Genomic DNA, 57,671 nt, shown 5'->3' with positions numbered 1-57,671 from the left:
CTGATCCTTGCCACAACGGCCTGAGAGGCGAGGGCGTTGTGCCTCTGGTCTCGGGTCAGACAAAAGGCAGCATGCGCTGATAGCGCCCTGCATGCGCCTTGAAGCCCAGCTTTTCAAACAGGGCGATAGAGCGGACGTTATCTGCATCGATATCTGCGGTGAGGCAGGTGACTCCCATTGTGCTGGCGTGGGCGAACAGCAATCCCAGCGCCTCCGACATAAACCCTCTGCGCCAATAGGCCGCATTGAGCAGGCAACCTACCTCGCAGCTGTGGCCCGCCTCGCTGAAGCTGTGCAGGCCACAGGTGCCGATTACCTTGTTGCCCTCCCGCTCGACAATCGCCCACTCCAGCGACTCCCCCGTTTGCTCCAGCCGCACAACGCTCGCCATCATCTGCGCCACCATGGCGGGAGAGGTAAAGCAGGGATCAGAGGCAAACTCCATGGTCAGCGGATTGCCATAAATCTCGAACAGATCGGCGGCATCCTGCGGGCCAATGGTGCGCAGCACAATCCGTATGCCGGTTAAGTCGGGCTTCATAAATCTCCTTGGGATGTGTTACGCCAGCAAAGCCACAGGTGAATAAAGAGGCCATCTGAAAGTCGGTATCTAAAGGCAACTGGCACAATCAAGACATATTCGTATTGCGAACGCCTATTATGCTTTGCTAATCGAATTTATGGACTCAGAAAGATGAGCACCCTAATCTTTTTTAGGCGTCACAATTCAGTTCTGCTCATTGCCTTTGCGTCAGAAACGGTGCGGCGTAGCTGAAGTATTCAGTTTGAGGCGTACGATTCACATCCCAGCGCTTCGTATGTCCAGCTGGACGCTCTCGCTGATTCGCATGAGTAAGGACTAGGCGTTTTTTGGCACGTGAAACCCCAACGAAATAGGCACATAGGTTTTCTTTCTGTTCCGATTCGTTCTTGAAAAAGAATGTTTCGTTTTCGACGGCCATGATGATGACCGAATCAAACTCAAGGCCCTTGCTCTTATGGATGGTCAGTATTCGTACTGCTTGATCGTCTGAGAAACGCTTAAGGGCTTGGGGCAAGTCAGGTTCCAGCGTTAGCAATTCTTCAATCTTCATCTTGGTATCGCGGATTACTTCGCTTAGCCGGACACGAGACTCGTAATCAGGGGAAAGCGACATTAGTGTTTCAACACTGATTTGCTTCAGAAATATTTGAACAAACACCCACCAGCCAGAGAAAGGGGGGGCAACCAGCTCGTTAAGGGCTATTTCTTTTCGTTGCTGCTTGATCAGCCGATCAAGGTCTTTGCGCGCATTCGACGGAGTCTCGTCATCTGCAAACGGGATTAGCTGGTTCATGAGCCGAATCCATGATTTGGGCTCGCGCTGACCATAGAGGCAGGAAAGATAGTCCACTATCAAACGTGCTGCAGGCTCGACGGTGATGTCTTGCATCTGCTGCTCGTTGCGGAAGGGGATGCTACGAGCCTCCAGTTCCGTCATAAGGTGATCAGCGTACAGGTCAAGCTGATTACGAATCAGGACCGCAATTTCTGCTGGTGGCAGCTGTTCTGTGTTTATCCAGTCTGCAATCAAATCTGCAAGGTAGTCTGCTTCTTGACGACTGTTTTCAAAGCGCCACGCGAATACCTCCCCTTCGTCGCCTGCAAGTTGCTCATCAGGCATGACAGAAGCTGGATCCAGCTTGCGAATGATCTCGTTCTGCAAGCGCAGCAAACGTGGTTGAGAGCGGAAGTTTCGGTACATATTGAGTGGAGTTGCTGCAAAATCAGCAACGAAGTCCTGAAAGATGCCTTCCAAAGCGCCTGCCCAGCCCATGATTTTTTGCTTGGTGTCGCCTACGGCGGTCAAGCGAATGTTCGTACCTTGAAACGCGAGCTTGAGGAGTTCGTATTGACGGTTTGTACAGTCCTGGAATTCGTCGAGGAAGACATCGCTGTAGGTCTGACGGATGGCATGTCTCGCGACAGGTGACTTTCTTAGAATCTCAATTGCACACGGCACCAGATCGGAAAACGTGATCAACGTTCGTGATGGGCCAAGTTTCCGATCTGCAATTTGGTATCCGGCATCCAACGCATACTCACCAGTTAGCACAGGACGGAAACGATCGATGATGCGCTTGGCGAATGCGTGAAAGGTATAGCTGTCAAACCGCGCAGCAAGCTCTGAACCACAGCGTCGCTTGACCCGTTCTTTCAAGTTACTGCTGGCATCGACCTTGAACGAAATGGCCAGAATCCGTTTGGGATAGCGGCAGGTACCTGTGCGCAATAGGAAATCTGCCCGCTGTGCAAGCATTTCGGTCTTTCCTGCGCCTGGGCCAGCGGTAAGAGCAAGGCTGCGAGTTTGCTCCTTGGCTGCAATCAGGGCGTTGGGCTCAAGTGTCAGCCCATCTGCAGGTTCCCAAGTCTCGACTGTTATCATTCCGGTAGATCCGCGAGTTTGGTGATGACGGCATCTGCCAATCTGCTCAGGGATGCGGGCATGTTTGTCAGTAGCTCTGCATCAGTCAGCTGAGCCAATGCATCAATATGGGCTGCGGGTTTGCTACCAAGCTTGAAGCGCTGATGGTAGGTGTTAAATAGCTTCTGCTCATCTTCGCTGTACTGGCTTGCATCGTGGTGACTTTTACCCAAAACAGCTTTGATCGTGGATGCCTCTGGGTCTTCCTTAACTACGCCATACGCATCTGGGTAAGCAAGTAACATGGCGAAATCGAGATCCATTGGAGCCGAGAAAAATACACCTCGACTTTCCAGCTCAAGAAATACGTCTTTCGTCCCTCCATCAAAATAGTGATGTGTTCGGACTGGAGTATCGGCTGTATCCCATTTCGGCAGAGTCCAAGCGGCAGGAAGTATTTTTGCTGATTCAAACTTAAGGAGTTGATCATTCACGTACTTGATTCGCCCCCAACCAGCAGAATAGCGAGATATATCGAGGTCTAATAATGTCAAATATGGAATTTGCAGCGTGGAAAGTAGGCGCCAAAAATGATTGACGTGACGTCCACCCAACGGGGCTATTGAAACTGCAGATTCATCAACAGGAGCTCCCTTCGCTTTAAGTAGCCGCGGTAATACGATTTCTTCACTATCACCCTCTCCAAGAACGACAAGCCGCGAGAAATAGATTTCGGGAAATGCTTGGACTGCTTCGCGCACGAATTTGTGTGCATCCTCCTCCCGTTCCGGTAGTTGAATACATGTGACTCGTGATGTTCGCTCTTCGGTCAACCTCAGATAACGGATACGTTCCGGAGCAACGCGCCTCAGCATGGATGGTGCGTGGGTGGCGATGAGCGCTTGTGCGTCACCTTGTCCGGTCATTCCATTGAGGGCATTGACGATCCGCCCAAGGTAGTGTGGCGAGAGACTGTTTTCTGGCTCTTCGAGAGCGACCACCGTAAAGACTGGTGGGCGCAGCTTGTCTGGATCGAATGAAGTATCTTCAGCCGCCAGTACAGCACGGCCAATCGCCTGTGAAGAGTGTACCAGTGACAGATACAGCATCGACTTCTGGCCGTCGCTAAGTCGTGAGAAATCGACCAACTGATCCCCATGGCCAGGAGTGAAAGACACCGACATGTGCCGCAACAAGGCTTCGATCTCGGACGCAGCAAAAGTTAGCTTGGGGTCGGTAAAGAAGCTGCCTTTGTGTAAAGCGCCCCATGTCTTTCTCAAACTTGCGCTGAACGCATTGATTGATGGATTGTCTGCCAAGCTGTCACTGATTTGGTCGGTCAGTCCCTTAATGACCGTTCGTTCTGTATCCCAGTTCACCGCACGCAGCATTCGCCCCAGTAATGCATTCGCACCATAGGCAATGTGATCGGCGGGATCACGGCGGGCGGGAAGGTAGTGGATATGGATATGGTTACGTTCAGCTCGAGGTACTTGGGTGGTGGTAAGTGGTGAGCCATCTGGATTGATATCCAACACATAGACCATGTTTTCCTCTATATCCCCATCCAACCCCATTGTCGCGTTAAGGCGAAAACGAACGCGGGGTGTGCCATCGATCTCGTCGAGGCGCATATGACCGAAATGAGGTGCAACCGTGCTGTTTTCCCCGTCATCTTTTAGTTCAGGGAATACAAAGTCGGCCTCGATCCATAACTGGCGCTCTGGCGGAGGTATTTCTTCGTTCAGCGGGACATGAAAGTCTGAGCGCAGTATTCGACGCTGTGATGGATCAAAGGCAAACAACCGACACAAGGCCTGCAGTGCAGCTGTTTTGCCGGAGCCATTAGGCCCAATGAGGTAAGTAATCTCCTCCAATGGAATTTCGGTGGGTGTGGTCCCGAAAGATTGGAAGCTCGACAGACGGAGGACTTGAAGTTTCATTGCGTATGCTCTGTCTTAGAACGAATAGAATTGGGACTGCCACCGTTTTGAGTGACCCATTGCACGGCACTACTTGCTTACCCGTTCCATCAGACAAGACAGCCTCCAGTCTGCTGTTTTGTAACCAACGGGGTGAGGTTGGCATGGCTCATGGGAAACTCCGACGAGGCAAGTGTTGCCAAATGGCAATATTAACCATGGCGCTGTGGAGAGAAAGCTCAATATTGAGAATTTCTGTGCAAGATCAATAAATTAATCAAATGTCGCCCACGATTGATGACGCGCCGACATAGCGTGAACAACCATTCTTGAGCTATCACCATAGAATATTCATGGTCATATCTGGCTTGAACTAGCATAAAACTCTTTGTTATTGTCCGCGCTCCCCGCTGAAATAGCTTATTTATCTATAAATCAACAAGATAGCATTATGCGGTGGCGTCGCGGGGGCATCTGCTATCGGGAAGGAGAGTTATGAAGTCGCAGTTCAAAGTGGCGCTGGCCATGTTGGCCCTGTTCGTCGTCCAAGGCTGCACAGCCCCGGATTCATCCACCAAGCGCAATGTACCCGGCCCGGTGCTGACCGTGCATTACGAAAGTGCCCCCCTGATCCCCGTCACTATCGCTGGTGAGCAGTACCAGTTTTTGCTCGATACCGGGGCCAGTATCACCTTTATCGATCGTCGTCTGGCCAGCCGCTTCAAGGCGCTGACCTTAAGCGAATTGCCCAGGGCCTATCAGGCTGATTTTGCCAGTGTGAACAGCGTTTCGAGCCAACTGGGCAGCGAGCAGCTTGGCTTTGTTGAGCCGCAGCCCTTCTCGGTGGGGTCGGTCACCATTGATGACAGCGATCTGTGGGCAACCGTTGATTTCGATCTTTTCTCCCAGTCTCTTGGCAGCCGTATCGATGGCATCCTCGGGATCGACACCATCCGCCGTTTCAACTGGGTGTTTGATCGCGACAGGCATCAGCTCACGGCTTCGCTGACGGCACCGTCGGCAGCTACGTTCGAGCGTTGCATCGGCTATGAAGATAGCTACAACCGCTCCCCGGCCGTGTATCTGACCCACGGCGAGAGCAGCGTGCGCATGTATCTGGATACCGGGGCCGATCAGAGCTATGCCGATCATGCCTTTATCGACTTTATGGCCAGTCAGAAGGCGATCTCTGGCGAAGATGCGATGCCACGCAAAGGGGTGGATGCCAGCGGTATGGTGGAGGGGCGTGAACATATCCTCACCGGCCTGCACTTTGATGAGCGCCAGCTCGGTGAGCTGCGCGTGTCGGAAAACAGCAATGAGCAGTATGGTCTGGGGCTGGATTTTGTTAACCGCTTCAATCGCTTTGCGATCATGCCCGGGCGGATGATGCTCTGCTACGACGCCGACAGCCTGGCGCGCAAAGTGCCGCCAATCCTGCGCAATATCGGGGTGCGTTTTGATGGCGAGCATCTGCAGGTCTACTACAGCGACGAACGGGATCTTGCCCCCTATGGTCTGGCCAACGGCGACATTCTGGAGCAGATCAACGGGGTGGCTTATCGTCCCCTCGATATCGACAAGGTGCGTGAACTGCTCAGCACTAGCAAGCCGGGGTCGCTCAAGTTGCGGATTGTGCGGGAAGGAAAACCGCTGGATATCGCCATCTAGTCAAGGTGGGGCGGCAAGATGAGCCGCCCCTATGAGCCTCAGCCCTTGGTCGGATTTTCCATGCAGGTGAGGGTTGGCTGGCCGTAACGCTCCAGCGTGGCGTCGTCCCCCTTGGTGAAGAAGGTGAGGTTTTGCCCTTCATAACGGGCGCCGCTGGCGCTGGGGGCTTCATAGGCGAGCACTTGTTGCTGCTTGTCGCCCTCGCTCAGGTTGATCACCGCGGCGGGCAGCTTGGCATCGTTATAGAAGTAGGTAGAGAGTGTGACGCTCTTGCCGCACTGGTAGTTGATCGGTGCCGGCACCATCAGCTGGCCGCCGCTGATCTGCAGTTCGGTGATCCGCAGCAGGTAGTTATCCTCCACACACTGGCGCAGATCCTGCCCCTTCCAGCAGTCGTTACGCCCCTTGATCCAGCCGCGCTGCATGGCGCGCTCGATCTTGAGCTGTTCGGGAGAGAGCGCGGCAATCGCCTTGGGGTAGAGGGCCGCCAGTTCGTTATCAAGGGCGGCCAGTCCGGCATCCTTGCAGATCAGGGTTTCGACCGATCCGGACGCTTTGGTGCAGTCAAAGGAGGGGGTTGCGGCACTGGCCAGCAGAGGGGCAAACAGCAGGGTGGCAAGCAAGGTCTTGTTCATCGATAGATTCCAGCAATGAGGAGGGCATATCTGCCTACTACAGCACACTCTACAGGGCAATGCAGCAGGGGAGCCGAGCGCATTTTGCTCTGCTGAATGGCTGCCAAACAGAAAAACCCGACACTCCTGGCCGGAATGTCGGGTTTTTTGTTGCCGCGATAAAGTGGGAGGCGGGTTGCCCGGTTGATCAGGCCAGCGCCAGTTGCTGACTGCGGGCGCGCCACAGCCGCTCGTGGAAGAAGAACACCACGGTGTTGATGGCCGGTTCGATCATCGCCATCACGCCGCCGGTGAGCAGCTCGCCGCTCAGCAGGAAGGCAACCCCGAAGGCCACCGAGAAGTGGACCACCGCGAAGCTGCTGGTCTTGGCCTGCAGGCTGTGATTTGGCTTGAGCGTGTGCCAGCCAAGGTCATGAAAGTAGAAGGCGACCGTGTTGACGGCGGGCTCGATCAGGGCGATCAGACTGGCGGTCAGCAGCTCACCGGTCAGCAGGTAAGCCACGGTAAAGGCGACACCGAAGTGCAGGATGGCAAAGCTGATGGTCTTTTTCATGATGGCGGCTCCCTCTGTTGATGATGAGAGTATCCGCCAAAATGAGATTAAATGAAAATTATTCTCATCTATTGCCCGAATAGGGAAAACCTATCAAAGGAAAAGTGCCTCCGCACTGCCGTGAGGCAGGCCCGCGGTGTGTCAGCATTTCGGGCAGGCCGGATAAAAACAGGAAGCCCTGTGACGGGGCTTCGCTTTTCGGTCTACCTGGGCACAGGGCCGCTATTACTACTCTGAGACCTTATTGAGCCACTCTACCCTGTACAGAAGACCTTGGAAACGAAGACCTTGGACACCCATCCTTTGGGTTATGGCTATGCTGCGCCTTGCTCAGAAAGGTGGGTGTCCCAGATTTGATTACTTATTATCTGAATTCGCGGCTAACATAACACAAAATTTATAGCCGCCATCATGTGAGATACGGATATGAAAGGTCAGTTAAAGACGATTGCAAACACTGTAAAAGGAGCTAAAGAGCATATAGCGTCATACAGTGAAATGGCAATTGATATTTTTATAGATGAAGAAACATTAAAAAACATCCCTATAGTTGAACATGCGATTAAAATACTCAACATACGTGATGCATACAAAAAGAACAAAATCAAAAGAAATTACCTATGCTTTATTGAATCTGTATCAAAGTTAAGTGATTCAGAAACTGAAACATTCTCCACAACTTTATTTAATGGTGATGCTTTGGGTGAAGATGCGACAGAGACACTGTTCGAAATTATTGCTGAAGGTGAAAAACCAATACGCGCCTCAATTGCTGGAAATTTAGTCTGTGCATTAGCTAAAGGAAAAATATCGTTAAAAACTTACAATGATCTTCTTCTAATTGCTCACTCAGGCTCCATTCTTGCCCTAAAATCTATTCCAGAGGCAACTAAAACAATGGCTCATTTTGGAGAATGGGATCATCCTTTTGGTTCGCCAGAAGAACCTCTACTTATTTCATTGGGCATTGTGAAAAAACAAGGCCGAATAATGATGCTTTCAAAGCTTGGGAAACAATTTTTCATTCATGGATATAATATAAATGAAAATCAATAAGTAGTTGATGTCGTGATAAATAAAAAAGCTTGATAACGCCCGCTTAAGGGGCAGCCAATGCTACTACCAACTTACCGCATAACACCGTACTCACATAAACCAACGCATAGTAAAAATGCCACGCGTTGGTTGTCCCTCTTGAACCGTTTGTTATATTTAAAATCCATAGTCCTTCAAATGTAGGCCAAAGAAAGGAATCAATATTTCTTCTTCAAACATGGATAATTCGTGCTCTGGAACTTTTATAAAGGTAGAACGATGATTCGGAGACCACCATTTTTGAATTCCTGTGTAACATTCTTGCGTTTTTGAGCGAGCAATTACGCGAAATGGTCGATCGGACCATCCATCTCCCCAATTCGAGAAGTAATTTATCGGACCTGTAAATTGTCCTAATACATACACTCCGTTATTACCATGTGTTAAATAGAAGTAATCACCAATTTTAGCTTCAACAAATGTCTGCCCTTGAGTTACAGATGACTGTCCTTGAGCTGCTGTATCCTTGTGAACATATACTAAGCGATCTTCAATTGACTGAAGCATATCTTCATAAGTGAAAAATTCAGTCCCTTGTGACAATTTCCAAAATGTCGGTTTCATTACATACTCCAATTAAATATAACGCCCGCTTAAGGGGCAGCCAACGCTACTACCAACTTACCGCATAATACCGTAACCACAAAAACTAACGCATAGTAAAATTGCCACGCGTTGCGAATCCCTCTTGAACAACTTGTTGTATTTTTGTTTCTTCAACAGTTAATTTACCTTGCTTGGATTGATTATAGCTGTCCTCATACTCCGCTATACTGCGTTGCAGATACGCTGCCATAAATGGATCAACTTTACTAAATTCATCAAAAAGGACATCGTAGCAATAATTTAAAGATGGGCGATTTTTGGGACAAACAGATAAAAGACTAAGAATTAGATCTCGTACCCTCCTATTCTCACAATCCACTTTTCGCTCGCCTGTTTGAGCCCAACCCGACCACCCACCAGATTTGTTGTAGCTTGGACTGCGGCTTAATGCGAAAGTTACAGTTTTTCCTGTAGGATGCTTACCATCAAACAACAAAGACAATATAACCCCTAAAGCAAAAAGGTCTGGCTCAAAAAACTCAGCTTCATTTGAGTTTTCGTATTGTTCAGGGGCGCGAAAAGCAAATTTACCACCTCTTCTACCTTTTACTGAGTCTTTGACATAATAGTCTGCCATACCAAAATCACTTATCATCATGCGATATCGAAAACTATCATGTAAGTTTTTGGGTGGGAAAGGTTCGTAGTTATCTTTAAAAAAACGTGGTTTCCCTTGAGAATCAAATTTGTACGCTAAATCTTCAAATAATATGTTTGGTGGGTTCAGGTCTTGATGGTACATCAACCCTGAACTTCGCATATCGAGCAAGCCTTTTACGATCTGAATTGAGTAATTAAAGGCAGATATCGTATCTACACCTTTTTTGATTAGGTCGGATAATGTTCCATCTGTAGCACTACGCATGCAAACATAAACTTCATCATTAATTTTGTGTACGTACTGTATAGGTACAATAAATCTGCTTTTTATCTTCGACCACTTATCTATTTCTTCAAGAAAGATAGGAAAGGAGTCAGGCTTGATTGATTTGCATTTTTTGTATGCAATAAATTCAGGGTAGACAAACAACGCACCATTTTGAGGAACATTTTTAACTAAATAAACTTTCCCCGAGTTACCCTCAAAGGTTTTGATCACAACTCCTTTAAACACAGGATATAGAGCTTCAACTTCGTTGAATATGTTAATTTCCACCGATACTCTCCAAAAAATATAACAGTGATTAGATGGAAGGCGGCACTAATCCGTTAGCAGAGCATTCCATATAACTCCGTAACATTTTCATCGCCACCAAGTTAAAATCATTATTAAATCATAATGTTACCCGTTTGCTTCTCATGCTGGGCGTATTCGCTTGACTTCCTCTTTTTGCGCCACCGTTACTACTGTATGAAAAATCAGTGCTCAGCGCACTCTTGGCAAGCGCCGCCAAAGCACGCCTGCGTGAGCAGGTCAGAAATCAGCATAAGGCCGTCACTATGTTGACTGGGTGGTCGTGGGCAACGTTCGCTTATCCATTCCATCCGGCATGGCTACCGCCCCTGAATTTCAGCCTCCAGTCTGCTGCGTTTAACCAACGGGATGGGGTTGGCATGGCTCATGGGAGACTCCAACGAGGTGTGTGTTGCCAATTGGCTATAGTACCGACCCCTTGGCCAAGGGAAAGGGCGATGCGGGGAGTTTCTGAGCCAGATCAAGCAATTAATAAATCGCGACCGGTTGGCGCAGGGAGTGGAAAGTGCGACCACTGTGTTGCTGGATAAAAAGTGTTGGCGGGTAGCCGTGTCGGTGGGTAAAAGCGCTGGCGGGTAAAAAACAAGAAGCCCCTGAACGGGGCTTCTCTTTGCTGGCCATGCCGCCACTGTGAACGGCTGGGCTGACCGGCTCGCTGGCGCGTTGGCCGGGTGCCGGAGCGAGTTGATGCGGGCCTATTCTGCGGCCTTGTTCAGCCACTCGACCTTGTACTGGGCACCGGCGCCCTGCGCCAGCTTGGCACAGAGCGGTTTGAGGAAGGCTTCGATCTGCTCGTCCAGCATCCAGGGCGGGCTGATGATCAGCATGCCTGAGCCGTTCATGCCCCAGTCGGCAGTCTGACCGGCCACTTCCAGCTCGGCCACCAGCACGTTACCGAAGTTCTCGCGCTTGATGGCGCGCAGCATATCGCGGGATTTGTCCGCCTCCTGCCCAAGGATGGGATACCAGAGGGCGTAGATGCCGGTCGCCCAGCGTTTCTGCGCCTTTTTCAGGGTATCGACCACGGCGAAGTAATCTTCTTTGAGCTCATAGGGCGGGTCGATCAGCACCAGCCCGCGGCGCGGGGTCGGCGGCAGCAGGGCGATCAGCCCCTCGAAGCCGTCGCGGTGGTGCACGGCCACGCGAGGGTCGTAACCCATATTGGCGCGCAGGTCTTCGACCTCGTTGTTGTGCAGCTCCATCAGCGCCAGCTTGTCCTGCTCGCGGGTGAGGCGACGGGAGAGCTCCGGCGAGCCGGGGTAGTAGTGCAGCTCGCCATCGCTGTTCATCTCTTCGATGACGCCGAGATAGGGGGCCATGGCAGACCACTGGGCCCGCTCGTCCCACAGGCGGCCGATGCCGTCGGCATACTCGGCCTTCTTCTGGGACCAGTCGCCGCGCAGGTCGTAGAGACCGCCACCGGCATGGGTGTCCAGCACGATAAAGGGTTTCTCCTTCTTCTTGAGGGACTCGATGATCAGGGCCTGAACGGCGTGTTTCAGCACGTCGGCATGGTTGCCGGCGTGAAAGGCGTGGCGGTAGCTCAGCATATTAGATCTCTGAGGGGGCCCTGCAGGGCACCCAGTAACGATAGATAGTTCAACAAATTGCGGCTGTTGCCGCGAAACAGGGAGAGGCTGCGCAGGGTCTGCAACAGGACGCCCTGTTGCAGCCGCTCCAGCTCCAGCTCGTGGGCCAGCATCGACTGATACTGCTGCTCGTCGAGTCGCGTCTTGGCGCTCTGGCGCAGGGCGCGCCACGGGGTCAGCACCGCTTCGGTCTGCACCAGCGCCGGTTGCAGGTCGGTCAGATCGACCACGATGCCGAGCTGATCGAGCCGGTGCAGCAGCAGCGCGAGATTGACGTTGCCCCCCTGCTCCTGCACGGTGAGCCAATCCTGGCTGCGCTCACCATAGACCTTGCCGCTCCAGTGCCAGAAGCCGATCGGCGTCGGCAATTCGTGGACCGCGACCCGCTCGCTGGCCATCAGCTGTTCGTCACGCAAAGAAGGCTTGCTCCATGGTTTCCAGCTCTTCGGAGAGGCTCATCCACTCCAGCTCCACCTCTTCCAGCTGCTCCTTGAGGGGGCCCTGGGATTTGAGCAGTTCGGAGAGCTTGGTTTTAGCACTCTCTTCATAGATAGCGGGGTCGGCCAGCTGGCTCTCGATGTCGCCAAGCTTGCCTTGCAGCTTCTCCATGCTCGCTTCGAGCTTTTCCAGCTTTTGACGCAGGGGACGGGTCGTTTGCCGGAACTCCGCCTCGCGCCGCTTCTGATCCTTGCGTGCCACCGCCGAGTTGGCAGAGACGGGACCATCGGCCGGTTTGGCGTTGGCCTCTTTCTCCTGCTCGCCGAGCCACTTGTGGTAGTCGTCCAGATCGCCGTCGAACGGCTCGACCCGGCCACCGTGCACCAGATAGAAGTCATCTGTGGTGGTACGCAGCAGGTGACGGTCGTGGGAGACCACTACCATGGCCCCTTCGAAGCCTTGCAGCGCCATGGTGAGGGCGTGGCGCATCTCCAGATCCAGGTGGTTGGTCGGTTCATCCAGTAGCAAGAGGTTCGGCTTTTGCCAGGTGATCAGCGCCAGCACCAGTCGCGCCTTTTCGCCGCCGGAGAAGGGGGCTACCTTGTCGAGCGCCTTGTCACCGTGGAAGCCGAAGCTGCCCAGATAGTTGCGCAGCTCCTGCTCGGTCTTGTCCGGCGCGAGGCGGGCCAGATGATCGAGCGGGGAGTCATCGAGACGCAGGGTCTCCAGCTGATGCTGGGCAAAGTAACCGATGCTCACCCCGGCGCTCACTTCGAGCTTGCCGGAGAGCGGCGGGTTGGAGCCCGACAGCATCTTGATAAAGGTGGACTTGCCGGCGCCGTTGCGACCGAGCAGACCGATGCGCGAACCCGGTACCAGATTGAGTTTGATCTTCTCCAGGATCACCTTGTCGCCGTAACCGGCAGAGAGGTTCTCCATGGCGATGAGCGGGGTCGGCAGGGCCGACGGCTCGCGAAACTCGAAGCTGAACTCCGAGTCGGCGTGGGCGGGCAGGATCTTCTCCATCCGCTCCATGGCTTTCAGGCGGCTCTGGGCCTGACGGGCCTTGGAAGCCTTGTAGCGGAAGCGGTCCACATACGCCTGCATGTGGGACATCTCCCGCTGCTGCTTCTCGTACATGGACTGCTGCTGTGCCAGATGTTCGGCGCGCTGCAGTTCGAAGTCGGAGTAGCCGCCGGTGTATTCGTTGAGCTTGCCGTTCTCGATATGGATGATGCGGCTGATGACCGAATCGAGGAAATCACGGTCGTGAGAGATCAGCACCAACGTGCCCTGATAGCCCTTGAGCCACTTCTCCAGCCAGATCACCGCATCGAGATCCAGGTGGTTGGTCGGTTCATCGAGCAGCAGCAGATCGGAGCGGCAGAGCAGCGCCTGGGCGAGGTTGAGGCGCATGCGCCAGCCACCGGAGAAGCTGCGCACCGGCGAGCTCAGCTGCTCGTCGCTGAAACCGAGGCCGTGCAGCAGCTCGGCGGCGCGGGCGCGAATGCTGTAGGCGCCGATGGTATCGAGGCGACCGTGCAGCTCGGCTACCAGCAGACCGTTGTCATCCTGCTCGGCTTGCACCAGCTGGGCTTCCAGCGAGCGAAACTCCTTGTCGCCGTCGATCACATACTCGAGCGCGGAGCAGTCGAGCGCCGGGGTCTCCTGCGCCACGCCCGCAATCTGCCAGCCAGCGGGCAGGCTGAAGGTGCCGCTGTCGATGGCCAGCTCGCCCCGTACCAGTGCAAAAAAGGTGGACTTGCCACAGCCGTTTTTGCCCACCAGACCCACTTTGTGGCCGGGGTGAATGGTGGCGGAGGCGTTGTCCAGCAGCTTGCGGCCGCCGCGGATCAGTTCGATTTGACTGGCAACTATCATGGGTGGGATCTGCTTGCTCAAAATGGAGGAGAAAAACTGGCGCGGATCTTACGTGAAATGACGCTGATTTGCACTGTAGCGAAGGGCTGGCCACTGGCTGGCGCTGCAAAAACATGCCATAACAGAGAAACCAGTTTGGTAACGGGAGGTTAGCATGCATATCAGGGATATTATGACGACCCGGGTCGCCACCGTTTCAATGGATGATCGACTCCGAGTCATCAGGGATATCTTCGAGCAGGCACACTTTCGCCACCTGCTGGTGCTGGAAGAGGAGGAGCTGGTGGGGGTCATCTCGGATCGGGATCTGTTCCGCGCCATCAGCCCCTATCTCGACTCCGAAGCCGAGATGAGCCGCGATACCGAAACCCTCAACAAGCGGGCCCACCAGATCATGAGTCGTCAGCTCGTCACCATCGCTCCCCATCTCACCGTGCGCGACGGCGTCAAGCTGATGCTGGAGAAGGGGGTCTCCTGCCTCCCGGTGCTGGAGAATGGCGCTCTGGTCGGCATCATCAGCTGGAAGGATTTTCTCAAGGCGGCGCTGGAGAGTGATGCGCTGGTTTGAGCCCAACGCTCATCGTCATCAGCTGACAGAGAACCAATGATAGAGAGAGGGGAGCCAAGGCTCCCCTCTCTCTATGTTGGCTTTGCCGACAATGCAGGTTTGCACGCCGCCAGCATCATCACGGCTCGGGCTGTCCTGCGACAAGACAGGAGGGGCCGCTGCCGGAGAGGTGCGGCTGAAGATGAGTGCGGATCTCCTGCAGGGTGCGCTGGTACTGCCGGGCATGTTGATCGAGAAACGCGGGGCTGTGCTTGAGACGCCGCTCCAGGGTATCGACCAGCAGCGCCACCCTGGGGGCCGCCATACCCGCAGGCCAGCAGTGTTGCAGCAGCTCCAGCAGTTGCCAGGCATCGCCCGGCAGGGCGGGGAACTCCTCCAGCAGCTGCAAGCCCGCTTGCAGGGCTGTCTGATATTGGCTGGCCTGCATCGCCTTGTGGCGCAGCTGGCGCAGTTCGCTCAGCCGTTGTTCTCTCGCCGTCAGACGCTGGCCCAGCTCGGCCACCAGATGATGGAACAGCTGGAGGGTGAGCGGGTGGGGCGCAACCCTGACGCGGTATTGGGTCAGCTGGGTCAGGTAGCGCTGGGCGTGGTGGGGCAAACCGCAGAACTGGCTGACAGCAAAGCCGAGCAGCAGGGTGAGGTGGTTGTCGCTCCCCTCATCCGGCTGGTGGTGGGCAATCAGGATCAGCGCTTCGTCGAAGCGGTAATCCAGCCCCAGCATCAACGCCTGCAGCAGCTCATATGCGTGGGGCTGCAGGTGGACGGTGCGCTTGAGATGCTCCCACTCCTGTTGCAGGGAGCGGATCCGGTTGCTGGAGGGGGCGTGCCACAGCACCGCCAGACTGGCATTGAGCATGAAGCTGTCGATGGCGAGCCGGACGCGCTGCTCGCTGAAATGGCGCAGGGTCAGGCTGTTGGCCTGCTCCAGCACCTTCTCCTCATCTTGCAGCACCAGCCCGAGCAACATCGCCAGCTGATGCCAGCGCGGCTGATGGGGGCGGATCTGCAGCAGCTCTCCCATGGTCTCCCAGGCCGCCAGCCAGTAATGCTGATGCAGCTGGCTGGCGAGTTGCAGCTCCAGCCGGGTGGCCATCGAGACGCTGGCCTGATGGCGCTGCAAGTCGGTCCGGGCGCTCTGCAATTTGCCGAGCCCCAGCATGGCGTAGAAGAGCCCGGCCCTTGGCCAGCTCGCCTGATACTCGTTGGCACAGAGGGCATAGTGCTGGGCGGCGGTGACCCGCTCGGTCGATTGCAGCAGCAGGTAGCCCTTGAGTCGATCCAGCCAGGGGGTCAGCGAGCGATTCTCCCGTTGAAACAGCAGGTCTTCACAGAGGGCGGTAGCCAGTTGCCACTCCCGCAGCAGAATGGGGGCGGCCAGCGTGCGGGTCAGGCTGCTTAACTTCACCAGCTGGCCGAGCACCGCGGTGAGCTGTTGGGTCATGAAGGGGAGGGGCAGATAGAGGGAGAAGTAGAGATCCGAGGGGAGAAACTCCTGCTCGTTCTGATCGGCATCGAGCAGCAGCAATACGCAACCGGGTTGCAGCAGGCCGAGATAGTGCGCTTCGTGCAGCAGCCGGGCTCCGTCAAGATCCTGCTGCTTGTCCTGCTGACAGATGATGGCGTCGAAGGCGTGCTGTTGCAGCAGGGCCAGCAGGCCACTGCGCTCGTGGTTTGGATGGCTGTGGTAGTGGATCCGATCGGCGGGCACTCCCTGTTCGGTCAGTTCCCGGGTGATGGCGCTTCGGAGCAGGGGATCCTCTTCGAGCAGCAGTATCGTCATGCAGGTACTTCCTGTGAGCAAACCATTAGCATTAGGTTGATTATGGTAGACCCAAGAGGAACATAGGCACAGCACTCGCTGAGTGAAAAGCTGACAGTAGCCAGCAGGGTGCTGGAGGGCGCACTATGGGCTGTTATTTCAATCGGTTATGCCATCTATCAGGGCTGCAACCTGTTATTGCCGAGAGCGGATCGGCGCCCCGAAGGGGCAGTCGCTCTGGCGGATCAGCCGCGACCCCTTGCCCTGTTCCCCCAGCCAGCTTAATTCCAGTTTGCCGAGGCGGCCCAGATGGCGCAGCTCGAACTCGTAGCGCTGGCAGAGGTTGTCCTGGGGCAGGCTCGCCATCCCCGCTGGCAGTCGGTATTGATAGCGCAGGAGTGGCCCATCCTCCAGCTTGCTGGTCACCGGCACCAGCCCCTCTGGGGTGGGCTGCGGCGCCCCGAGCGCACGGCGCAAACTGAGCGGCGCATCGATCGCCTTTTGATAGTGCAGGCCGTTCATCGCCGCCAGCTCCTCTTCCAGTCGTTGCAACTCCCCTTCCAGTCCATTGAGCGCGGCCCCCAGCTGCTGGTGGGTCGTTGACGAGGCGCAGCCACCCAACAACAGGGTGGCAAGCAGCAGGGCGGCTCTGATGGGGGGCACGGAATCTCCTTGGCTATGACGATGAAGCGTGAAGGTCAGGTCGGCTGGCCCTGACTATAGCAGGGGATTGCTGGGGGGCGTCCCCTGCAGCAGTTGGGCCAGACGGGCCAGTCCCTCGCCGACCCGGGCGTCGGTAGCGGGCTGGCTCAGGCTCAGGCGCACCCCCTGCGGAGCGGCAAACTGACCGGCGGCGAAGTGTTCCCCGCTCGCCACGCCAACGTCAAGGGCGTCGGCGGCAGCGGCAAACTGCTGGCTGCGCCAGGGCTCCGGCAGCGGTAGCCAGGCGTGCATGCTGCCCGGCTGCCAGCGGGCGGCGGGCAGCAGGTGGTGCAGCAGTTCGCCACGGCGCTTGAGGATCTCCCGCTGCTGCTCGACCAGCGGCATGATCTGGCGCTGACTGACCATTTTGCAGGCGAGCTCGATCAGCAGCGGGCTCACCATCCAGCTCGACAGCCGCATGGTCTGGGCGAAGGCGCTGCGCAGGGCAGGGGGCGTCAGCACGAAGCCCACCCGCAGGCCGCCGCAGGCGATCTTGGCCAGACTGCCCAGATAGATGACCCGCTCCGGCGCCAGATTGACCAGAGGGATCACCGGTTGTTGGGGCAGCAGGCCGTTGACGTCATCCTCGATGATCAGCAGATCATGGCGACGGGCGATGGCGACGATGGCCTCCCGCCGCGCCAGACTCATGGTTGCGGTGGTGGGATTTTGCAGGGTCGGGGTGAGGTAGAGCAGCTTGGCCCGGCGGGTACGGCAGGCGGCGTCCAGCGCCTCGGGCAGCAGCCCCTCCTCGTCCATCGCCAGTCCCACCACCTGATTCTTCAGTTGGCGAGCGTTGCCCAGCATGCCGGGGTAGCTCAGCCCCTCGCACAGGATTGTCTCCCCCACGCAGCCGGTCGCCAGCAGCGCCAGCATGATGCCGTGCTGGGCACCGTGGCTGAACAGCAGGCGATCCTCACTGCAGGCCACCCCTTGCTCCGCCAGCCAGTTGACGAACTGCTGGCGCTGATCCGGTCGTCCCGCCTCCTTGTCATAGCCGAGCAGTGCGTTGAGCTCCCCGTCTGCCACTTCCCCCAGCATGGGGCGAATGATGGCCGCCCGATCCAGCTGCACCGGCAGGTTCTGCCACAGCTCGATGCGGTGCCCCTCCTCCTGGCGGATCACCCACTCATTGGCGGGATCCGTGTTTGCTCCCTTGACCCAGGTGCCGTGGCCCACCCGGGCGGCCAGCAGGCCGCGCCGTTCCGCCTCGCTGTAGGCGCGGGTGACGGTGCCGACGGTGACACCCAGACGATCCGCCAGGGATCGGTGGGTAGGCAATCGGGTCTGCGGTGGCAGCTCGCCATTCACGATCCCCTGTTCGATCGCTTTGACCAGCTTGAGGTAGAGGGGTCCATCGAAGGCCGTAAGGTCGGGCGTCCAGATTGTCATGGTGACAATAAATCCATTGATCAAAATTTGTTGTCAATATAGCGTGAATTTCAACCTGATAACAACCAAATAGCACACATTGTATCGATACAATGTGGCAAGCAAGGAGTCACAATATGACGATGGAGTGGTATGTCACCCTGTTCGGTTTTGCCGTACTCACCTGCGGTACGCCGGGGCCCAACAACCTGATGTTGACGGCCTCCGGCGCCAACTTCGGGGTGCGTCGCACCCTGCCACATCTGCTCGGGGTGGGGCTGGGGCAGCCGGTGTTGCAGCTGGTGCTGGCGCTGGGGCTTTATCCGCTGTTCGAGCGCTGGCCCCTGCTACGGCTCGGTTTGCAGATCTTCGGCAGCCTCTATCTGCTGTGGTTGGCGTGGCGTATCGCGGTGGCCGGGGCGCCGGGGGATCCGGCCCGGAGGGCCCGTCCGCTGACCATGCTGGAGGGGCTGGGCTTTCAGTTCCTCAATCCCAAGGCGTGGATGATGGGGATCTCCGCCATCAGTCTGTTCAGCCTGCCCGGCGCCAGTTACTGGTCGAGTCAGCTGGCGGTGATGGTCATGTTTGCGCTGGTGGCCCTGCCGGTCTGCTTTGTCTGGGTACTGTTCGGCCATCAGCTGAGCAACTGGATCAGCTCGGATCGGGGCTGGCGGCGACTCAACGGATCCCTCGGTCTGCTGACGGCGCTCTGCGTGGTGATGCTCTGGTATTGAGCCGTGTTGCGCTGGAGGGGGAGGTGGCCTGGAAAGAGGCATTTCTGACTTGTCGCCACGGGGTTGGCTCTGCATATTAGAAGGCTTTCCCCATAACGGGGGCGTTGCATCGACAAGAGGTTGAGATGGATCTGAACTGGTTACTGCCCCTGGCGGGGTTTGCCCTGGTTACCTGCGGCACGCCGGGGCCCAACAATATGTTGCTCACCAGCGCCGGGGCGGCGCAGGGGTTTCGCCGCACGATTCCCCTGCTGGTGGGGGTGGTGGGGGGGATCAATCTGATGATCCTCGCCACTGCGCTGGGGCTTGGCGTGGTGTTCGAGAAGGTGCCGCTGCTGCACGACGGCCTCAAGATTATCGGCTCGGCCTATCTGCTCTGGCTGGCGTGGAAGGTGGCGACGGCCAGCGGCCCGGCCGAGGGCAACCGGCCGCTCATTCCCGCTCATCAGGGGGCCATGCTGCAACTGCTCAATCCCAAGGCATGGATGATGGCGCTCTCCGCCATCAGCGGTTTCACTCTGACGGGGGAGGCTTACTGGCCCTCTGCGCTCTGGGTGTTGGTGATCTTCTTTATTACCGGCCTCTACACCGGGGCGTTCTGGGTGCTTTTTGGTGCCCAGGTGCGGCAAATCATTCGCACTGCCCGGGGTTGGCGGCGTTTCAATCTGGGCATGGGGCTGGCGACGGCCGCCTGTGTCGGGATGATCTGGATTTAGCCCGAGGTTGACCCGGGCCTTTACCGGCTGTCTTGTTGGCCCTGCGGGGCCTTTTTTATCTCGTCCGCGTGGCCTTGCCTGCAAGGTGGCGTGGTTCTGCTCTCCCTTGGGATAAAAGGAGTTCCTATGAAATGTATCGGTCTGCTGGGTGGCATGAGCTGGGAGTCCACCGTCAGTTACTATCAGGCGCTCAACCGCGGGGTGCGGACACAGCTCGGTGGTTTGCACTCGGCGCGGGTGCTGCTCAACAGCGTCGACTTTGCCGGTATCGAGCGGTTGCAGCATGCCGGTGACTGGCCCGCTACCGCCCGCCTGCTGGCGGCGGAGGCGCGCAAGTTGCAGGATGGCGGCGCCGATTTCTTGCTGATCGGCACCAACACCATGCACAAGGTGGCGCCCGAGATTGAGGCAGCCATCGATATCCCGCTGCTCCATATCGCCGATGCTACCGCGGCCAAATTGCAGGCGGACGGGATAACCCGGGTCGGCCTGCTCGGCACCCGCTTCACCATGGAGCAGGATTTCTACAAGGGGCGCTTGCAGGCGCGTTTCGGGTTGACGGTGCTGGTGCCCGATGAGGCCGGGCGGGAGCGGGTGCACAGGATCATCTATGACGAGCTCTGCCTGGGGGAGATCCGCGAATCGTCGCGGGCCGAGTATCTGGCGATTATCGAGGGGCTGGCAGCCGCTGGCGCCGAGGCGGTGATCCTCGGCTGCACCGAGATTGCCCTGCTGGTGGGCGATGCCCGAGCGGCGGTGCCGCTCTACGACACCACCGCCATCCATGCCGAAGCGGCGGTCGCGCTGGCACTGGCATCCGATTAATAAACTGGTCAGATCTCACTATTCATGCTTGTCTCATACCCCTTGCCATAAAAGCGTGTAAAATTGCGCCCTGAATTTTCCCCGGCCAACGCGGGTTGGCTGCGGTTTCCTAGCATGCAAGGCTGACATTGTGACTGAAGTAGATAGATTCGCGGATATTCGCCCCTACCGCGATGAAGAAGTGCCGGCAGCCATCGAACGGCTGATCCAGGATGATGAATTTATCGGCGCCATCGCCAAGTATCGTTTCGGTTCCCTGATGAGCTGGTTGGGTTGGGCCATCCGCCCGATGATCCGCCTGTTCCTGCGCCGCAAATGGTCAAAAGTGACCACTGTGCATCAGGTCCAGATGGGGGTCACCCGGTACATGTCCCGCATGATCGCCACCTCCACCAAGGGGGTGACCTTTTCCGGGATCGAGCATCTTAAGAAAGAGCAGGGCTATCTGTTTGTCTCCAACCACAGAGACATCGCCATGGACCCGGCGTTCGTCAACTGGGGGCTGCACACCCACGGTTTCGATACCGTGCGCATCGCCATCGGTGACAACCTGCTGCGCAAACCCTGCGCCACCGAGCTGATGAAGCTCAACAAGAGCTTTATCGTCAAACGCTCCGCCAAGGGGCCGCGGGAGATGATGAAGGCGCTCGGCGAGCTGTCTGCCTATATTGGCAACTCGGTCCACGAAGGTCACTCCATCTGGATCGCCCAGAAGGAAGGGCGCGCCAAGAATGGCGATGACAAGACAGATCCCGCCATCCTCAAGATGTTCTACGTCGACGGCAAGAAGCAGAAGATCGACTTCGTCGACTACATGCGCAGCCTCAATATCGTGCCGGTCAGCATCAGCTACGAGCTGGACCCGACTGACAAGGCGAAGGCGCGCGAGCTCTACGAGAAGTCGGTCAACGGCAGCTACGAGAAGGGCGAGTTCGAGGATATCGAGAGTATCGTCGCCGGTATCGTCGGCATGAAGGGGCGGGTACATGTCTCCTTCGGCGCGCCGATCACCGAGGGTTTCAGCGATCCGGACGAACTGGCCGCGCTGATTGACAAGGCGATCTGGAGCAGTTACCACCTCTTCCCCAGCAACTATCTGGCGGCCGATGTTTCCGGCAAGGCCAATACCATCGAACAGGCGGCCTTCCTGACCCGTCAGTCAGAGGTGCCGGAAGAGCACAAGGCGATCTGGCGAGCCATGTACGCAAAACCGGTGGAAAACGCCAAAAAGGCTTGAATGAAACCGGTTGTTAAACGGTTTTGCGAAAAAAACGGGCGCTGATGCGCCCGTTTTTGCGTCTGGTCAAAGTCGAGGGGGAAAGGGTGGTGAATAATATGGTTTCAGCTGGTACGATCACTATGAAAATGGGATTATGTCTCTTGGCAAGGTGCTGACGAGTGTGTAACAGTGCCCATATAGCTGAACATGAGCAAAAGCTCTAAACCGGTTTGCACGGATTGCAGACGGCATTATTGAAGGACCTGTCACAGGTCCTTTTTCATTGGCTGGCAAAGATGCCGCCCAGATATACCTAACAGGAAACAGACGCCATGATCACCGGTAGCCTGAACACCCTGCAGCGGACGCCGCTGCCCGCCCCGCTGGCCCGCATCATGGCCGAGGTGGTGAAGAGCGTGGCTCACTGGGGTGACGCTCCGCTCGGCAAGACCGAGATCGATGGCCTCAACCTGTTCTGTCTGGTGAGCGAGGATCTGACCGAGCCAGCCGCGGATCGCCGTGGCGAATTCCATCAGCAGTATCTCGATATCCAGTTGCTGCTGCGCGGTGAAGAGTGGATAGGTGTGGGCCCCCACGACTATGTGAGCGACGGCGCCGACCATCCCCATCCTGACCTCTGGTTTGTCGATGACGAGCAGACCAGCTATCTGGCGCTGCAACCGGGCGATTTCGCCATCTTCTGGCCGGGCGAGCTGCACCGCCCGCTCTGTACCTTCAACCAGCCCGCCAAGGTGAAGAAGCTGGTGGTCAAGGTACACAAGGATCTGCTGGCTATCGCCTGAGCACTCCCATTGAGGCGAGCCCTGCGCAGCTGATGCGTTGAGGCTCGCAAGCATTGAAGCCAGTGATACGCACCACAAGTTGCGATCACTCTTTCAAGAGCAAGAATTGAAAAATTGGACGCACCCTCCTGCGACCATAAGCCCCCGGCAGGGGAATCCCATCCTCTTTTGGATGACACGACACTGTCGGCATAAAGCCGAAGCACAGGAAGATGTAGAAAATGAGCAAGTTGGTATTGATCCTTAACTGCGGTAGCTCTTCCCTGAAATTTGCCGTAATGGACGCCGAAACAGGTGAGGACATGCTGTCCGGCCTGGCCGAATGCTTCAATCTGGATGATGCACGTATCAAATGGAAACTCCACGGGGTCAAGGGCGAAGCCATGCTGGGAGCGGGTGCCGCTCACCAGGAGGCCCTCGACCATATCGTGGGTCACATCCTGCCGCAGGATCCGACTCTTGCCGAGCAACTGGTGGCCATCGGTCACCGAATCGTACACGGTGGCGAGCAGTTCTCCCGCTCCGTGCGCATTGATGACGGCGTGATCGCCGGTATCGAAGCCGCCATTCCGTTCGCCCCGCTGCACAACCCGGCCCACCTCATCGGTATTCGCGCCGCGCTGAAAGTGTTCCCGCAGCTGTCCGAGAAGAACGTGGCCGTCTTCGACACCGCGTTCCACCAGACTCTGCCGCAAGAGGCATATCTCTATGCGCTGCCGCACAAGCTCTACCGTGAACACGGCATCCGTCGTTACGGTGCTCACGGTACTTCTCACCGCTACATCGCGGAAGAAGCCGCGAAAGAGTTGGGCAAGCCGTTGAATGAACTGAACATCATCAACTGCCACCTGGGTAACGGTGCCTCTGTCTGCGCCATCAAGAACGGCGAATCCGTAGACACCTCCATGGGTCTGACTCCGCTGGAAGGTCTGGCGATGGGTACCCGCTCCGGTGATATCGATCCGGCCGTGGTCTTCTTCATGCACGACCAGCTCGGATACAGCGTGGAGCAGATCAACCACACCCTGACCCGTGAGTCCGGTCTGCTGGGGATGACAGAAGCGAGCAGCGACTGCCGCTACGTCACCACCAACTACGCCACCGACGCCGGTGCCAAGCGCGCGCTGGATGTCTTCACCTACCGTGTGGCCAAGTATGTCGGCGCCTATGCCGCTGCGATGGACGGTCGTCTGGACGCCGTGGTCTTTACCGGTGGTATCGGTGAGAACGCCGCCATGGTGCGCGAGATGGTGCTGAACCGTCTGGCCCTGTTCGGCTTCAAGGTGGACAAAGAGGCCAACAACGCTGCCGTACTGGGTGGCGAAGGTCGCATCACCACCGCCGACAGCCGTTGCGCCATGGTGATCCCGACCAACGAAGAGCTGGTCATCGCCCGCGATGCCCTGAGCCTGGTCTGCTAAGTCAGCCTCGCTTTGAAACAACGCCCGGCCTGTGCCGGGCGTTGTCATTTCTGGCGTTCACCGATTTGACATGGGGGAGGGGAGCGGTACCCTGACCACCACTGTTTTTGCAGCCAGCGGGCTGCCCGGTTCGGGAGAGAGCAATGAAAGAGGCGTTTTTTAACTGGTTGTCGGGCCTTGGGGTGGAAGTGACCAGCATGATGGCGCTGGTGATCGCGCTGGGCTTTATCGTCATCACCTCGTTGCTGCTGCACATGGCGCTGCACCGGGTGCTGCTGGTCCGGCTGGTGGGAATCCTCGGCAAGGCCAAGCAGGTGTGGCTGCCGCCCCAGCTGCAACAGCGCCTCTTCAACCGGCTCGCCTTTGTGTTGCAAGGGGCCGTGCTGCTCGGTCAGGCGGAGATCTGGCTGCCCCGTCAATCGGATAGCCTCAAACTTATCGAGATGGTGGCCCAGCTCTGGATTTTGCTGTTCCTGCTGCTGGCCTTCTTCGCCCTGCTCGACTGCGTTTTGTCGGTGAGCCGTTACACCCGTCTTGGTCGGGATTTGCCCCTGCGCGGCATCTTCCAGGGGGCCAAGCTGGTAGGCAGCATTCTGGTGGGGATCCTGATGATCGCCCTACTGCTCGGCAAGTCGCCGCTGTTCCTGTTCAGCGGTCTGGGTGCCATGACCGCAGTGCTGATGCTGGTGTTCAAGGACCCCATCCTAGGGCTGGTGGCGGGGATCCAGCTCTCCGCCAACCGGATGCTGAGCGTCGGTGACTGGCTGCAGATGGACAAGTACGGCGCCGATGGCGAGGTGACCGACATCGGCCTCACCACGGTCAAGGTGTCGAACTGGGACAAGACCATCACCACCATTCCCACCTATGCCCTGATCTCCGACTCTTTCAAGAATTGGCAGGGGATGACCGAGTCGGGCGGCCGCCGCATCAAGCGCAGCGTCAATATCGACATGACCAGTGTGCGCTTTCTGACGGCCGAGGAGCAGTTGCAGCTCAAGCAGGCGCAACTGTTGGCTCCCTATCTGAGCCGCAAGGAGCAGGAGCTGAGTGCCTACAACCAGCAGCTGAGCGATGCCCTGAGCTGCCCCATCAATGGTCGTCACCTCACCAACCTCGGTACCCTGCGCGCCTATCTGGATGCCTACCTGCGCGCCCACCCCGGCATTCGCAAGGACATGACCCTGATGGTGCGCCAGCTGGCACCCACGTCAGACGGTTTGCCGCTGGAAATTTACTGCTTTACCGCGACTACCGCATGGGCCGATTACGAAGGGATCCAGGCCGATATTTTCGACCATATCTTCGCCATCATTGAGCAATTTCATCTGCGGTTGCATCAATCTCCCACAGGTTACGATATGCGTGCCTGGCAACGGGGATAAACAGGGAAATGGGGCGGGTCGGGGACGCGGAAAAAACCGCATATTAATCATCGACCCGTCGCCACTTGTCAGTTGAAATTTGCCGTGCAGAGGAGAAAAATGGCGGCCTTCTCTTCGCGCCCCTGATCCCCTCTTGATCAGCTGCCAGCCCAGAGACGTCACTTCAAGTCATCATCATGGGAAAGTTATGAAGCTCCTTCGCAATAGTGTGGCAACACTCTGCTACAGCCTGCTGCTGACCGCTGCGCCGGTTTTCGCTGTTGAATATGCTCTGCCTGCGGCCAACAGCCGTCTGGTAGGGGAGAATCTGGAATATGTGGTTCCGGCCGAAGAGAACGGCCAGCCGCTGGAGGCCATTGCGGCCAAATTCCAGCTGGGGCTCACCAACATGACCGAAGCCAACCCCGATGCGGATCCCCTGCTGGTACAGACCGGCGAGAAGCTGGTGATCCCCCAGCAACTGATCCTGCCGGATGCACCCCGTGAAGGGATCGTGCTGAACGTGGCCGAGATGCGCCTCTACTACTACCCCAAGGGTAAAAAAGTGGTGGAAGTGCTGCCCATCGGTATCGGCCAGCTCGGCACCGATACCCCGGAAAACTGGGTGACCAGCGTGCAGCGCAAGAAAGCGGGCCCGACCTGGACCCCGACCGCCAAGATGCATGCCGAATATGCCGCCCGTGGCGAGAGCCTGCCTGCGGTCTGGCCGGCCGGTCCGGACAACCCCATGGGTCTGTTTGCCCTCTACATCGGCAAGATGTACGCCATCCACGGTACCAACGCCAACTTCGGCATCGGCCTGCGGGTGAGCCACGGTTGCGTGCGTCTGCGCAACGACGACATCGCCTACCTGTTCAAGCAGGTACCGGTCGGTACCCGCGTTCAGTTCGTCAACCAGCCGATCAAGGCCTCTCTCGAGCCCAACGGTGTCCGCTATCTGGAAGTGCACCAGCCGCTGTCGCGCAGCGAAGAGGAGTTCAACTCCAAGCTGCCGGCACCGCTGCCGATGACTCCGGCGGTGACCCGCTTCATTGCCCACGCCGACAGTGACTCCCAACTGGTGAAGCAGGCGCTGGAGCAGCGCAACGGCATGCCGATGGCGATCAACCGCTAACGGCAAATCCCCATCACGACAAAGGGCGAACAGCATGCTGTTCGCCCTTTTTGTTTCTGCTGCGTTGACTCAGCTTCGCAGCAGATTTGTCTGCAGCTCGCTGCCGAGCTGATCGAGCAGCTGATAGCGCGCCTTGTAGCTGGCCCGCTTGCGGGAGGTGATCTCCTCCAGCGTCTTGCGGGGCACCTCCAGCGGCAGGCTCATCCAGAGTTCATCCTGCACGCTGCCCTGATGCTCCTGCCACAAGCCGTCGAGGTCGAACTTGACCCGATCGGCGGTGCGCCTGCTGCTCTGATAGACGTGGCTTTGGGTGCGGATCCCGAGCAGGCTCTTGCACGCCAGCCCCCGGGCCAGCTCGGCGGCCATATAGACCAGCAGGGACATGGGGCGCAGCCCGCCGCACGCCTTGGTGACCAGCTTGATCTCCTCGCTCTGCCCCTTGCCGCCCTGCAGCGAGCAGATCTCGAGGGTCGGGTTCGGCGCGGGGCGCAGATTGAGGGCCATGTAATAGAGCGCAGCGTCACCCAGCTTGAGGGTCAGGCTCATCTCCCCCTCTTTGCCCATGTGGGTTTGGTAATCCAGTTGCAGGGTCAGCGGTGCCGTTAGCTTGTCGCTCTGCCACTGGGCCAGCAGCAGGCCGCGCCCGCTGTAGATTGCCAGTTGTTGCGCCTTGGGCAGCTGACGTGCCAGCTGCTGGTAGTGGCCGCTGATAAGCCCGGCTCGCAGGCGCTTGTTGAGCCCCTTGTGGCGATAGGGGTGGATCGGCTTTTCCAGAATATCGGGAAAGCGGCTGATCGCCTGCGCCAGCAGCGGTTGCTCCTGCTGCTGGCGATAGAGGGCGCGGGCGCCGGGATTGAGCCAGAGACGCCCCACATACTTGGCCCGTCTGATGAGATGACCCGACTCCTCCACCGGGTGAAGGCGGCGGGCGAGGGTTCGCAGGTGTGACAGATGAGATGACATGGTGCCGACCTCTGACTGGTGTAATGAGACAGGGCGGGGAGTGTAGGAGCGGGGCGCTGGCTTGTAAAAAAATGGATAGTAACAAAATGTGAAAACATAACGCTCAGTAGCGGCTGGCGCGGCGAGATGACCGCCACGGCCACGGCAGGAAATCTGGCGCCATCCTCTTGATGCGGCAGATGATTTGATGCGCAAAGGTTTTTATTGTGTTTTGTGTTTGTTAAAAGTGATTGAGCTGGCGCGAACGGCTGATTAAGCTAGGCCGGTTTTTTAGGGATGAGCCCGTCACCAGAGCGGGCAGAAAATGACACAAAACGGAGTTTTGCATGACAGCTAGCACACCCATGTTAATCACCTTCCTGGTGTATATCCTCGGAATGGTGTTGATCGGCTTCGTCGCCTATCGCGCCACCCGCAACTTTGATGACTACATTCTGGGCGGTCGCCGGATGGGGAGCTGGGTGACCGCTCTCTCTGCCGGCGCCTCCGACATGAGCGGCTGGTTGCTGATGGGCCTGCCCGGCGCCGTCTTCGTCAGCGGTATCTCCGAGAGCTGGATCGCCATCGGTCTGGTCATCGGCGCCTACCTCAACTGGCGCTGGGTAGCGGGTCGCCTGCGGGTACATACCGAGAAGAACCGCAACGCCCTGACCCTGCCGGACTATTTCACCTATCGCTTTGAAGATCACAGCAAGGTGCTGCGCATCCTCTCTGCGCTGGTGATCCTGCTGTTCTTCACCATCTATTGCGCCTCCGGCGTGGTGGCCGGTGCCCGTCTGTTCGAGAGCACCTTCGGCATGGATTACAACACCGCCCTCTGGGTCGGTGCCGCCGCCACCATTACCTACACCTTCTTCGGCGGCTTCCTCGCGGTGAGCTGGACCGACACGGTGCAGGCGACCCTGATGATCTTTGCCCTGATCCTGACCCCGGTCTTCGTCATCATCGCAGTCGGCGGGGTGGACAGCGCCATGATCGAGGTGGCCGCCAAGAGCGCTACCAACCTGGACATGTTCAAGAATCTGGATGTGATCGCCATTGTCTCGCTGATGGCCTGGGGCCTTGGTTACTTCGGTCAGCCCCACATTCTGGCCCGTTTCATGGCGGCGGATTCCCACCACTCCATGGCCAATGCCCGCCGTATCAGCATGACCTGGATGGTGTTCTGCCTCGCAGGCGCGGTGGCCATAGGCTTCTTCGGGCTGGCCTACTTCGCCCGCTTCCCGGAAGTGGCGGCTGGGGTGACCGGCAACCCGGAGCGGGTCTTTATCGAGCTCTCCAAGATCCTGTTCAACCCCTGGATCGCCGGTGTGCTGCTCTCCGCTATTCTGGCGGCGGTGATGAGCACTCTAAGTTGTCAATTACTGGTCTGCTCCAGCGCCATCACCGAGGATCTTTACAAGCCGTTCCTGCGCAAGAACGCCTCCCAGCGTGAGCTGGTGTGGGTGGGTCGCCTGATGGTGCTGCTGATCGCGGTGATTGCCATCGCCGTTGCCATGAATCCGGAAAACCGGGTACTGGGGCTGGTGAGCTACGCCTGGGCCGGTTTCGGTGCCGCCTTCGGCCCCGTTGTGCTGCTCTCGGTTCTGTGGCCGCGAATGACCCGCAACGGCGCGCTGGCGGGCATGCTGGTCGGTGCCATCACCGTCATCGTCTGGAAGCAGTTCGGCTGGCTGGGGCTGTATGAGATCATTCCGGGCTTCCTGTTCGCACTGCTGGCCATTGTGGTGGGCAGCCTGATGGGCGAAGCACCCTCAAAAGCGATGCTGGAGCGTTTCCGCGATGCCGAGGAGGAGTACAACACCCCTGCCGAGAGCGCGGGAGAGCCGGTCGCGGTGAACTGATCCCCCTTACCGCTTTCTGATTGAGAGCCCCGCCCCCGGACAAGGAGCGCCCTGGTTGGCCATCCTTGCACCGGTTTGGCGGGGCTTTGTGCTATCTGATTCACTCTTGGGCACTTTTTTATGTTCGGCCGGTGGCTCCCGGGTGCTCGCTTTCTTTTGTCTTGGCACCGAATATGGGACACTAGGCCGCCTGAAGGAGACCTAGTGCATGCGGCTATTCACCCTGATCCTGATCCTCCTGCTGGGGGGACTGCAATATGACCTCTGGCTGGGGAAGAACGGGCTATCCGATTATCAGAACCTGTCGGAGGCCATCTCGCAGCAACAGCGGGACAACCAGACTCTCAAGGATCGTAACGACCTCATTTACCGCGAGATAGATGATCTCACCTCTGGCCTCGAGGCCATCGAGGAGTTGTCGCGCAACGATCTGGGTTACATCAAGCAGGGGGAGACCTTCTACCGGATCATCCCCAAAGAGAAAGACAAAGAGACAGCGCCGGACGATGAGCCCTACGATGACTGATGCCAGCCGGGTATCCGGCCTGACGGCGATCGTCCCTGCCGCCGGTATCGGCAGCCGGATGGGGGCCGATTGCCCCAAGCAGTACCTGCAACTGGCGGGTAAAACCATTCTCGAACATACCCTGGAGCGGCTGCTCTCCCACCCGGCCATCGCCCAGGTGATCGTGGCGCTGGCGCCCCATGATCGCTGGTTCGAGGCCCTGCCCGTGGCGGCCGACCCGCGCATTGTGCGGGTAGAGGGAGGCGCCGAGCGCGCCTTTTCCGTCCTCAATGGCCTCCATGTGGCGCAAGGGGAGTGGGTGCTGGTGCACGATGCGGCCCGCCCCTGCCTGACTCACGGCGATCTCGATGCGCTGATTGCCGCAGCCATGAACTGCGGCGGTGCCATTCTCGGCAGTCGGGTGCGCGATACCATGAAGCGCTCCGATGGGGAGGGCAATATCATCGCCACCGTCGAGCGCGAGCAGCTCTGGCATGCCCTGACGCCGCAGATGTTCCCGACCCGTGCCCTGAAGCGGGCGCTCGAAGAGGGGCTGCTGCTGGGCGCCACCATCACCGACGAGGCCTCCGCCATGGAGCGGGCCGGATTCACTGTGCGGATGGTGGAGGGGCGCGCCGACAATATCAAAGTGACCCGGCCGGAAGACTTGTCGCTGGCGGGGCTGTTTTTAAGCCAGCAGGCATAAGCCCCTCAGTCAGAACAGACCGTTCAGAGCAGAGTGTCTCGAACAAACAGGCCCGAACAAGGAGTTAGCATGATCCGGATTGGACATGGTGTGGACGTACACAAAATTGATGGGGTTGGTTTCAGCATGTTGGGAGGTTGCCGCTGATGATGCGCATTGGTCATGGTTTTGATGTTCATAAATTTGGTGGTGTTGGCCCCTGCATGCTGGGTGGCGTGCCGGTTCCCTACGAGCAGGGGCTGGTTGCCCACTCCGACGGCGATGTGGTGCTGCACGCGGTAAGCGATGCCCTGCTGGGGGCTATTGGTGCCGGTGACATCGGTCGCCACTTCCCCGATACCGCTGCCGAGTTCAAGGGGATCGACAGTCGCATCCTGCTGCGGGATGTCTTTGCCCGGGTACAGAAGGCGGGTTATGCCATCGGCAACCTGGATGTGACCATTATCGCCCAGGCCCCCAAAATGGCCCCCCATATCGACGCCATGTGCGCCGTGCTGGCCGCCGATCTGCAATGTGATTTGAACCGGGTGAACGTCAAGGCGACCACCACCGAACAGCTTGGGTTTACGGGGCGCAAGGAAGGGATCGCCACCGAAGCCGTCGTCCTACTGGTGAAACAATAATGCTGGAACAACTTGCCTATCTGCACGGGGCGCCCACCGCCCGCGGTATCCTCAAGGCCGAGGCCGCCGACTTCGTGGTGAATGAAGATCTCGGCTTCGAGCCTTGCGGGGAAGGGGAGCATATCTTCGTCCGGGTGCGCAAAACCGGCGAGAACACAGCCTGGGTGGCGGGTCTGCTGGCCGATGCGGCCGGGGTCAACCGCAATGCGGTGACCTGGGCGGGCCTGAAAGATCGCCACGCGGTGACCGAGCAGTGGTTCGGCATTCACCTGCCGGGCAAGGCCGAGCCGGACTTGTCGGTCATCGAGAGCGACAGCATCCAGATCCTGCAAGCCAGGCGTCACAACCGCAAATTGCGGGTCGGCTACCTCAAGGGCAACCACTTCACCCTGCGTCTCACCGGTCTGGAACAGGCAGACGGGCTGGAAGCCCGCCTGCAGGCCATCGCCACTCAGGGCGTGCCCAATTACTATGGTGAGCAGCGTTTTGGCCGCGATGGCAACAACCTGGAAGCGGCCAAGGCGATGTTTGCCGGCAAGCGGATCAAGGATCGCAACAAGCGCTCCCTCTACCTCTCTGCCGCCCGCAGCATGCTGTTCAACGCCATTGTCAGCGCCCGTATCGAGCAGGGGCTGGCTCATCAGCTGTTGGCCGGTGATTGCGTGATGCTCAAGGGCAGCCACTCCATCTTCAGCGAAGAGAGCGTGACCCCCGAGCTGGAAGCGCGTCTTGCCTCCGGCGACGTGCAACTTACCGCGCCCCAGTGGGGCCGTGGCCGTTTGGCCAGTCAGGGTGCCGCTGCCGAGTTCGAACAGGGCGTGCTGGCTCCTTACAGCGATTGGTGTGACGGGCTGGAGAAAGCCGGGCTGGATCAGGATCGCCGCCCGCTGCTGCTCAAGCCGGAGCAGATGAGCTGGCAGCTGGACGGCGAGGCGCTGACCCTCTCCTTCTTCCTGCCGGTGGGCGCGTTTGCCACCAGCGTGGTGCGCGAGTTAATGCAGGCCGAAGAGGCCGATCACGGTTTCAGGAATCAGACCGATGCGAATTCTGGTCAGTAATGATGATGGTGTGCATGCCGAGGGGATTCGTGCCCTCAGCGAGGCGCTGCGCGCCTGCGGCGAGGTCATTGTGGTGGCGCCGGATCGCAACCGCAGCGGCGCGAGTCACTCCCTGACGCTGGAAGTACCGCTGCGGGTTACCCGCATTGCAGAAAACGGCTTTAATGGGTGCGAGAGCTATGCGGTGAAGGGCACGCCGACCGACTGCGTGCATCTGGCGGTCAACGAGCTGGTGCGTCCTGAACCCGACATGGTGGTGGCCGGCATCAACCACGGTGCCAACCTGGGGGATGATGTCATCTACTCGGGCACGGTCGCCGCGGCCACCGAGGGGCGCCATCTTGGCTACCCTTCCATCGCCATCTCGCTGGTGGGCAAGACCCACTTCGCCACGGCGGCCCACTATGCGGCCCTGCTGGTGAAGGGGCTGATGAAACACCCCCTGCCTGCCGATCAGATCCTCAACGTCAACGTGCCGGACTTGCCCCTCGAGCAGATCAAGGGGATCAAGACCACCCGCCTTGGCAATCGCCACCGGGCGGAGTCGGTGATCTGCACCGAGGATCCCCGTGGCCAGCCCATCTACTGGATCGGCCCCCCCGGCAGCCAGCAGGATGCCGGTGAAGGCACCGATTTTGCTGCCATCGAGCAGGGCTATGTCTCGATTACCCCCCTGACCATCGATATGACTGCCTATGACAGTCTCGCCGGTCTGGGGGCCTGGTTAGATCTGCAGGGATGAGGGTGGTGTGATAGTACAGCGCCTGTTAAATCAGCTCATTGCGCAGGATATTCGCGATTTTCGCGTGCTGGCGACCATCGCGAAAGTGCCGCGCCAGCTGTTCGTGGACGAGGCCATGGCGCACAAGGCGTGGGATAACACCGCCCTGCCCATTGGCCACGGCCAGACCATTTCGCAGCCCTATATGGTGGCGCGAATGACCGAGTTGCTGATGCAAAACAATCCGGCCCATGTGCTGGAGATTGGCACTGGCTCGGGCTACCAGACGGCGATCCTCGCCCATCTGGTGGAGCATGTGTATACCGTGGAGCGGATCAAGTCGCTGCAGTTCCAGGCCAGACGCCGACTGCGCCAGCTCGATCTGCACAATGTCTCGGCCAAGCACGGCAACGGCTGGCTGGGGTGGCCCAACAAGGGGCCTTATGACGCCATTCTGGTGACGGCCGCGGCGAGCGAGATCCCGACGGCACTCACCGATCAGCTGGCCGAAGGGGGCCGACTGGTGTTGCCCGTGGGTGACAGCCAGCAGACCCTGCAGCTGATCGAACGATCCGGATCCCAGCTGACCAGCCGTATTCTGGAGCCGGTACGTTTTGTTCCCCTGATTGACGGAGATGTTGAGTGAAGTTGTTTTCCCGTTTGTACGTACTGGTGATGCAGTGGGCTCGCCACAAGCATGCCCCCTGGTATCTCTCCATCACCGCTTTTATCGAGTCGGTATTCTGGCCGATCCCGGTGGACGTGATGCTGGCACCGATGGCGCTCGCCAAGCCCCACAAGGCGTGGCACTACGCCACGCTGGCTACTGTCTTCTCTGTGCTGGGTGCCCTGTTTGGCTATGCCCTTGGCTATGCGCTGTGGGATCCGGTCGTGCTGCCACTGGTGGAGTCTGTGGGCTATCAGGACAAGATCGAGATTGCTCGCAACTGGTTTGAGCAGTGGGGGATCTGGGTCATTTTCATTGCCAGCTTCACCCCTATCCCCTACAAGGTGTTTACCGTGACGGCAGGGTTGTTGCAAATGGCTCTGCTGCCCTTCATCATCACCTCCCTCATCGGTCGTGGCATGCGCTTTTTCCTGGTTGCGGGCCTGATGCGCTGGGGTGGCGAGAAGATGGAACGCAAACTGATGCACTACGTAGATGTGCTCGGTTGGCTCTGTATTGGTCTGGCCGTGGTGGCCTATTTCTGGTTTAGTCGTTAAGGATCCATTATGCGTTCGCGTATTTGGCAAGGAAGCAGTGTCGTGGTGTTGTCATGGCTGCTGCTTGCCTGCTCCTCCAGTAAAAATGCAGCTCCGGTAGATGGTGTTGATGAGGGGCAGTTTGTCTCGACCATTCCGGCTCGCCAAAGCGGTGCTCAGGTCAGCGCCCCCATTCAGGGCGGCAGCTATGTGGTGAAACGGGGTGATACCCTCTACTCCATCGCCTTCAACTCCGGCAACGACGTGCCGTCGCTGGCCAGCCTCAACAATATCAGCCCGCCCTACAACATCTATCCGGGGCAGCGTCTGCGACTCGATGGCTCCAGCGCCAGTGTCGGCAGCAGCCGCAGTGCCGGTACCTATGAGGTCCGCCGCGGCGATACCCTGAGCAGCATCGGCCGCCAGTTCGGCATGACACCGCAGGCGCTGGCCCAGAGCAACAACCTGAGCGCCCCCTATGCGCTGCAACCGGGTCAGGTGCTCAATGTCCAGACCGTAGGCGGCGGTTCGACCCAGATGGTGGCTGCGACTCGTCCGGCAACCGTGACGCCGGTGGCCGTGAGCCGTCCGAGCAGCGGTCCGCGTCCGTTGGCCGAGCCGAGTGGATCTGGTCAGACCACGCCGTTCATCTCTCAGAAATCCGTTGCTCCGGCAGCACCGAAGGAATACGCTCAGGTCAAAGAACAAAAAACAAACAACTCCCAGTCGAGACTTGCTTGGCACTGGCCCGCAAAAGGCCGTATTGTCGAGGGGTTCTCTGTTGCAGAACAGGGTAACAAGGGGATCGACATAGCCGGCCAGAAGGGGCAACCCGTCTACGCCGCCAGCAGCGGTAAAGTGGTATACGCTGGCAGTGCTTTAAGGGGGTACGGCAAGCTGATTATCCTCAAGCATGATGATGACTATCTCTCCGCTTACGCACACAACGACGAGTTGCGGGTGAAGGAAGGGGACAGCGTCAAGGGGGGCTCGGTCATTGCCAACATGGGTAGCACGGACGCGCCGGATGTGCGATTGCATTTCGAGATCCGGTACAGAGGCAAGTCGATCAATCCGATGAGCTATTTGCCAAAGCGTTAACCCCAGAGAGACCGTCTTACTCTGGTAACGTCAGGGAGACACACCATGAGCCAAGAACAACTGGTAATGCAGGATGCAGAATTAGAGTTTGACGCTGAACCCGAATCTCATGAAGTAGAAGAGTTGCAGGAGGTAGCCGCCGAGGCGGAAGATATTATCTCCGATGAGTTGCTGGCACCGGAACTGAACAAGGTGATGGATGCCACGCAACTCTATCTGGGGGAGATAGGTTTCTCCCCGCTGCTCACTGCCGAAGAGGAAGTCTACTACGCCCGTCGTGCCTTGCGCGGTGACAAAGCCGCCCGCAAGCGCATGATCGAGTCCAACCTGCGACTGGTGGTGAAAATCGCCCGTCGTTACAACAATCGCGGCCTGGTGCTGCTGGATCTTATCGAAGAGGGCAACCTCGGTCTTATCCGTGCGGTCGAGAAGTTCGACCCCGAGCGCGGCTTCCGTTTCTCCACCTATGCCACCTGGTGGATCCGCCAGACCATCGAGCGGGCCATCATGAACCAGACCCGCACCATCCGTCTGCCCATTCATGTGGTCAAAGAGTTAAACGTTTACCTGCGCACCGCTCGCGAACTCTCTCACCGTCTCGATCATGAACCGACCGCCGAGGATATCGCCTTCGCGCTGGATCGTTCGGTGGATGACGTGAACCGCATGCTCAAGCTCAACGAGAAGATCACCTCGGTGGACACCCCCATCGGTGGCGATCGCGACAAGGCACTGCTGGATGTGCTCTCTGACGAGCGCGGCATGGGGCCTGAGCTGGAGTCACAGGAAGATGATATGCGCAGCAGCATTGTCCACTGGCTGGAAGAGCTCAATCCCAAGCAGCGGGAAGTGCTGGCCCGTCGTTTCGGTCTGCTGGGCTACGAGCCAGCCACCCTCGAGGATGTGGGGGCCGAGATTGGCCTGACCCGCGAGCGAGTACGCCAGATCCAGGTGGAGGGGCTGCGCCGTCTGCGGGAGATCCTGCTGAGCCAGGGGCTCTCCATCGAGGCGCTATTTCGTACCAATTAAGCATCCGCACCAATTAAGCCCGCACCAACGGAATGCGGCATCAGCCAGATAGCACGAGGGGAGCAACAGCTCCCCTCGTTTTTTATTGCCTGTCGTCTGGTGATGGCTTCGCGGTTATACCAGCTCGGCCAGCATGGTATCGGCGTAGGGCACCAGTGTTTCGCCATTTTTCACTTTGGCGAGATAGTCCGGGTTGGCGATAAGTGGACGACCGATAGCCACCAGATCGAAGCGGTTAGCCTCGATGGCCGCTGCGGCGCGCTCGGCGTCGTAGTTGCCCACACCGACCAGATTGCCCTTGTAGTGGGCGCGCAGATAGTCGGAGGCGCGGCCACCCAGATAATCGAAGGTGAGGTTGTCATCGAAGATGCCGAGGTGGATATAGGCCAGCGGGCGATCATTCAGCTTGCCCAGCAGATAGTCGAACACTGCGCGATCTTCCGGGCTGCCCGCCAGATGGACATAGGCACCCGGGGAGAGGCGAATACCAACCCGATCACCGCCGATACGGGCGCTGATGGCATCGACCACTTCCAGCGCGAAGCGGCTCATCTTTTCCGGGCTGCCACCGTAGTTGTCGGTGCGCAGGTTGGTGGAGTGGTGCAGGAACTGGTCGATCAGGTAGCCGTTGGCACCGTGGATCTCCACCCCGTCAAAGCCCGCCTCGATGGCGTTGGCTGCGGCTTGGGCGTAATCCAGTACCAGCTGGGCGATTTCGGCCTCGGTCAGGGCACGCGGCACCTGATAGGTCAGCTCGCGCATGCGGGGCACAGTGCCCTCGTGCGCCACGGCAGAGGGGGCCAACACTTCAGCCTGATGGAAGAAGGGGTGGGAGAGGCGGCCGACGTGCCACAGCTGGGCGAAGATCTTGCCGCCTTTGGCGTGCACGGCGCTGGTCACTCTCTTCCAGCCATCGATCTGAGCCTGGGTGAAGAGGCCCGGGGTATTGGGGTAGCCCTGCGCGTCGGGGCGGATGATGACGGCCTCTGAAACAATCAGGCCGATGTCGGCGCGGCGGCCGTAATAGGCAGCCATCTGCTCGGTCGGCACCAGACCTGGGCCTGCCATGCAGCGGGTGAGCGGGGCCATCATGAAACGGTTGGCCAGGGTCAGAGTGTCATTGAGTCGATACGGCTGAAACAGGGTATTCATGATAGGTTGTCCTGAACGGGTTATTCTTGAACGTGCATTCAAGACGTTTTTTGCGTCTGGCGCAAGCTTTTTTTGAATGCGCGTTCAAGAAGGTTGGCCCGAGCGGGCGGCTGGGGTAAACTTGCCGCCCTTTCCAGCCACTCTTTATCGGCGGGCCCTGTTGCTCCTTGCCGGTGAACCATTTCCCACGGGAGGAACCATGCGCATAGCCGAGTTTGATCGGGACGAGGTACTGCGAAATGCCATGGAAGCGTTTCGCGCCAAGGGATATGCCAAAACCACCATGCAGGAGCTGGTGGCTGCCACCGGCCTGCACCCGGGCAGCATTTACGGCGCCTTTGGCAACAAGCGAGGCCTGCTGCTGGCGGCGGTGGATCACTATGTCGAGGGCAAACGCATCCTGCGCCGCTCTCTGCTTGACAACCCGAGCCCGCTGGCGGGCCTTGCTGCCTATCTCGACCGGATTGTGGGGGAGGCGCTCTGCGGATCCTGTCTGGTGACCCGCACCATGATGGAGCTGAGTGAACAGGATGAGGAGCTGACCCAGCGGGTCAAGGGGATCTATGGCGAGCTGGAGCAGGATCTGGCCGAGTTGCTGACGCAGGCGCAGGCCAAGGGCGAGCTGGCCCCGGATAGCAATATCCACACCCTCACCGCCCTGCTGCTGATCAACCTGCAAGGGTTGGTCACCTTCGCCCAGTGCCGCCCCGATCGCCCCCTGCTCGACGACGTAGTCGCCCAGCTGATGCGGGCCCTGCGGGCATAACGCGATACCGCGAAAACAACAGTGGCTCCCTCGGGAGCCACTGTTGTTTTCGAGAGGCTTACCTCAGCCTCACCTCGGCCCCACCAGCTCCTTCATCAAATCTTTCAGCCACACCAGCGCCGGTTGCTGCGCGTGCACGGGATGCCAGACGCAGTTTAGGTGGTAATCCGGCACGTCTGCGGGTAGCGGCAGGCTTTTCAGCGGCCAGTGGGTGGCGAGCAGCTCGGCCACCATGCTGGGCAGCACCAGCAGGTGATCGCTCTGGCTGACGATGGCGGCGGCGGACATATAGCTCTGGCTGTTGACTGAGATGGTGCGGCTAAAGCCCTGACTCTTCAGATAGCGGTCGAGGCTCGCCTCCGAGGTACCCAGCGGCGAGTGGAACACATGGGGCATGGCGATAAGCTGCTGCAGGGTGATGCGCTCCTGCCACTGGGAGGGATCATCCTCGGCCCCGGCGGGGGCCGATTTGGCAATCGGCAGATCGGCGCGTACCAGCCCGGCCAGCGGCTCGGTGAGCCAGGTCTCCTTGCCGAGATACCCCGGTACCTGCATGTATTCGTCAAAGCCCAGCACCAAATCGATCTCGCCGCTCGCCAGCTCGGCTTCGGGCAGGGTGTCGCGCAGGATGCGGATCTCGATGGTGACCCCCGGCGCCAGCCCTCTGAGCCGCTGGATCAGCGGCGGGATCAGCACGCACTCCACGTAATCTGTGGTGCAGAGCACGAAGCGCCGCTTCGACTGGCTCGGCTCGAACTCTTCTTCCTCGGTGAGCTGCTGCTCCAGCAGCCGAAGCGCCTGCTGCACCCCGAGATGCAGCCGCTGGGCGCGCGGGGTTGGCAGCATCCCCTGCGGGGTGCGCACCAAAAGCGGGTCGCCGAGAAAGGTGCGCAGCCGGTTTAGGGAGTGGCTCATGGCAGGCTGGCTGATAAAGAGCGCTTCGGCGGCGCGGGTGACGCTGCCCTGCGTCATCAGGGCGTCAAACGCGAGCAGCAGATTGAGGTCGAGCTGGTGCAGTTTCATGGGGGGGATTATTCGCCGTGTTTATGGGACAATCCATCCTATTCATTTGATGGATGGGGGCGCAACGTCTTAATCTGCGACCCACTCTTATTTTTCCGGGTTCCCGCGCCGTATCGGGCGTAAACGGGGGCCTCAATCCATGCAAGGAGCCTTGCGATGAGCATCAAGACCATTAACTCCACGCCGGCCGCTGACGGCTTCACCATGCCCGCCGAGTGGGCGCACCAGCAGGCCGTCTGGATGATCTGGCCGTTTCGCCCGGACAACTGGCGCGTAGCCGGTCGCTTCGCGCAAGAGACCTTCGCCAAGGTGGCCGATGCCATCGGTGGCGCCACCCCGGTCTTTATGGGGGTACCGGCCCAGTTTATGGAGCAGGCCCGCGCCATCATGCCCGCTCACGTCACTCTGGTCGAAATGAACAGCGATGACTGCTGGGCTCGCGATACCGGCCCGACCATCGTCACCAACGCTGCCGGCGAGTGCCGTGGGGTGGATTGGGGCTTCAACGCCTGGGGCGGTCACAAGGGCGGTCTCTACTACCCGTGGAATCAGGATGAAGAGGTTGCAGCCCAGATGCTGGCCCAGCACGGCATGGCTCGTTACGACGCGCCGCTGATTCTGGAAGGGGGCTCTATCCACGTCGATGGTGAAGGCACCTGCCTGACCACCGCCGAGTGCCTGCTCAACGAAAACCGCAACCCGCACCTGACCAAAGAGCAGATCGAAGCTCACCTGCGCGACTATCTGGGCGTCACCAGCTTTATCTGGCTGGACGAAGGCGTCTACATGGATGAAACCGACGGCCACATCGACAACATGTGCTGCTTCGTCCGTCCGGGTGAAGTGGCCCTGCACTGGACTGATGATCAGAACGATCCCCAGTACGCCCGCTCCGTAGCCGCCCTCAAGGTGCTGGAAGCGGCGGTCGATGCCAAGGGTCGCAAGCTGAAAGTGTGGAAGCTGCCCCAGCCAGGCCCGCTGTTCTGCACTGAAGAGGAGTCTGCCGGTGTCGAGAGCGGTACCGGTGTGCCGCGTGAGGCAGAAGGCCGTCTGGCCGGTTCCTATGTGAACTTCCTGATCACCAACGATCGCATCGTCTACCCGCTGCTGGATGCCGCCACCGATGGCGAAGCTCAGCGCATTCTGGAAGAGATCTTCCCGGAGCACACCGTGATCGGCGTACCGGCTCGCGAGATCCTGCTGGGCGGTGGCAATATTCACTGCATTACCCAGCAGATCCCTTCAGGTCAGTAAGCTGGTCGAAGAGTGTAGAAATTCAAAACCCCACTCAGTGGGGTTTTATCTCTTGATAGTGTGATGGTCGCCGGCGCTGATGCGGCGATCATCATGACAAACAGTCACCCTTTTACAGGAGATCCCCATGATCGAAGTGACCGAGGTTTCCATTGCCGAGCTGCGTGCCGCGCTCGAATCAGGCCGCACCACCGCGGTCGAACTGGTCAAGGCCTATCTGGCCCGTATCGAGGCCTACAACGGCCCCGAGACTGCCACCAAACTCAATGCCGTGGTGGTCGCCAATCCCGATGCGCTGAAAGAGGCCGAGGCTTCTGATGCCCGCCGCGCCCGTGGCGAGACCCTGAGCCCGCTCGACGGCATCCCCTACACCGCCAAAGACAGCTATCTGGTCAAGGGGCTGACCGCCGCTTCCGGTAGCCCGGCCTTCAAGGATCTGGTGGCCCAGCGCGATGCCTTTACCGTTGAGCGCCTGCGCGCCGCCGGTGCCATCTGCCTTGGCAAGACCAATATGCCGCCGATGGCCAATGGCGGCATGCAGCGCGGCGTCTATGGCCGTGCCGAGAGCCCCTACAACGCCGACTACCTGACCGCGCCGTTTGCCTCCGGCTCCTCCAACGGCGCCGGTACTGCCACCGCCGCCAGCTTCTCCGCCTTTGGTCTGGCCGAAGAGACCTGGTCGAGCGGCCGTGGCCCCGCCTCCAACAACGGTCTGTGCGCCTACACCCCGTCCCGTGGCGTCATCTCGGTACGCGGCAACTGGCCGCTGACTCCGACCATGGATGTGGTGGTGCCCTATGCCCGCACCATGAATGATCTCCTGGAAGTGCTCGATGTAGTGGTGGCTGACGATGCCGACACCCGTGGCGATCTGTGGCGCATGCAGCCCTGGGTGCAGCTGCCCAAGGCTTCCGAGGTACGTCCGGCTTCCTATCTGGAACTGGCAGCCAAGGCCGATGCCCTCAAGGGCAAGCGCCTCGGCGTGCCGCGCATGTTTATCAACAAGGATGAACTGGCCGGCACCAGCGAAAACCCCGGCATCGGCGGCCCGACCGGTCAGCGCATCCATACCCGCGAGACCGTGATCGCCCTCTGGGAAGAGGCCCGTCAGGCGCTGGAAGCCGCTGGCGCCGAAGTCATTGAAGTGGACTTCCCGCTGGTCTCCAACTGCGAAGGGGACAGACCCGGCGCGCCGACCGTGTTCAATCGCGGCATCGTGAGCCCGGAGTTTCTCAACGACGAGCTGTGGGAGCTTTCTGGCTGGGCGTTCGACGACTTCCTGCGCGCCAACGGCGATCCCAAGTTGAACAAGCTGGCCGATGTCGATGGGCCGAAGATCTTCCCCCACGATCCGGGCACATTGCCGAACCGCGAGGGCGATCTGGCTGCGGGCATGGACGAGTACGTCAATATGGCCAAGCGCGGCCTGAAATCCTGGGACGAGATCGTCACAGTGCCGGATGGCCTGCGTGGGCTGGAGAAGACCCGCAAGCTGGATCTCGAGGACTGGATGGACGGGCTCAAGCTCGACGCAGTGCTGTTCCCGACCGTCGCCGACGTCGCCCCGGCTGATGCGGATGTGAATCCGGCTTCCGCCGATATCGCCTGGAGCAACGGCATCTGGGTTGCCAACGGCAACCTCGCCATTCGCCACCTCGGCGTGCCGACCGTTACCGTCCCCATGGGGGTGATGGCCGATATCGGTATGCCGGTGGGACTGACCTTCGCCGGCCGCGCCTATGACGACAACAACCTGCTGCGCTTCGCCTCGGCCTTCGAGTCCACCGGCAGCAAGCGTATGGTGCCGCCACGCACGCCGCCGTTGGCTTGAGCGTGATAGTTGTTAGATCGGGCACAAAGAGAGAGGGAGGCATCATGCCTCCCTCTTTTTTTCGTCCATGTTCTGGCTTTGGCTATCACACCCGGATGTTCTGGCCCGCACCCATTTCGCTTTTTGTCACAGGTGGGGTCTGCTCATCCTGGGACAAGCTGGCCTCCCACTCGTGGGCCTTCTCCAGCAGCTTGGCGAGGCTCTCCCTGATCTGCTGCGGGCGATAGTTCCCCAACGCTATCCGGGAGAAAAACGATACCCGCTCGGTGCCAGGATAGATGCCGACCCCGTAGCCATGGCGCAAGGGGGCGAGGGCATGCTCGCCAAAGCGCAGGAACAATTCGCGAGACAGGCGCTCGGGAAGATCGCTCGCCGTGGTCACCGAGAGCACCAGCGCCATTTCGTCGGGCTGAGCCACGATATTGACCACAAAGGGGGCGCTCGCTTCCTCTGCTGTTCGCTGGATCTCGAACGTGCAGACGCCGTTTTCATCGAAGGCCAGCGGTTCGACCGACAGCTCGGCCACGATTTTCTGATAGATATCCAACACAACACTCCAGTCCGGTTGCCCGGTCGTCTTCGAAGGGGCAGGGCAAGATCACAAAGAGACGGCCCGCCACCGAGCGGGCCGGGCCGTCATCCATATTCATGGCAAGGGTTACACCTTGATATTGAGTGCTCGGCCCTCTTCCAGCTCGAACATCCGGACATCGCTCACCGGATTGTCGTTAAAGCGCACGCTTTTCTTCATCTTGGCGGCGACGTTCTCCCCGTCCGATGAGCCAGTGTGCTTTTCGACCAGCGGTGAGGTCTTGTTGGCGCGGGTGTTTGCCTTGGTCAGGGCGTCCAGCTCGGCGTTGGCTCTTTGCTCAAACAGCTGGACGAAGCTGCGATTGAACTCTGCATTGACCTTGGCGTTGAACGCCTCCGATTCATGGCCCAGCGTATTCAACGCCGAGCTGAGTGCCTCACCCGAGAGTGACTCATGCAGGGCGATCGTCCGCTCGATCACCCGACTGCTCAGCATGCTGAAGATGGCATTTTTACCGTTGATAAAGCTGGAGAAGTGCTGCTGCACAAAGCTCAGGGAGTCCTTATCCAGCGTCTCCAGACCGAGGCGCTTCTTGTTGGCATCTGTGATATCGGCTATGGTCGCTGTCTTGGGGTCGCTACCCGGCTTCAGATATTGGGCCTCGTTCTTGAACTCGCTGACGGGCAGGTTAAAGGCTTGCTGCACAATCTTCTTGGCTTGGCCAAGTTCGGTCAGCTGCCGCTGCACCTCGGACTGAATTTGAGTGGCCCGGGTGGTGAGCGCACTCTCCCCCTTGGTGGCGGCGCGGCTAAAGAAATCGACCACCGCATTTTTGATGCGGCCCAGCGTGCTTAAATGGGCCAGGTCCCGTTGTACGGAGACATCCCCACTCTTGCCGATATGAATGGTGTACTCCTTGCCTTCACCCAGATGAAGGGCAAGCTTCTGATTGCTGCCGGGATGGACGCTGGCGAGCTGCAGGCTGTCGATAGCCTTCAACATCACCGGGGTAGCTCCATGAATAGCCATGACCTTGGTTCCTTATCTCACTAACAAGCGATACATCTGGCCTGCATCATACCCGTCAGTGAAAACGCCGTTTATTAGCCATGGTTGCACTATTTTAGTTTGGGGCTGGTCTGTGTTGGCTGTGTGTGAGGGGAACCGTTTGCTGTGTTGCCTCGGTGTTGAGTCCACCGGCAGCAAGCTAATGGTGCCGCTGCGGACGCCGCCGTTGGGGTGAGTGGTGTTGGGATTAATATCCCGTGCTAATTAGGTGATAAAATAAAAACCACCTGCGAAATGCAGGTGGTTTTATATGATTTTTACTTTTAGTCATCAGGGATGCAAATTTTTAATCGTAAGTAGATGCAGTAGTAAAATGAAACTTTGCTTTAAATATAGATTATTTGGCATCATGACTCTGTTTAATTCTTGCTCTACTCAATTGTGTATGCTGATTCAATAGCATCTATTTGTGATAGGCCCTTATTAATCATCTCATTGTTAGCTTCTTCTCTTAAAATAGGCTTTCCATCTCTAGCGTAGGGAAATAATGCGGTTACCCTGGCGGCAAAATAACCAAGTTTTCTAATGTGAGCGATTATATCATCAGGCATAACAAGCAATTCTTGTTCTCTATTGCTATCGTAATGAATATCTACCAGTCTAGCCCGAATGATTTGCAATTCAGCAAGAATATCAGCCATATATATGGCATCAGGTTTGTTTGCTGCAACAATACAACCCTGAAAGGATGAACCCACCCATTCTGGGATTTGATAGAAGTTGCCATTTATATATAGTAAATGTCGATCGCTGTTAGGTTCATTCCTATTTATATAGGCCTCCTTTAGAAGGCCCGCAGAGTGTTTACAAAAATAGATTAACTGAGTTAATGCTTCTGGTAGGAGAGCTTTTGCAGCTAAAAGTTCTCTTTCCCTTTTCTGGTGCTCTGAGTACATAGTGGTTGCAAGAGCAATAATACTAGCCAAAAGGGCTATCATTGCCGCATTCAAAGTTTGCCATGTGTTCCACACACCCTGCACATAATTCCAGTCTAGGCCGCTAATGTAAAATGGGTAAGCAACCATGGAAGCAAGATATAAAGGGAAAAGGAGTAATGCAAAAAATAATAAATATTTGTTGAACACTATCGTACCTTCAACTAATGACCTGAATCGATCAAAAATATAACTGAATGCTCGGGAGATATCTATTTTTTCGGGACGTAGGTTCGAATAGCGAAGCGTATTCGGACGGTCGCGAAAGAGAGGTTGCCGAGAGGTCGCTGGCATTCAAGGTTGCTTGAACGTTTTTTCATCACCATGTTCGCGGTAAACGGACGATTACGCTGCGCTAATCGTCCCTACATCAAGGCGGTGATTGCGTGTTTTGAGCCTTACCTCTCTCCCTTTTTCGCACTGCCAACTGCCATCTTTGCCGTGGCTCGTCGCCGATTCCCCCCTGATTTTTCTGCATTCCCCCTGACTTCACCCAGACTTCACACAGCCTCATTTTCCCCTCACAAATCCCCCGTATCTTCTGCCCACTGCTTAAAAGGCCCGGCTTGCCACAGGGGTGGCGAGGGGGCGGTTGGTTCGAGGGAGCAAGATGATGAAAGGTTGGATGAAGTGTGGATTGGCCGGGGCCGTGGTGCTGATGGCGAGTTTCTGGGGCGGCAGCGTGCGGGCGGCGGGGATCGAACTCAAACAGGTGAGCGGCCCTGTTTACGTGGTTGAAGATAACTACTACGTCAAAGAGAACTCCATGGTCTATTTCGGGGCCAAGGGAGTGACGGTGGTGGGGGCGACTTGGACGCCGGATACCGCCCGCGAGCTGCACAAGCTCATTAAACGGGTTAGCAGCAAGCCGGTGCTGGATGTGATCAACACCAACTACCACACCGATCGGGCGGGCGGTAACGCCTACTGGAAGTCCATCGGGGCCAAGGTGGTGGCGACGCGCCAGACCCGGGATCTGATGAAGAGCAACTGGGCCGAAATCGTGGCCTTTACCCACAAGGGGCTGCCGGAGTATCCGGATCTGCCGCTGGTGCTGCCGAACGTGGTGCACGATGGCGACTTCACCCTGCAAGAGGGCAAGCTGCGCGCCTTCTACGCGGGCCCGGCCCATACGCCGGACGGCATCTTTGTCTACTTCCCCGACGAGCAGGTGCTCTATGGCAACTGCATCCTCAAGGAGAAGCTGGGCAACCTGATCTTTGCCAATGTGAAGGCCTATCCGCAGACCATCGAGCGACTCAAGGCGATGAAGCTGCCGATCAAGACGGTGATCGGCGGTCACGACTCGCCGCTGCACGGCCCCGAGCTGATTGATCACTACGAGGAGCTGATCAAGGCGGCGCCGCAGTCATAGCTGCTGCGTGGCAGACAGCCAGCAAGCCGTGCCATCGCTGCAATCAGCAGCCATAACGGCGCACCACAAAAGGCCCGCTTTCAGGAAATAAGCGGGCCTTTTGCTTTTGCGGTTTTTTTGGTGGCTGTGAGGGCGCCGAGATTAAGGCTGTTCAAGGGGGGTGGGCTTTCATAAGATGGCCCTCTCTCTTTTCCCTGAAAGTTATCCCTTTTCGTTATGCAATACGCCTCTCTCGCGCGCCTCAAGCAGGCCTTTATCACCGGGATGTGGGCCTCACTGGTCAGCATCGTTATCGGCTTCGCCTTCAAGGTGTGGCTGGCGCAGTGGGTCGCCAAGGGGGAGCTGGCGCTGTTCAACAGCGTGGTCGATTTGATCTCCCTCTCTTTTATCCTGATGACAGGTTTTCGCTCCTCCATGGTGGTGAGCTACTCCCAGACCAAGAACGATCGGGACATCATCAATATCTTCCGCTACTTCCTTATCGGCATCGTGCTGCTCACCTGGGGGGCGGTGATCCCCTATATCAAGCACGGGCTCCATATCCGGGTGGGGTATCTGCAACTGGTGGGGGTCATCTTCGGGCTGGGGCTCAAGGTCTACTTCACCAATCTGGTGGCCATGTACCGGATGTATACGCTCTCCAACCGGGTCACCTGGCTGGAGCCGCTGGCCAATGGTCTGCTGTTTATGGCCTGTTACTTTGGGCTCGGGATGGATGCGCTCCCTTCGCTCTTTTATGGGCTGACCTTCTCGTCGCTCGCTATCGCCGGTTATATGTATGTTTCGCGGCGCCGGGCCATCGCCACCAAGCCGCTCGCCAAGGTGGCGCTCGGCCCCGAGATGGTGAGTTATGTGAAGAAGAGCTTTACCGCCTCGCTGGAGGCGGGAGCCAGCATCCTGATGATCTATATCACTGTGCTGCTCACCATCCGCCACTTCAGCATCGACGAGCTGGGAGATTTTCAGGTGGTGGTGCGCCCCATCTTCACCTATATGACCACCCTGTTTGTCTTCCCCATCTACCGCTTTGTGCTGCCGGAGCTAGCGGTCAATCTGCGCAACGGCGATCACCGCCAGATAAGGCTGATCCGGCGCTGGATCTTCCGCCTCTCCGCCATCATCAGTCTGGCCTTCTTTGGTTTGATGCTGCTGGCGGGCAAGCCGCTGGTGTTGCTGTTCTTTCCCGCCGACTACGTGGGGGCGGTGCCGGTGCTGTTCCACTTCTCCATCTTCTTTATCTTTATGATGCTCAACGGCTATCAGCTCGCCTATATCAAGGCTCACGGTCACTTTACCCAGAGCCTGCTGATCCGGTTGGCGGGCATAGTGGCGCTGGTCGCCGCCTACTATCTGGTGGCCGAGTTCACCGCCAACGTGGTGGCGATTATCGTGGCGCTGGGCCTCGGCTATATGGTGATGTTTATCCTCTCGACCCTGGCGGAGCGGCAGATCTTGCGATCCCTGCCACTGGTGCTGGCGACCCGCTAGGGGATCACTCGCCAAGAGCAGGCTCCTGTCAGATAACAAAAAACGCCCGTGCGGGCGTTTTTTTATTGGCGGCGCTGGGCAGGCTTAACGCTTGCCCTTGCCACCCTTGTTGCCAGCGAGGGCCTGCTTTCTGGCGCGCTGCTTCTGGGCCGCCTTGCTGTTGCGGCGCGGCTCGGGCTCAAAGCGGGTCAGATCCGGCTCAAAGCCCGGGAACCACTGCTGGGGCAAGCGGGTGTCGAGTACCGCTTCCACCTTCTCCAGCAGCGGCGCATCTTCCGGGCTGAACAGGGTAATGGCGAGTCCCTTGTTGCCGGCGCGACCGGTGCGACCGATACGGTGGATGTAATCCTCGGCCACAAAGGGGAATTCGAGGTTAATCACATAGTTGAGATCCGTGATGTCGAGGCCGCGGGCTGCCACGTCGGTGGCGACCAGCGCCTGCAAGGTGCCGGCGCGAAACTCCAGCAGCACTTTTTCTCGCGCGCTCTGCGATAGATCGCCGTGGAAGGCGAGCGCATTGATGCCCGCCTTGCCAAGCTGCTGGGCCAGCTTGTCAGCCCCCTGACGGGTGCGGCTGAAGATGAGTGCCGGTGCCCAGCCTTTCACTTTCAGCATATGTTCGACCAGCGCCAGCTTGCGATCGCTGTCCACCGTGTAGACCCGCTGCTCTACCTCGGCCGCCGTGGTGTTGCGCGGCGCTACTTCAATCAACTCGGGGTCGCGCAGCAGCACCTTGCAGAGGGCAAACAGGTTGTCGTCGCAGGTGGCGGAGAAGAGCAGGGTCTGGCGATCCGCCGGGAGCTGTTTTAGCAGCGCCTTGATCTCGTCCATAAAGCCCATGTCGAGCATGCGATCCGCCTCGTCAAACACCAGATGGCGCAGGCTATCCAGGCTCAATGCCCCCTGACGCAGATGGTCGAGCAGACGGCCCGGAGTGGCGATCAGGATATCCACCCCGGCTTGAAGCGCCTCTACCTGAGCCGCTATGCTCACCCCGCCGTAGACCAGCGCGCTGGTGAGACCTGTCCCCTGGCCGTAGCGCGCCACACTCTCGGCGACTTGCACCGCCAGCTCGCGGGTCGGCACCAGCACCAGCGCGCGGATCGGGCGTTGGGACTCCATTTGTGGCTGCGCCAGCAACTGCTCCAGCAGCGGCAGCACAAAGGCGGCGGTCTTGCCGGTGCCGGTCTGGGCGCCCGCCATCAGATCGCGCCCCGCCAGAATGACGGGGATGGCGCGAGCCTGAATGGGGGTCGGTGCGGCATAGCCGAGCTCGGTCAGGGTCTGCTGCAAGCAGGGGGAGAGGGCCAGTTCGGCAAAGGAGGCTGTGGACATAGGGGCACCAGTCGGGGTTATCGCGGCCTGCGGCCACGATGCAGTGAGTGATCGTGGCCGCGATGGTAACAGAAGCAGGGGGAGCGGCAGAAGGCGGCTATGCCTCTGCGTCGTCCGGCAGCGGGCGGATCAGCCGGATCTCTTTGCCCGTGTAGCAGGCGATGTTGTGCTTGCCGTGCTGTTTGACGTGGTAGAGCAGCTCGTCGGCCAGATGCACCGCCTCGGTGACGGTGAGGTAGTCGCGAATGCGGATCACCCCGGCGGAGAAGGTGATGGGGGTGGGCAGCTCGGGGATACTCAATGGCCGATCCAGCAGGCGACCAGCGGAGTGGATCATCATCTCGTCATCCTCCATCCCCTTGAACAGCACGATAAACTCCTCGCCGCCCCAACGGATGGCGCTGTCCACCTTGCGGATATTGCTTCTGAGATGGCGGGCAAAGGCGACCAGTGCCAGATCCCCGACGCCATGGCCATAGGTGTCGTTGATCGACTTGAAGTTGTCGATATCGAGGATCATCAGGTAGTCGTGCTCATGGAGCAGACTCTGGCAGAGTACATCCCGGCGTGGCAGCCGGGTCAGGTGGTCGGTGTGCGCCAGGGTGCGTAGCCGCAAGTAGATCTGCTTCCAGGCCACCATGCCCAGCAACAGCACGATGAGATAGACCTTGAATGCTGCGCCATGCAGGGCCAGCTTGACGAAATCGAACCAGCTGTAGGACCACTTCAGATAGAGATCATCCCCCGCCTTGGTTCGCATAAAGGGTTTGCTCAGGCAGAGATGCCTCGGGCGGCAGGGCTCGGCGGCTTCAAACGATATGTTGGTGCGGGTCGGGTTGATGGTGTCGAAGGGGCGCAGCACATCGTTAAATGCTTCATCGACGGCGATATCGATACCGAGCAGTCCATATTTGTAACCGCCGCGCCCCGACTGATGAATGAAGGGGAAGTACATCACTATGGTGTTGCGCATGCTGAAGCTGTCGATCTCGATATCGGAGACAAAGGCTTCATCGGCGCTGCACAAGGGTCGTCCGGGGGCAAAGCTGGCGCAACCGAAGTAGTGATACCAGGCGGGCAGTGTCATCAGATCCACCTTGATCGGCGCCAGTCTGGCGGGCAGCACATTGTTGTCGGCCACCATGCCGATCAGCCGGTAGTCATTCCAGATGGTGTAGATGTTGATCACCTCCGGGTAGGAGAGGGCATAGCGGAAGGTGTTGAGGAGATTGGCGGCCGGGTATTGCAGCGGAATATCGGCAAAGCGGTATTTGCTTTTGAGGTCATATCCGTAGAGATAGTCGCTGCCGACGCTATTCGGGGGCGGTGGCTGATCGAGCAGATGGTGTTGTGCCAGATAGCTGGTGATGTTCTCCACCTTGAGGATCTTGGCTCGCTGGTAGAAGACCTCGAACACGTTCTTCTGTCTGGCCGTGATGAGATCCATGTCGTGCTGGATAGTGAGATAGGTGTAGTAGAAGACAGTGCCCAACCCGGTCAGGGCAAGCAGGGCCAATCCGGCCACTTTGACGATGAACTGGCGAGCAAACGCCGGTGGCCAGCGCAAGGCTGGGGGGTTACCTGAAAATAAGGTCATAGGTGTCTGGTTAGAGTACCGATAGGGGCGTGGGCGCCATACGGGCAAAGTATACGCGAATGAAATCCCGACAGGATCCACCGACAAACCTTGCCTGAAGCTGAAGCCCTCACCACTTATTTATCCCGACTCCACGATCAGCACGCTCTCGCTGGCCAGATGGTGCAGCCACTCCCTGACGATCAGCAGCACGGCGGCAAAGTGCTCGTCGCGAGGCAGCAAGCTGGCGGCGAGGGGATCCCCTTCCGCCATGGCGGCCAGCTGGCCAAAGGCTTGTTCCACCAGATCCCGGTCGAGCTGGTTGTCCCCCAGCGCTTCGGCCAGTGATGGCTGGCTGCGCAGGGTCAGCTGCAAGCCGGGCGGGATCTGCGGGGCGATGCGCATCAGCTCATCTTCCACCACCATGATGGCCCGCTCCAGTTCGAGCGGGGTGGGTGGCGCGTGGCGAAACGGCCCGGGTTGGATGGCGTGGGTGCCAAAGGCCAGCGGGTAGTGTGACGGGGCCGCATCTGGCTGGCTCAGCCAGAGCTGACTGCTCTGTTCACCAATCTCCAGCAGCAGGGTCATCATCTCCGGTTCGGGTTGTGTCATGGTGCTGAGCTCCTGTATTGTAAACGTTTTCCCATTCTGCCTTTGATACCCCCGCCGCCGACGTTTGGCGAGCACAATTTCTGCGAGTCGTCCCTCACTTTGTTGCAAACCCCTTGCAAAAAAATCCATTGGTGGCAGTCTGGATGTCTAAATGGCTGTCGCCGTTTCGTTATCCTCAGATGATTCAGGAGTTCAGATATGGATATTCGTACCGCTCCCCGCGCTATCGCGCTCGCCCTCATGCTGGCAAGCGGCATCGCCGCCGCCAACGAAGCGCTGGTGATCCAGACCGATTTCGGCCTCAAAGATGGCGCCGTGTCGGCCATGAAGGGGGTTGCCTTCGGGGTGGATCGCACCCTGCCGCTCTATGACCTGACCCACGAGATCCCGGCTTACAACATCTGGGAAGCCTCCTACCGCCTCTACCAGACCCTGCAGTATTGGCCCAAGGGCACCGTGTTTGTCAGCGTGGTGGATCCCGGTGTCGGTACCGAGCGCAAGTCAGTGGTGCTCAAGACCGGGAGCGGCCACTACATCGTGACTCCGGACAACGGCACCCTGACGCTGGTGGCCGAACACTTCGGCATCGAGGCGGTGCGCCAGATCGATGAGAAACTCAACCGCCTCAAGGGTTCCGAGAAGTCCTACACCTTCCATGGCCGCGATGTGTACGCCTATACCGGCGCACGGCTCGCCTCCGGCGCCATCAGCTACGAGCAGGTCGGCCCGCTGCTGCCCGCCGAGGTGGTGAAGATCCCCTATCAGCCTGCAGTAGCCGAGAAAGATGGCACCCTCAAGGGCACCATCCCGATCCTCGATGTGCAGTACGGCAACGTCTGGACCAATATCGACGATGCCCTGCTGACCAAGGCGGGGATCAACAAGGGGGATAACGCCTGCATCAAGATCCGCGAAGGGGATGTGGTCAAATATGACGGCAAGGCGCCTTACGTCAGCAGCTTCGGTGACGTGCCGGAAGGTCAGCCGCTGGTCTACCTCAACAGCCTGCTGCAGGTGTCGGTGGCGCTGAACATGGACAGCTTCGCCGCCAAGCATCAGGTTCAGTCCGGTGCCAACTGGCATATCAGCCTGAAGAAGTGCTCCTGAAGATTGTCGGGCTTTCGACAAGCGGGTTTGAAGCAAGAGAGGGCAGCCAAAGAGGCTGCCCTCTCTCATTGGGTGGTAAGGCGTTGCTGATAAGGAGTTGTTGTCAAAAAGCATATTAATTGAATGCAATTGATAATGATTGGTATTTGGTTGGATAATCGCGCACTTGTCTGACCACCCAACCATACCGAATGAAAACCAGCCTTTTACTGCTCAGCCTGCTGGCTCTGACCGCATGCAATGACAATCACAGCAATACGTCTGTGACCCCCTCACCCGATGTGACCCCACCGGTCGTCAAGCCGACCGAACCGCCCATCACGCCGCCAATAGTACCGCCGGAAACTCATACCCGGGTGCCTCTGACCATTGAGGTCAATGTGGCCGATCGGCTGGGGGCGGGGGCACAGCTCGAGGTGAGACAGGTCGCCACCGGGATCCGCGTGCAGCAGGCCATCGAACCGGGCCAACCTGTCAGCATCACCTTGCCAGCAGGTCTGCAACTGGATCAGCCGCTGGAGCTGCTCGGTAGCGACGAAGGCTATCTGCTGCGCGCGGTATCGGTGCGGGTGGCGGATCTCTCGGCCGGGATCACGCTGGCGCGCCGCAACAGCGTGCCGCGGCTGGGGTTGAACGAGGAGGAGACGGCGCTCTTCCTGCTGGCGGATCAGAGCGGAGATGGCTCCCTCAGTCAGGCCGAGTGGGGCAGGGCAGAGGAGATCCGCGTGCAACAACAGGCGGCTCTTCAGGATTATGCCACCTTCCTGCTGGCCCAGCGCCAGCCGGGCGCCGTGCTCGACTATGCCGACAGTTGGCAGATGCTGTTGGCCCTGCGCGATGACAAGCAGGCGCGCAGCTGGTATCAGCGCAGCAACAGCGCCCAGATCCAGTCCGCCCGCACCCAGCTCTATCCCGCCAATCCAAGTCAGCCGGACGAGCCGGAGACAGCAGATCTGCTGCGCCTCGATGAGCAGGGGCAGCTGGTGGTGCGTGGCCCCTGGCTGTGCCTGCACGATGTGCGCCCAGTCGGCGGGGTCAAGGGCAGCCAGTACTGGCTGTATGGCAGTGACACCAGTGCGTTGGTGGTTGCCAGCCAGCCACAACTGGCTGCGGGGCTGACCGCTTGCGGCCGCAGCGACTGGCGCCTGCCGACCCTCACCGAGTTCGAACGGCTGCTGAGCAGTGACAAGTCGGCATGGCGCTATCCCAATACCCTTGCTGTTGGCCTGCCCGCCCAGATCTGGCTGCAGGATGGTGCGGGTCAACCCCGTCTCTATCAACTGGCGACCCGAACCTGGCTGGATGAGGGAGAGGGCAGTCTGCTCTGGTATGCGCTGGCACCCTATCCGGTGCGTCCCTCTGTGGTGCGCGACAGCAGCAAGCCGGACATGGCGGCCCTGCGCGCCCAATACAGCGGTTCATCGGCTCAATGGCCTGCCGCCAGGGTGGATGAAGGGGTGGAATGGCAGGAGCTGGGGCCGCTGCCGGCGGTTCCCTTCCCGGCCGACAACCCCTATAGCCGAGCCAAGGTGGTGCTGGGTCAGCAGCTCTTTTTCGACAAACAGCTCTCCAAGGGGCGGGACATCAGCTGTGCCAGTTGTCACGATCCGCAAAAGGGGTGGAGCGACGGCCTGAGCGTATCGGTCGGTCATCTGGGCCAGAAGGGGAATCGCAACGCCCCCTCCATCCTCAACAGCGCCTTCAGCTCGACCCAGTTCTGGGACGGGCGGGTCGCCACGCTGGAGGAGCAGTCTCTTCACCCGATCCAGAACCCCATCGAAATGGCGCTGAGTCATGACGAGCTGCTGGCTCGCTTGCAGGCCAGCCCCGACTATCAGGCTGCTTTTGCCACCGCCTTTGGCGATCAGGGGATCACGCTGGAGCGGATCGCCAAGGCGATCGCCACCTTCGAGCGCACCATCATCAGCCGCGACAGCGATTTTGAGCGCTTCGTCAAAGGGGATAGTCAGGCGCTCAGTGACAAGGCGCTGTGGGGGATGCACCTCTACCGAACCGATGGCCGCTGCATGAACTGCCATTCCGGCCCGCTGCTGAGTCAGCACGGGTTCGAGAGTGTGGGGCTCACCTATTACGGTCGTGGCAAGCTGGAAGATCGCGGGCGCTTCCTGCAGACCCGCAACAAGGCTGATATCGGTCGCTTCAAGACCCCCAGCTTGCGGGACGTCGCCTTTACCGGCCCCTATATGCACAACGGCATCTTCCCGACCCTGGCCCAGCGTATCGGCGGCTCGGTGCAGGGGGTGGTGGCCATGTACAACTTTGGAGTGACCAAGTGGAGCAGCGGGGTCGGCTTCCCGACCGGTGCGGATCAATATGATCCCTTCTTCCCCAAAGCCTCCGATCACCTGCATGCCCTTGGCCTCAGCAATGACGAGCTCGATGCCATCGGTGAGTTTTTGCGCAGTGCCTCGGCCGAGCCGCGCCGCACCCCGGCCACTGTTGCCGAGCTGGGGGTGAGTGAGGCGGATGACCCGGCTCCGGTGGGAGCGGTGATCACCGGCTTGGCGGTGCTGCCCGCCCAGCCTCAGCTGGAAGTGGGGCGGACGCTTCCTCTGCAACTGCAGTGGCAACTGAGCGATGGATCTCTCGGCCCGCTCGATGGGCCTGTTGAGTGGCGCAGCGAACAGCCGGAGTTCGCTACCGTGAGTCTGCAGGGCGAGGTACACGGTGTTGCGGTCGGTACGGCACGACTGGTGGCGACCACGGCTCGTCACACGTTGAACGTGACGGTGCAGGTGGTCGATGCCCAGCCCGATTTTGCCCGGGGTTGTCGTCAACCCGAGCTGGTGGCGGGCAAGCTGGCCTTTGTCTGCCAGCTGACCAGGGACGAGGCGGATCGTCTGTCCATCTCCTATGACGGTGTGAGCAGTGACAGTGATGGTGACTACAATCCCTTCCCGCTGGAGTATGTGACCATGGGTCAGGCGCGGGCGCGGGATTACTGCCAGCAGCTGGTGGCACACGGTCATGATGACTGGCGTCTGCCGACCCGGGCCGAGCTGGAGGTGCTGTTTGCCGCCTACAACAAGGATGGCGCGACGGATCAGTTGCTTCAGCAGCAGGGGTGGCCGCTCTACAACCGCTACTGGAGCAGCGATGCAACTGCCAATGACGATGGTGAGCTGCCGTTGCTCGATCTGAGTACTGGTGATCCGCTGTGGGATCTGGCGGATGAAGCTCATGCCGCCACGTGCGTCAGGGCCATCTAGCCTTCATATAGAATCAGATGAAAAACGGGCGCCTCGGCACCCGTTTTGTTCTCTGGTAATAAAGAAAGGGATCAGAACTCGTTGGAGAGCGCCTTGTACCCTTTGACCAGATCGATATTGGTGTGGGCCACGTCCTCGGAGAACTCGGCGGCATCTACCGAAACCCGCGGGATATGGGTCAGATCGCTCTGCTGGTTGATGCGGGTGGTGGAGGGGACGTAGAATTCCGGCGGCAGATCGCAGCCATCGATCACCGAGTTGTGACGCACCACGGCACCGTCACCGATATGGCAGTTGAACAGCACGCTGTTGAAGCCGATAAAGACCCGGTTTCCCACTTCGCACGGTCCGTGGACGATGGAGCGGTGGGCGATGGAGGTGTACTCGCCGATGGTGACGGCGGCGCCGGATTTGGAGTGGATCACCACGCCATCCTGGATATTGGAGTTGGCGCCGATGACGATGGGTTCCATATCTCCACTCTCATCCACCTCGTCGGCACGGATCACCGCATAGGGGCCGACAAAGACATTCTCTTTGATGATCACCTTGCCGCAGATGATGGCGGTCTTGTCGATATAGGCGGATTCGTCGATGACAGGCAGATGGCCGGAGGGATTCTTGCGGATCATGTTACATCCTGTGGTTGCTTGAAATGATGCGGTGGCGCACCCGGCGCCAGGATGCCAGCTTACGCCTCGTTATTATCTGGTGAAACCCCGAAGTGGTCTGACCCTTGTCGCAAGCCTTGGCGGGATCACTGTTTCCGCGCGCTGGAATATGGGAGCATTGCAGCCATTCCCGAGTTGGTTGAAATGGACATATATAGATGAAGAAGATGATTGCCCTGTTGGCGGGTGGTTTGTTGCTCTCCTCGGCCGTGCAGGCCAAAGGGGAGGCGGGGGAGTTTGACTATTACGCCATGGCGCTCTCCTGGTCGCCCGAGCATTGCGCCGTCAAACCGGCGGATCGGGACCAGTGTTCCCGCAAGCTGGGCTTTGTGCTGCACGGTCTCTGGCCCCAGTACGATCGCGGTTATCCCAGCAACTGTACCCGCGAACGGCTCAATCCCGATATGGAGAGCGAGTTTGCCGACCTCTACCCCAGCCGTTTCCTCTATCGCCATGAGTGGGAGAAGCACGGTACCTGCTCCGGCTTGAGCCAGCAGGCCTTCCATCAGCTGGCGAGCGATTTGCGCCAGAAGGTGAAGATCCCGGCGGCTTATCAATCCCCGGAAGAGCCGCTGCGCAAAACCAGTTTCCAGCTCAAGGCCGATCTGGCGAGCGCCAACCAGTGGCTGGCCCCCGACAACATCACGGTAGCGTGCGCCGATGGTGGCCGCTTCCTGCGGGAGATCTACATCTGCGTCAATAAAGAGGGGACGGATGCGGTCACCTGCTCCGCCGAGATGCAAAAGCGTGAGCGTCGCTCCTGTGGTCAGCCGGACTTCCTGCTGCGCAGTGTGCGTTAAGCCTCCACTCTCTCCATCGGGCCCCTTGCGGGCCTGATGTGTAACCACGGTTATCGGAAAGGAGTCTGACAGATGGATGTCAACAACCGGTTTGGCCCGACAGAGCGGGCAATGTTGCTCGGGGTGAACGGATGAGCCTGTTTGCCGAGCTGGGGATGCGTTATCCCATTATTCAGGCACCGATGGCCGGTGTGCAGGGTAGCGAGCTGGCGCTTGCCGTGACCCGTGCGGGCGGCTTGGGCTCCTTGCCTGCCGCCATGCTCACATCAGCGGAGCTGCGCAGCGAACTGGGACGACTTACCCAAAGCGGCCTTGGGCCATTTAACATCAACTTCTTCTGTCATCGGCAACGGGAACCGGATCCCGTTGCTCTGGCCCGCTGGCAGCTGCGGCTTGCCCCCTACTACGCCGAGTTCGGCATACTTCCCCCTGCGGTCACGACGGCGCCAAGCCGAGCCCCCTTTAATGAGGAGCATGCTGCCATGGTGGCTGAGTTCAGACCTGCGGTGGTCAGCTTCCACTTCGGTTTGCCCGCGCCCGAGCTGCTTGCCCAGGT

General features: G+C 58.8%; 53 protein-coding genes (1 of these 53 only partly in view). 30 read left to right on the top strand and 23 right to left on the bottom strand.

What is annotated here, in order from left to right; genetic code table 11:
- Positions 1-55 precede the first annotated feature (55 nt).
- The 3 genes from I6L46_RS13130 to I6L46_RS13120 form a co-directional block, all read right to left on the bottom strand.
- Positions 56-541 (bottom strand): GNAT family N-acetyltransferase, encoded by a 486-nt coding sequence (locus tag I6L46_RS13130; RefSeq protein WP_216975863.1) that lies wholly within the window; start codon positions 539-541, stop codon positions 56-58.
- Between the two features lie 196 nt (positions 542-737).
- Complete coding sequence (locus I6L46_RS13125; RefSeq protein WP_216975861.1) at positions 738-2,426, bottom strand: UvrD-helicase domain-containing protein; 1,689 nt, start codon at positions 2,424-2,426, stop codon at positions 738-740.
- Positions 2,423-4,348, bottom strand: coding sequence for an ATP-dependent endonuclease (locus tag I6L46_RS13120; protein WP_216975859.1), 1,926 nt, complete (start codon positions 4,346-4,348; stop codon positions 2,423-2,425). Before I6L46_RS13120 ends, I6L46_RS13125 begins: the two co-directional genes overlap by 4 nt.
- Positions 4,349-4,822: 474 nt before the next feature.
- Between I6L46_RS13120 and I6L46_RS13115 the strand changes: the two genes are divergently transcribed.
- Complete coding sequence (locus tag I6L46_RS13115; protein WP_216975857.1) at positions 4,823-5,998, top strand: aspartyl protease family protein; 1,176 nt, start codon at positions 4,823-4,825, stop codon at positions 5,996-5,998.
- Positions 5,999-6,036: 38 nt separating this feature from the next.
- Here the strand turns inward: I6L46_RS13115 and I6L46_RS13110 are convergent, their stop codons facing one another.
- Positions 6,037-6,633 (bottom strand): MliC family protein, encoded by a 597-nt coding sequence (locus I6L46_RS13110; protein WP_216975855.1) that lies wholly within the window; start codon positions 6,631-6,633, stop codon positions 6,037-6,039.
- A 187-nt stretch (positions 6,634-6,820) separates the two neighbouring features.
- A complete protein-coding gene (locus I6L46_RS13105; protein WP_040068342.1) occupies positions 6,821-7,186 on the bottom strand; it encodes a DUF2061 domain-containing protein in 366 nt (121 codons plus the stop codon).
- A gap of 426 nt (positions 7,187-7,612) precedes the next feature.
- Here I6L46_RS13105 and I6L46_RS13100 point away from each other — a divergent pair, with 426 nt between their 5' ends.
- Positions 7,613-8,242, top strand: coding sequence for a hypothetical protein (locus I6L46_RS13100; RefSeq protein WP_216975854.1), 630 nt, complete (start codon positions 7,613-7,615; stop codon positions 8,240-8,242).
- Between the two features lie 156 nt (positions 8,243-8,398).
- Here the strand turns inward: I6L46_RS13100 and I6L46_RS13090 are convergent, their stop codons facing one another.
- From I6L46_RS13090 to I6L46_RS13065, 5 genes are all read right to left on the bottom strand, one after another.
- Entirely contained in the window at positions 8,399-8,845 is a 447-nt protein-coding gene (locus tag I6L46_RS13090) for a hypothetical protein (protein ID WP_216975851.1), read from the bottom strand.
- Positions 8,846-8,930: 85 nt separating this feature from the next.
- Positions 8,931-10,043, bottom strand: a complete 1,113-nt coding sequence (locus tag I6L46_RS13080) for a protein kinase (RefSeq protein WP_216975850.1) — start codon at positions 10,041-10,043, stop codon at positions 8,931-8,933.
- Between the two features lie 734 nt (positions 10,044-10,777).
- Positions 10,778-11,632 carry a 23S rRNA (adenine(2030)-N(6))-methyltransferase RlmJ gene (locus I6L46_RS13075; RefSeq protein ID WP_216975848.1) on the bottom strand — a complete coding sequence of 285 codons (855 nt, stop codon included), beginning with the start codon at positions 11,630-11,632 and terminating at the stop codon, positions 10,778-10,780.
- Positions 11,626-12,087: a DUF2390 domain-containing protein gene (locus I6L46_RS13070; protein ID WP_216975846.1), complete on the bottom strand. Its 462-nt coding sequence runs from the start codon at positions 12,085-12,087 to the stop codon at positions 11,626-11,628. The genes I6L46_RS13075 and I6L46_RS13070 overlap by 7 nt, the downstream gene beginning before the upstream one ends.
- Complete coding sequence (locus tag I6L46_RS13065) at positions 12,080-13,990, bottom strand: ABC transporter ATP-binding protein (RefSeq protein WP_216975844.1); 1,911 nt, start codon at positions 13,988-13,990, stop codon at positions 12,080-12,082. Before I6L46_RS13065 ends, I6L46_RS13070 begins: the two co-directional genes overlap by 8 nt.
- A 154-nt stretch (positions 13,991-14,144) precedes the next feature.
- Between I6L46_RS13065 and I6L46_RS13060 the strand changes: the two genes are divergently transcribed.
- Entirely contained in the window at positions 14,145-14,558 is a 414-nt protein-coding gene (locus tag I6L46_RS13060) for a CBS domain-containing protein (protein ID WP_040068349.1), read from the top strand.
- A 118-nt stretch (positions 14,559-14,676) separates the two neighbouring features.
- Here I6L46_RS13060 and I6L46_RS13055 read toward each other — a convergent pair whose 3' ends face one another.
- The 3 genes from I6L46_RS13055 to I6L46_RS13045 all read right to left on the bottom strand — a co-directional run bounded on the left by I6L46_RS13055 (position 14,677) and on the right by I6L46_RS13045 (position 18,411).
- Positions 14,677-16,338 carry a hypothetical protein gene (locus I6L46_RS13055; protein ID WP_216975842.1) on the bottom strand — a complete coding sequence of 554 codons (1,662 nt, stop codon included), beginning with the start codon at positions 16,336-16,338 and terminating at the stop codon, positions 14,677-14,679.
- 174 nt (positions 16,339-16,512) lie between these two features.
- A complete protein-coding gene (locus I6L46_RS13050; protein ID WP_216975839.1) occupies positions 16,513-16,980 on the bottom strand; it encodes a hypothetical protein in 468 nt (155 codons plus the stop codon).
- 54 nt (positions 16,981-17,034) lie between these two features.
- Entirely contained in the window at positions 17,035-18,411 is a 1,377-nt protein-coding gene (locus I6L46_RS13045) for a PLP-dependent aminotransferase family protein (RefSeq protein ID WP_216975837.1), read from the bottom strand.
- A gap of 116 nt (positions 18,412-18,527) precedes the next feature.
- On the opposite strand from I6L46_RS13045, the gene I6L46_RS13040 reads away from it, so the two are divergent.
- The 8 genes from I6L46_RS13040 to I6L46_RS13005 all read left to right on the top strand — a co-directional run bounded on the left by I6L46_RS13040 (position 18,528) and on the right by I6L46_RS13005 (position 26,607).
- Complete coding sequence (locus tag I6L46_RS13040; RefSeq protein ID WP_040068356.1) at positions 18,528-19,124, top strand: LysE family translocator; 597 nt, start codon at positions 18,528-18,530, stop codon at positions 19,122-19,124.
- 125 nt (positions 19,125-19,249) lie between these two features.
- A complete protein-coding gene (locus I6L46_RS13035; RefSeq protein WP_216975835.1) occupies positions 19,250-19,840 on the top strand; it encodes a LysE family translocator in 591 nt (196 codons plus the stop codon).
- A 126-nt stretch (positions 19,841-19,966) separates the two neighbouring features.
- A complete protein-coding gene (locus I6L46_RS13030) occupies positions 19,967-20,665 on the top strand; it encodes an aspartate/glutamate racemase family protein (RefSeq protein ID WP_216975833.1) in 699 nt (232 codons plus the stop codon).
- A gap of 130 nt (positions 20,666-20,795) precedes the next feature.
- On the top strand, positions 20,796-21,902 hold the full coding sequence (locus tag I6L46_RS13025) for a 1-acyl-sn-glycerol-3-phosphate acyltransferase (protein WP_005362790.1): 1,107 nt from the start codon (positions 20,796-20,798) through the stop codon (positions 21,900-21,902).
- A 314-nt stretch (positions 21,903-22,216) separates the two neighbouring features.
- A complete protein-coding gene (locus I6L46_RS13020) occupies positions 22,217-22,687 on the top strand; it encodes a YhcH/YjgK/YiaL family protein (RefSeq protein ID WP_019445320.1) in 471 nt (156 codons plus the stop codon).
- A gap of 221 nt (positions 22,688-22,908) precedes the next feature.
- Positions 22,909-24,108: an acetate kinase gene (locus tag I6L46_RS13015; RefSeq protein ID WP_005354534.1), complete on the top strand. Its 1,200-nt coding sequence runs from the start codon at positions 22,909-22,911 to the stop codon at positions 24,106-24,108.
- Between the two features lie 143 nt (positions 24,109-24,251).
- Positions 24,252-25,493 (top strand): mechanosensitive ion channel family protein, encoded by a 1,242-nt coding sequence (locus tag I6L46_RS13010; RefSeq protein WP_076492576.1) that lies wholly within the window; start codon positions 24,252-24,254, stop codon positions 25,491-25,493.
- A gap of 187 nt (positions 25,494-25,680) precedes the next feature.
- On the top strand, positions 25,681-26,607 hold the full coding sequence (locus tag I6L46_RS13005; protein ID WP_005354531.1) for a L,D-transpeptidase family protein: 927 nt from the start codon (positions 25,681-25,683) through the stop codon (positions 26,605-26,607).
- 69 nt (positions 26,608-26,676) lie between these two features.
- Here the strand turns inward: I6L46_RS13005 and I6L46_RS13000 are convergent, their stop codons facing one another.
- Positions 26,677-27,570 (bottom strand): DUF535 family protein, encoded by an 894-nt coding sequence (locus I6L46_RS13000; protein ID WP_216975831.1) that lies wholly within the window; start codon positions 27,568-27,570, stop codon positions 26,677-26,679.
- 326 nt (positions 27,571-27,896) lie between these two features.
- Between I6L46_RS13000 and putP the strand changes: the two genes are divergently transcribed.
- From putP to rpoS, 10 genes are all read left to right on the top strand, one after another.
- Entirely contained in the window at positions 27,897-29,414 is a 1,518-nt protein-coding gene (gene putP, locus I6L46_RS12995; protein ID WP_064341386.1) for a sodium/proline symporter PutP, read from the top strand.
- Positions 29,415-29,622: 208 nt separating this feature from the next.
- A complete protein-coding gene (gene ftsB / locus I6L46_RS12990; protein WP_005335520.1) occupies positions 29,623-29,940 on the top strand; it encodes a cell division protein FtsB in 318 nt (105 codons plus the stop codon).
- A complete protein-coding gene (ispD, locus tag I6L46_RS12985; RefSeq protein WP_021229511.1) occupies positions 29,933-30,625 on the top strand; it encodes a 2-C-methyl-D-erythritol 4-phosphate cytidylyltransferase in 693 nt (230 codons plus the stop codon). Before ftsB ends, ispD begins: the two co-directional genes overlap by 8 nt.
- Before the next feature lie 146 nt (positions 30,626-30,771).
- Positions 30,772-31,248, top strand: coding sequence for a 2-C-methyl-D-erythritol 2,4-cyclodiphosphate synthase (ispF, locus tag I6L46_RS12980; protein WP_005335518.1), 477 nt, complete (start codon positions 30,772-30,774; stop codon positions 31,246-31,248).
- On the top strand, positions 31,248-32,306 hold the full coding sequence (truD, locus tag I6L46_RS12975) for a tRNA pseudouridine(13) synthase TruD (protein WP_216975829.1): 1,059 nt from the start codon (positions 31,248-31,250) through the stop codon (positions 32,304-32,306). Before ispF ends, truD begins: the two co-directional genes overlap by 1 nt.
- Positions 32,287-33,048, top strand: coding sequence for a 5'/3'-nucleotidase SurE (surE, locus tag I6L46_RS12970; RefSeq protein WP_005335515.1), 762 nt, complete (start codon positions 32,287-32,289; stop codon positions 33,046-33,048). Before truD ends, surE begins: the two co-directional genes overlap by 20 nt.
- Before the next feature lie 7 nt (positions 33,049-33,055).
- Positions 33,056-33,673 carry a protein-L-isoaspartate(D-aspartate) O-methyltransferase gene (locus tag I6L46_RS12965; RefSeq protein WP_005335507.1) on the top strand — a complete coding sequence of 206 codons (618 nt, stop codon included), beginning with the start codon at positions 33,056-33,058 and terminating at the stop codon, positions 33,671-33,673.
- On the top strand, positions 33,670-34,251 hold the full coding sequence (locus tag I6L46_RS12960; protein ID WP_005354505.1) for a YqaA family protein: 582 nt from the start codon (positions 33,670-33,672) through the stop codon (positions 34,249-34,251). The genes I6L46_RS12965 and I6L46_RS12960 overlap by 4 nt, the downstream gene beginning before the upstream one ends.
- A 9-nt stretch (positions 34,252-34,260) precedes the next feature.
- Positions 34,261-35,331: a LysM peptidoglycan-binding domain-containing protein gene (locus I6L46_RS12955; RefSeq protein ID WP_216975827.1), complete on the top strand. Its 1,071-nt coding sequence runs from the start codon at positions 34,261-34,263 to the stop codon at positions 35,329-35,331.
- A gap of 45 nt (positions 35,332-35,376) precedes the next feature.
- Positions 35,377-36,360, top strand: coding sequence for an RNA polymerase sigma factor RpoS (gene rpoS, locus I6L46_RS12950; protein WP_005362773.1), 984 nt, complete (start codon positions 35,377-35,379; stop codon positions 36,358-36,360).
- A gap of 114 nt (positions 36,361-36,474) precedes the next feature.
- Here rpoS and I6L46_RS12945 read toward each other — a convergent pair whose 3' ends face one another.
- A complete protein-coding gene (locus I6L46_RS12945; RefSeq protein ID WP_216975824.1) occupies positions 36,475-37,512 on the bottom strand; it encodes an alkene reductase in 1,038 nt (345 codons plus the stop codon).
- 199 nt (positions 37,513-37,711) lie between these two features.
- Between I6L46_RS12945 and I6L46_RS12940 the strand changes: the two genes are divergently transcribed.
- The gene (locus I6L46_RS12940) at positions 37,712-38,278 is read left to right on the top strand and encodes a TetR/AcrR family transcriptional regulator (RefSeq protein WP_144714158.1); all 567 of its coding nucleotides are present in this window, start codon (positions 37,712-37,714) and stop codon (positions 38,276-38,278) included.
- 69 nt (positions 38,279-38,347) lie between these two features.
- On the opposite strand, the gene I6L46_RS12935 is transcribed toward I6L46_RS12940, so the two are convergent.
- Positions 38,348-39,301: a LysR family transcriptional regulator gene (locus tag I6L46_RS12935; RefSeq protein WP_201954320.1), complete on the bottom strand. Its 954-nt coding sequence runs from the start codon at positions 39,299-39,301 to the stop codon at positions 38,348-38,350.
- Between the two features lie 156 nt (positions 39,302-39,457).
- On the opposite strand from I6L46_RS12935, the gene aguA reads away from it, so the two are divergent.
- Entirely contained in the window at positions 39,458-40,555 is a 1,098-nt protein-coding gene (gene aguA, locus I6L46_RS12930; protein ID WP_216975822.1) for an agmatine deiminase, read from the top strand.
- Positions 40,556-40,682: 127 nt separating this feature from the next.
- Positions 40,683-42,386, top strand: a complete 1,704-nt coding sequence (locus I6L46_RS12925) for an amidase (protein WP_216975820.1) — start codon at positions 40,683-40,685, stop codon at positions 42,384-42,386.
- An 85-nt stretch (positions 42,387-42,471) separates the two neighbouring features.
- On the opposite strand, the gene I6L46_RS12920 is transcribed toward I6L46_RS12925, so the two are convergent.
- The 3 genes from I6L46_RS12920 to I6L46_RS12910 all read right to left on the bottom strand — a co-directional run bounded on the left by I6L46_RS12920 (position 42,472) and on the right by I6L46_RS12910 (position 45,071).
- Positions 42,472-42,936, bottom strand: coding sequence for a CesT family type III secretion system chaperone (locus I6L46_RS12920; RefSeq protein ID WP_254203101.1), 465 nt, complete (start codon positions 42,934-42,936; stop codon positions 42,472-42,474).
- A gap of 108 nt (positions 42,937-43,044) precedes the next feature.
- Complete coding sequence (locus I6L46_RS12915) at positions 43,045-43,947, bottom strand: hypothetical protein (RefSeq protein ID WP_216975816.1); 903 nt, start codon at positions 43,945-43,947, stop codon at positions 43,045-43,047.
- A gap of 410 nt (positions 43,948-44,357) precedes the next feature.
- A complete protein-coding gene (locus I6L46_RS12910) occupies positions 44,358-45,071 on the bottom strand; it encodes a hypothetical protein (RefSeq protein ID WP_216975814.1) in 714 nt (237 codons plus the stop codon).
- Positions 45,072-45,531: 460 nt separating this feature from the next.
- Between I6L46_RS12910 and I6L46_RS12905 the strand changes: the two genes are divergently transcribed.
- Positions 45,532-46,296 (top strand): CphA family subclass B2 metallo-beta-lactamase, encoded by a 765-nt coding sequence (locus tag I6L46_RS12905; protein WP_216975812.1) that lies wholly within the window; start codon positions 45,532-45,534, stop codon positions 46,294-46,296.
- A gap of 216 nt (positions 46,297-46,512) precedes the next feature.
- Positions 46,513-47,784, top strand: coding sequence for a hypothetical protein (locus I6L46_RS12900; protein ID WP_216975810.1), 1,272 nt, complete (start codon positions 46,513-46,515; stop codon positions 47,782-47,784).
- Positions 47,785-47,868: 84 nt separating this feature from the next.
- On the opposite strand, the gene I6L46_RS12895 is transcribed toward I6L46_RS12900, so the two are convergent.
- The 3 genes from I6L46_RS12895 to I6L46_RS12885 form a co-directional block, all read right to left on the bottom strand.
- A complete protein-coding gene (locus I6L46_RS12895) occupies positions 47,869-49,119 on the bottom strand; it encodes a DEAD/DEAH box helicase (RefSeq protein ID WP_216975808.1) in 1,251 nt (416 codons plus the stop codon).
- Between the two features lie 97 nt (positions 49,120-49,216).
- On the bottom strand, positions 49,217-50,686 hold the full coding sequence (locus tag I6L46_RS12890) for a GGDEF domain-containing protein (RefSeq protein ID WP_216978052.1): 1,470 nt from the start codon (positions 50,684-50,686) through the stop codon (positions 49,217-49,219).
- Positions 50,687-50,836: 150 nt separating this feature from the next.
- Positions 50,837-51,307, bottom strand: a complete 471-nt coding sequence (locus tag I6L46_RS12885; protein ID WP_216975806.1) for a hypothetical protein — start codon at positions 51,305-51,307, stop codon at positions 50,837-50,839.
- Between the two features lie 198 nt (positions 51,308-51,505).
- On the opposite strand from I6L46_RS12885, the gene I6L46_RS12880 reads away from it, so the two are divergent.
- Both I6L46_RS12880 and I6L46_RS12875 read left to right on the top strand, forming a co-directional pair.
- Positions 51,506-52,414 (top strand): S-adenosyl-l-methionine hydroxide adenosyltransferase family protein, encoded by a 909-nt coding sequence (locus I6L46_RS12880; RefSeq protein ID WP_216975804.1) that lies wholly within the window; start codon positions 51,506-51,508, stop codon positions 52,412-52,414.
- Between the two features lie 191 nt (positions 52,415-52,605).
- Positions 52,606-55,644, top strand: coding sequence for a cytochrome c peroxidase (locus I6L46_RS12875; protein WP_216975802.1), 3,039 nt, complete (start codon positions 52,606-52,608; stop codon positions 55,642-55,644).
- Positions 55,645-55,715: 71 nt separating this feature from the next.
- Here the strand turns inward: I6L46_RS12875 and I6L46_RS12870 are convergent, their stop codons facing one another.
- Positions 55,716-56,276: a carbonate dehydratase gene (locus I6L46_RS12870; protein WP_005335471.1), complete on the bottom strand. Its 561-nt coding sequence runs from the start codon at positions 56,274-56,276 to the stop codon at positions 55,716-55,718.
- A gap of 197 nt (positions 56,277-56,473) precedes the next feature.
- Here I6L46_RS12870 and I6L46_RS12865 point away from each other — a divergent pair, with 197 nt between their 5' ends.
- The gene (locus I6L46_RS12865; RefSeq protein WP_139474418.1) at positions 56,474-57,115 is read left to right on the top strand and encodes a ribonuclease; all 642 of its coding nucleotides are present in this window, start codon (positions 56,474-56,476) and stop codon (positions 57,113-57,115) included.
- A gap of 131 nt (positions 57,116-57,246) precedes the next feature.
- Positions 57,247-57,671 carry the start of a nitronate monooxygenase family protein gene (locus tag I6L46_RS12860; protein ID WP_216975801.1) on the top strand. Its footprint extends 622 nt past the window's final position, so 425 of the gene's 1,047 nt are visible here — the first part of the coding sequence; the start codon lies at positions 57,247-57,249; its stop codon lies beyond the right edge, outside the window.

The organism is Aeromonas sp. FDAARGOS 1416, from assembly GCF_019048085.1.
Classification (GTDB): Bacteria; Pseudomonadota; Gammaproteobacteria; order Enterobacterales; family Aeromonadaceae; genus Aeromonas; species Aeromonas veronii.
This window is presented reverse-complemented; position numbering and strand designations above follow the sequence as displayed.

Coding starts and splice junctions, on each gene's coding strand:
- I6L46_RS13130 (WP_216975863.1), bottom strand. CDS start 541: ATGAAGCCCGACTTAACCGGCATACGGATTGTGCTGCGCACCATTGGC.
- I6L46_RS13125 (WP_216975861.1), bottom strand. CDS start 2,426: ATGATAACAGTCGAGACTTGGGAACCTGCAGATGGGCTGACACTTGAG.
- I6L46_RS13120 (WP_216975859.1), bottom strand. CDS start 4,348: ATGAAACTTCAAGTCCTCCGTCTGTCGAGCTTCCAATCTTTCGGGACC.
- I6L46_RS13115 (WP_216975857.1), top strand. CDS start 4,823: ATGAAGTCGCAGTTCAAAGTGGCGCTGGCCATGTTGGCCCTGTTCGTC.
- I6L46_RS13110 (WP_216975855.1), bottom strand. CDS start 6,633: ATGAACAAGACCTTGCTTGCCACCCTGCTGTTTGCCCCTCTGCTGGCC.
- I6L46_RS13105 (WP_040068342.1), bottom strand. CDS start 7,186: ATGAAAAAGACCATCAGCTTTGCCATCCTGCACTTCGGTGTCGCCTTT.
- I6L46_RS13100 (WP_216975854.1), top strand. CDS start 7,613: ATGAAAGGTCAGTTAAAGACGATTGCAAACACTGTAAAAGGAGCTAAA.
- I6L46_RS13090 (WP_216975851.1), bottom strand. CDS start 8,845: ATGAAACCGACATTTTGGAAATTGTCACAAGGGACTGAATTTTTCACT.
- I6L46_RS13075 (WP_216975848.1), bottom strand. CDS start 11,632: ATGCTGAGCTACCGCCACGCCTTTCACGCCGGCAACCATGCCGACGTG.
- I6L46_RS13065 (WP_216975844.1), bottom strand. CDS start 13,990: ATGATAGTTGCCAGTCAAATCGAACTGATCCGCGGCGGCCGCAAGCTG.
- I6L46_RS13060 (WP_040068349.1), top strand. CDS start 14,145: ATGCATATCAGGGATATTATGACGACCCGGGTCGCCACCGTTTCAATG.
- I6L46_RS13055 (WP_216975842.1), bottom strand. CDS start 16,338: ATGACGATACTGCTGCTCGAAGAGGATCCCCTGCTCCGAAGCGCCATC.
- I6L46_RS13045 (WP_216975837.1), bottom strand. CDS start 18,411: ATGACAATCTGGACGCCCGACCTTACGGCCTTCGATGGACCCCTCTAC.
- I6L46_RS13040 (WP_040068356.1), top strand. CDS start 18,528: ATGACGATGGAGTGGTATGTCACCCTGTTCGGTTTTGCCGTACTCACC.
- I6L46_RS13035 (WP_216975835.1), top strand. CDS start 19,250: ATGGATCTGAACTGGTTACTGCCCCTGGCGGGGTTTGCCCTGGTTACC.
- I6L46_RS13030 (WP_216975833.1), top strand. CDS start 19,967: ATGAAATGTATCGGTCTGCTGGGTGGCATGAGCTGGGAGTCCACCGTC.
- I6L46_RS13020 (WP_019445320.1), top strand. CDS start 22,217: ATGATCACCGGTAGCCTGAACACCCTGCAGCGGACGCCGCTGCCCGCC.
- I6L46_RS13015 (WP_005354534.1), top strand. CDS start 22,909: ATGAGCAAGTTGGTATTGATCCTTAACTGCGGTAGCTCTTCCCTGAAA.
- I6L46_RS13010 (WP_076492576.1), top strand. CDS start 24,252: ATGAAAGAGGCGTTTTTTAACTGGTTGTCGGGCCTTGGGGTGGAAGTG.
- I6L46_RS13005 (WP_005354531.1), top strand. CDS start 25,681: ATGAAGCTCCTTCGCAATAGTGTGGCAACACTCTGCTACAGCCTGCTG.
- I6L46_RS13000 (WP_216975831.1), bottom strand. CDS start 27,570: ATGTCATCTCATCTGTCACACCTGCGAACCCTCGCCCGCCGCCTTCAC.
- putP (WP_064341386.1), top strand. CDS start 27,897: ATGACAGCTAGCACACCCATGTTAATCACCTTCCTGGTGTATATCCTC.
- ftsB (WP_005335520.1), top strand. CDS start 29,623: ATGCGGCTATTCACCCTGATCCTGATCCTCCTGCTGGGGGGACTGCAA.
- ispD (WP_021229511.1), top strand. CDS start 29,933: ATGACTGATGCCAGCCGGGTATCCGGCCTGACGGCGATCGTCCCTGCC.
- ispF (WP_005335518.1), top strand. CDS start 30,772: ATGATGCGCATTGGTCATGGTTTTGATGTTCATAAATTTGGTGGTGTT.
- truD (WP_216975829.1), top strand. CDS start 31,248: ATGCTGGAACAACTTGCCTATCTGCACGGGGCGCCCACCGCCCGCGGT.
- surE (WP_005335515.1), top strand. CDS start 32,287: ATGCGAATTCTGGTCAGTAATGATGATGGTGTGCATGCCGAGGGGATT.
- I6L46_RS12955 (WP_216975827.1), top strand. CDS start 34,261: ATGCGTTCGCGTATTTGGCAAGGAAGCAGTGTCGTGGTGTTGTCATGG.
- rpoS (WP_005362773.1), top strand. CDS start 35,377: ATGAGCCAAGAACAACTGGTAATGCAGGATGCAGAATTAGAGTTTGAC.
- I6L46_RS12945 (WP_216975824.1), bottom strand. CDS start 37,512: ATGAATACCCTGTTTCAGCCGTATCGACTCAATGACACTCTGACCCTG.
- I6L46_RS12940 (WP_144714158.1), top strand. CDS start 37,712: ATGCGCATAGCCGAGTTTGATCGGGACGAGGTACTGCGAAATGCCATG.
- I6L46_RS12935 (WP_201954320.1), bottom strand. CDS start 39,301: ATGAAACTGCACCAGCTCGACCTCAATCTGCTGCTCGCGTTTGACGCC.
- aguA (WP_216975822.1), top strand. CDS start 39,458: ATGAGCATCAAGACCATTAACTCCACGCCGGCCGCTGACGGCTTCACC.
- I6L46_RS12925 (WP_216975820.1), top strand. CDS start 40,683: ATGATCGAAGTGACCGAGGTTTCCATTGCCGAGCTGCGTGCCGCGCTC.
- I6L46_RS12915 (WP_216975816.1), bottom strand. CDS start 43,947: ATGGCTATTCATGGAGCTACCCCGGTGATGTTGAAGGCTATCGACAGC.
- I6L46_RS12905 (WP_216975812.1), top strand. CDS start 45,532: ATGATGAAAGGTTGGATGAAGTGTGGATTGGCCGGGGCCGTGGTGCTG.
- I6L46_RS12900 (WP_216975810.1), top strand. CDS start 46,513: ATGCAATACGCCTCTCTCGCGCGCCTCAAGCAGGCCTTTATCACCGGG.
- I6L46_RS12895 (WP_216975808.1), bottom strand. CDS start 49,119: ATGTCCACAGCCTCCTTTGCCGAACTGGCCCTCTCCCCCTGCTTGCAG.
- I6L46_RS12885 (WP_216975806.1), bottom strand. CDS start 51,307: ATGACACAACCCGAACCGGAGATGATGACCCTGCTGCTGGAGATTGGT.
- I6L46_RS12880 (WP_216975804.1), top strand. CDS start 51,506: ATGGATATTCGTACCGCTCCCCGCGCTATCGCGCTCGCCCTCATGCTG.
- I6L46_RS12875 (WP_216975802.1), top strand. CDS start 52,606: ATGAAAACCAGCCTTTTACTGCTCAGCCTGCTGGCTCTGACCGCATGC.
- I6L46_RS12870 (WP_005335471.1), bottom strand. CDS start 56,276: ATGATCCGCAAGAATCCCTCCGGCCATCTGCCTGTCATCGACGAATCC.
- I6L46_RS12865 (WP_139474418.1), top strand. CDS start 56,474: ATGAAGAAGATGATTGCCCTGTTGGCGGGTGGTTTGTTGCTCTCCTCG.